This window comes from Vibrio sp. S/42/10, assembly GCF_029890535.1.
Classification (GTDB): domain Bacteria; phylum Pseudomonadota; class Gammaproteobacteria; order Enterobacterales; family Vibrionaceae; genus Vibrio; species Vibrio cyclitrophicus.
This window is the reverse complement of record NZ_JAKMZC010000019.1, coordinates 1-57,671: the sequence shown is the minus strand read 5'-3', so window position 1 is coordinate 57,671 and position 57,671 is coordinate 1. Positions and strand designations below refer to the sequence as shown.

The window sequence follows — 57,671 nt, the reverse complement described above, 5'->3', positions numbered from 1 at the left end:
TCGCGAGAAAAACGCGACGGCAATACCACAAAAAGCGATACCGATACCGAACCACTGCATTTTGGCTAGAATTTCGTGTTTGTTGAATAATTGCAGACCAATAGCAGCAAAAATAGGTGCGGTATACAAAAATACAGTCATATGAGAGGCGGTGGTATATCTCAAACCTTCTGCGACAAACAAAAACTCCAACGCAAAAAGTGCGCCGACGACAACGCCTGATATTAGATAGTCTTTAGATTGTTTTAGTGAGTCTTTTTTTAAGGTCATCATTACCCACACCATTAGTGCGGCGAGAAAAGAGCGACCTCCAATTTGTAATACAGGAGCAATTTGGTCGGCAATTGACTTGATGGCAGCTTGTTGGACTCCCCATATAAAACAGATCATAAACATGGATAAGCTTGCGGTGACATCGACATTAAGCCTAGAGTCGTTCATTTATATTTTCCTTGATAATTGCAGCTCTATTACGATCATCACCTAGAGGAAGGCCTCGTTGTTAAGAGGCCTGGCTACTTTTACTCAATAAGAACAAGTGCACAATAGGAACAAATTATCAGCCATGTTGATGTGACCAAGTTAAGTTCAGCCGTCAGAAAATACGGCTTAGTTTACTCTAGGAGAGTGTTTTAAGGAGTAGCGAGCTGCAGTCGTTGTTCATTAGCCAGAACAAAGTCTGCTCTCTTGATCTTATGTTTTCAGGTTAGACAGTCAGGGTCAAGTGAGTTTTAGGACGACGAGTGGTAAGTATGTATTGGTTCTTATGATTTCTTTATATTATAGTTTGGCCTGATAATTGCTGATATTTATAAATATGAGTGATGTTTAAGTACGGTGCTCGTGCCTTAGCGTGGAATTAATAAAAGAGAGTATATGTTGGATAATTTATCAAAACTCACCATTAAAGCGAGGCTGGCTATTGGGTTTGGCACGACGCTTTTTCTTATGATGCTTTTAACAGTATTAGGTATTCAAAAAGTTAACTTCATTGATGAGACGCTGACGGAAATTACCGATGTAAACTCACTTAAACAGCGTTATGCCATTAACTACCGTGGCAGTGTTCATGATCGCGCGATTACTATTCGTGATATTGCGATAGCCAGAACCTCTCAAGAGATTTCTCTTCTAGAGCAAGAAGTTAAGCAGCTCGAAGCTTTTTATCGGGAGTCTGAAGCTCACATGAACCAAATGCGTTCGCAAGGTGAGATGTTTACGGTCGATGAACAACGCATTCTTGCGAAAATCGATAAGATACAACAATATACTTTACCTTTGGTTGAGGAGATTATTCAGGATAAGAAATCGGGTACTGTAATGACCGATTCTATCCTTGATTCAGCTCGACCTGCTTTTATTCAATGGCTTGCGGCCATCAATGAATTTATTGATTATCAAGAAGAACAAAGCCAAAAGTTAACCTCTGAGGCTCGAATTATTGCGGGTGACTTTCAACAGTTGATGCTATTGCTGACTGCGATTGCATTGACGATGTCGTTATTCGTCGGCTTTATTATTGAACGCAGTTTCAGAGCTTCTTTGGGTGGTGAACCATGGGAGATTTCTGAAATGATCAAGAAAATCTCTGAAGGTAATTTATCCCAACGCTTTATCAAACCAGAAGAGGCCGTTGGCATCTATCGTTCGTTAATTATCCTTAATGATAAGGTGAGTACTGTCATTAAAAGCAGCCGAGGGATTTCAACACAAGTTGCCACGTCAGCTGAGCAGTTGACTGGGGTGATGGTTGATACCGCGAACAATGCTCAACATGAATTGACGCAAGTTGAGGAAATCTCTAATGCGATTAGCGAGTTATCAAGCACTTCAAAAGAAGTAACATCAAACGCTGTTCATGCCGAGCAAGAGGCTAAAAAAGCGATTGATAATGTCTTTAAAGGTAACCAAACCTTAGAGGAGTCTATTGAGCTTACCCATAAGATTAATGACTCTGTAAAACAAACCGCCAGTATGATTGTCGATCTTAAAACAAATGCGATGGATATTGGTGAAGTGACGGCCGTGATCAGTACCATTTCTGATCAAACGAATTTGCTGGCCTTGAATGCAGCCATTGAAGCGGCGCGAGCGGGTGAATACGGACGTGGTTTTGCCGTTGTTGCTGACGAAGTTCGTAACCTTGCATCTAAGACGCAAGATTCAACGAAGAGCATTCAAGATATTATTACCAAGCTTCAAGCTCAATCAGAAAAAGCCAACGACAACATGATCAGCAATGTTGAGCAGATCCAAGAGTCAGTGACATTGTCAGAAAATGTCCAACAATCATTCAGTCATATTGAACAGTCTGTGCAATCTATTTCTGAAATTAATACGTTAGTGACAAGCACCTCTCAAGAGCAGTTTAGTTTAACTGAGCGTATAGCATTGAATACAAACAATGCCTTTGACCTCGTGAACCAAAATGTGTCGGGTATTCATCAAACTCAACAAGCGGCCAAAGCGTTATCTCAACTGGCGGTAGAGCAGAAAAAAGAGCTGGAGTTTTTTAAGGTCTAGAGAAGGTAACTTAGGATCCAGAAAGCGTAACTGAGAAGATTGCGGTATGCCATACACGGGTAGATTGTGCGAACTTTCATTGCTCTTTGTTGTTTTAGGCCTATATTCAACAGTACAGTTATGACATTGATCTAACATGTATAGCTGTGAGTAAAGGATAATAAATGCTTGATTGAAAATGGATTAATCAAGTTAACAATAAGTCAGTGGAGACTCCCAATGAAAAAACTACTTTCAGTACTTGCTGTTTCTGCAGCAGTGATGGCACCAGCAGCATTTGCTTCTTCGCCTGTTATGTTTTCAACGATCAACGGCTATAACGCACCAGATTCCGACTCGGTTGGCGGTGTGCGTTTGGCTCTGCTGCATGGACAAGTCAATGACCTTAAAGGTGTCGATCTTGCTGTTGTGGGTATGTCAGAGACGCAAACGACGACAGGTGTGAATTTGGGCTTTTTTGGTGCGCATAAAGTAAACCAAGAAATGACCGGTGCTTCACTGGGTATATTCAACTGGAACCCAGGAAAAACCACTGGTTTGAACTTGGGTGCCGTTAATATCACTAACGATGTGAAAGGCGCGAACGTGAGTTTTGTAAACTACTCGGAAGGCGACACTCTGGTTGATGTTGGTGCCGCAAACCTTTCTGAAGTGTCTACGGTTCAGGTTGGTATTTTCAACAAAACTAAAAAAATCGAGGGCGTACAAGTTGGTCTGCTCAACTGTGCTGACAACGGTTTCTTCCCGTGCTTCCCAATTATAAACTTTGCTAAGTAAGTCTATAATACTTAGCCACACGGTTTGAGTTTTCTCTTATTAAGCTAAGACTTTATTAACGCCTAAACTTTTGTTTAGGCGTTGTTGTATTTACGACTTCATGCGGTTTTTTCTCTTCCATTTCTGATGCACACCACGACGCAGGCTCTGGAAGCTGTTTTCTACCTTATCGACACCAAGCAAGATAACCAGCGCCATTAGCGTGATGATAACAGACTGAGATAGGTGCCCTAAGGCTATCATCATTCCCAAAGCCGCCAGCACCCAGATGATCGCGGCAGACGTGACGCCATGAATCTTACCATCCAATGTCATCATTACTCCTGCACCAAGAAACCCGACCCCCGTTATTATCTGACCAAGCACACGGGCTTGATCGAGCGTGTTAGGAGATAAGCTAATCGCCATGGTGAGAAAGAAATAAGTACCGCTGATAATCAAAATTGAGGTTCGTATTCCAACGGGTTTACCGCGGGTTTGCCTTTCGATTCCGATTAACGAACCACACAGCATACATACCGCGAGGCCTGCCCAGCTAAAGGGGGCAAGGTTGAGAGTTTGTTCTATAAATTGTGGCATATCACCCCTCCTAAAAATTTAGAATAGAGCCGAGTATGCTAATAATAGACCGGACGATCGAACAAAAACTTTTTGTCTTAACGATTGGATTGTCTGCTTGAGGTTTAACAGCCAGTGGTGGTCAATGAGAAAGTAGGGGCTTCTGTCTCTGTCGCTTCTTGGTATTCAAGACGATAAGAAGCGACCATTGCTCGAGATAGAGTTATTCAATGTGCAGATCGAGTGGTGTCTTACTGCTGCGGCCGCCGATCTCGCGAGTTAACTTAGGCACTAGGTAACCAGAAACTTCAGAGATTAATCCCCTAAAGTGGGCCTTTGCTTCTTCATCGGAGATATAGAAGTGAGCGGCGCCCTGAACCTTATCAAGAACATGCATATAGTACGGTAAAACACCGGCATCGAATAGCTTTTCGCTCAACTCTTTCAATGAGTTAGCGCTGTCGTTGACGCCTTTTAGCATCACGCCCTGATTAAGCAGAGTCGCACCACTGAGTTTCAACTTATGGAAAGCTTGTTTGAGCTCCACGTTGATTTCATTGGCGTGATTGATATGGCTGACCATGACCACATTGAGGCGAGTTTGAGCTAACAATTGGCATAGTTCATCAGTCACTCGAGCAGGGATCACAACCGGTAATCGGCTATGAATTCGAACGGTTTTTACATGCGGGATCTGTTCGATAGCATGGATAAGCCATTCGAGTTCGCTGTCTTTGGCCATCAAAGGGTCGCCACCCGATAAGATAACTTCATTGATCTCGGGATGTTGAGCCACATAATCTAGGCTGGTTTGCCACACTGACTTAGAACCCTTGTTGTCTTGATAAGGGAAATGGCGACGGAAGCAGTAGCGGCAGTTTACAGCGCACCCCCCTTTTACAATCATCAGTGCGCGGCTTTTGTATTTATGCAGCAGTCCAGGTATTGCGTTTTCTTGCTCTTCCAGCGGATCGGCGGAATAGCCTTGATGAACCTCGAACTCTTCGTTGAGTGGTAACACCTGACGCAATAAAGGGTCGCGTGGGTTGCCTTTTTCCATTCGCTCTACAAAGCTGAGGGGGACTCTAAGTGAAAATAGCTCACGTGCCGCGAATCCTTTTTGCCACGGTGTTGGGTCTATTTCTAATACTTCAAGCAGTTTTGTCGGGTCAGAGATCGCATTCGATAGTTGTTTGAGCCAGTTTTGCTCAACAGATTCGATTTTTCGGGTTATGATATGCGGCATTGAAATTAACTCAAAGATGTGGAAGAGAAAATCATGGCGTCAGTAAGCACCAATGAATTCAAAGGCGGTTTAAAATTCATGTTAGATAATGAGCCTTGCGCAATTATCGACAATGAATACGTTAAGCCAGGTAAAGGCCAAGCGTTTAACCGTGTAAAACTTCGTAAACTGCTGTCAGGCAAAGTGTTAGAGAAAACATTCAAATCAGGCGAAAGTTTTGAGCTTGCAGATGTTGTTGACGTTGAACTAGGTTACCTATACAACGATGGCGAATTCTACCACTTCATGAACAACGAAACATTTGAGCAAATCGCAGCAGATGTAAAAGCAGTCGCTGACTCAGCAAAATGGTTAGTTGAAAATGACGTTTGTACTCTAACGTTGTGGAATGATAACCCTATCACTGTTACTCCGCCAAACTTTGTTGAGATCGAAGTAACTGAAACCGATCCTGGCCTTAAAGGCGATACACAGGGTACGGGTGGTAAACCTGCAACTCTAGCAACAGGCGCGGTTGTTCGTGTACCTCTATTTATCGCTATCGGTGAAGTTGTTAAAGTTGATACTCGTACTGGCGAATACGTTGGTCGTGTGAAGTAATTTGATTGTGTCCATCTTGTTTAAAGTGGCTCAGTGAAATAGAAAAGGTCGCTTATCGCGGCCTTTTTTGTATCTGGCGATCAGGAGAAGCGGTAGGGGCAGATACGAGTAACCGAGATACGAAGAGCGGGAAGCTCAAGAGCGAGTGAGCTAGATGTGTGGTATTCGACAAACAATAAAAAAGCAGAGCTGGATAACCTAGCTCTGCTTTCGATTTTCTGTTCTTAAGTGCTTCGAATCTCGATTACTCGAATCCCGAATCTGCTCTTAACTGTTAAATCATAAAAATGAAGATAACAGACAGTGCGCTGATTAGGCCTGCGAAGAAGTAGCAACCCACTTTACCAGCAACGCCGACGTGGAACTTAAGGTCGTGCATACCGTGGTGAAGACGGTGCATTGCATGCCACATTGGCAGTGCCAGCGTACCGATGATGAATAGCGCACCGATAATGCTGGTGGCGAATTCAGACACACGCTCGTAGCTCATTGCGTCAGCATCGATAATGCCCATTGGCACTAAGATACCTAACACTAGAATCGTGATAGGTGTGATCATCGCGAACCAAGTACCGCCAGCGCCAAATAGGCCCCACCAGATTGGCTCATCAGAGCGTTTAGGATCGTGGTTAACAGGTTTCACTTTGTAATTTGTGTTCATAACGAAAGCTCCTTACACCACAACAAGAACGATTAAAGAAATGAAAGCGACCGCTGCCCACTGAGTCAATACGATGATTCTTTTATCAACCAATTTGCCTTTAAGGCGGATTGGCATTACTTGAGGCATCATGCTGAAGAAGGTTTGAGCGTGCATTAAGCTGCCCAGTAGCGCCACGATATTAATACCGATAACAACAGGGTTAGCCATAAAGCTTAACCAACCTGCCCATGCTTCAGGGCCTTTCACCAATGAACCCAAACCGAAGGTTAGGAATACAGTGAACAGAATCAAAGGCAGTACAGTTGCTTCACGTAACATGTAGAAGCGGTAGAACGGATGGTTGCTCCACCACGTTCTGTTCATCTCACGAACATAAGGTTTACGTTTGCTCATCTTATGCCTCCTCTGCTGATTTTACTTGCGATCCATCTGGCTTGAACATCGAGATAACGAAGTCCATTGAAGACTCAACTTTGCCTTGGTTAACGGCCGCTGCTGGGTCTACTTTCTTCGGACAAACTTCAGAACAGTAACCAACGAACGTACAACCCCAAGCGCCGTTTTCACCATTGATCAGCTTCATACGTTCAGCTTTACCGTTGTCACGGCTATCTAGGTTGTATCGGTGAGCCAGAGTAAGAGCTGCAGGGCCGATGAACTCAGGGTTTAGACCAAACTGAGGACACGCCGCGTAACACAAACCACAGTTGATGCAGTTAGCGAACTGTTTGTACTTCGCCATTTGCTCTGGAGTTTGGATGTTGGTGCCGTCTTCTGGTTTACGGTCATTACCGATGATGTAAGGCTTGATCGCTTCAAGGCGCTCGATGAACGGTGTCATGTCGACAATCAAATCTTTCTCGATTGGGAAGTTAGCCAATGGCTCAATTTTGAAGCCGTTTGGATAATCACGTAAGAAGCTCTTACACGCCAGTTTTGGCACGCCATCAACCATGATGCCGCAAGAACCACAAATCGCCATACGACAAGACCAACGGTAAGACAGGTCTTTATCTAGGTTATCTTTGATGTAACCAATCGCATCAAGTACTGACATGGTTTCATCAAACGGAACTTCAAAGGTTTGAAAGTGAGGTTCTGCATCTTGCTCAGGGTCATAACGCAGGATTTCAATTTTTTGGATTCGATTCGCTGACATTATGCTTGCTCCTCTTCGCTCTTCTTCGCATTCTCTTCTGCTGCTTTTTCAGCGGCAGCGGCTTTCTCAGCAGCTTCACCGTACAGACGAGCTTTAGGTTGAGATTTAGTAATCTTAACGCCGCTGTAGTCGATGGTTGGTGCTGCATCTTCGTTGTAGAACGATAGAGAGTGTTTCAGGAAGTTCACGTCGTCACGTTCTGTGCAGTTGTCGTCTAGACGTTGGTGCGCACCGCGAGACTCTTTACGAAGAATCGCTGAGTGAACCATCGCTTCAGCAACTTCAAGACCGTAACCGACTTCGATAGCGTAAAGTAGGTCCGTGTTGAACACTTGGCCTTTGTCTTTAATGCTGATCTTTTTGTAACGTGCTTTTAGCTCAGTGATTTTGTCGATGGTTTCTTGCATCAAGTCTTCTTGACGGTAGATACCACAACCCGCTTCCATGGTGTGACCCATTTCAGTACGGATATCAGCCCAGTTCTCATCGCCTTCTTGGCTTAGTAGACCTGCGATGCGATCTTCAACCGCTTTCACTTGCTTCGCGATAGACTCTTCATTCCAGCCTTTGAATTCCGCTGCACGTTTCACGGCTTGTTCACCCGCTACGCGACCAAATACAACGAACTCAGCCAGAGAGTTAGAACCTAGACGGTTTGCACCGTGCAGACCAACTGAAGCACATTCACCAACAGCGAATAGACCTTTAATGCGAGTTTCACAGGTACCGTTAGTTTCAATACCACCCATGGTGTAGTGAACGGTCGGACGAATTGGGATTGGCTCTTTTGCTGGGTCGACGTTTACGTACGCTTTTGCTAGCTCACAGATAAACGGTAGGCGTTCTTGCAGGTACTCTTCACCAAGGTGGCGAAGGTCAAGGTGTACGACATCACCAAGCGGGTGCTTGATGGTGTTGCCTTTCTGCTGCTCGTGCCAGAATGCTTGAGAAACTTTGTCACGAGGACCCAGTTCCATGTATTTGTTTTTCGGCTCGCCCACTGGAGTTTCAGGGCCCATACCGTAATCTTGGAGGTAACGGTAGCCGTTCTTGTTGACGATGATACCGCCTTCACCACGACAACCTTCGGTCATCAAGATGCCAGTGCCTGGTAGGCCTGTTGGGTGGTATTGAACGAACTCCATATCACGCAGTGGTACACCGTGGCGATAAGCCATTGCCATACCGTCGCCAGTTACGATGCCGCCGTTGGTATTACAGTGGTAAACACGACCTGCGCCACCGGTTGCTAGAACAACAGATTTTGCTTTGATGGTAACAAGCTCACCTTCAGACATGTGAATCGCGATTAGGCCTTGTACTTCGCCTTCCTCTACGAGCAAATCCACCACAAAGTACTCATCAAATCGTTTGATTGTGTCGTACTTCATCGAAGTCTGGAACAGAGTATGAAGCATGTGGAAGCCGGTTTTATCCGCTGCGAACCACGTTCTCTCTACCTTCATACCGCCGAATCGGCGTACGTTTACTTCACCGTTTTCTTTACGACTCCATGGGCAGCCCCATTGTTCCATTTGGATCATTTCGCGAGTCGAGTTTTCAACAAAGTATTCAACAACATCCTGTTCACATAGCCAGTCGCCACCGCCAACAGTATCGTTGAAGTGGTTATCTAGGCTATCTTCGTCTTTAATTACTGCTGCTGAACCGCCTTCTGCTGCTACCGTGTGCGAGCGCATTGGGTAAACTTTAGAAATCAGTGCTACTTCCAATTCAGGATTAGCTTCAGCCGCAGCGATAGCTGTACGAAGACCAGCGCCGCCTGCGCCGATGACTGCGATATCTGTGGTAATTGTCTTCACAGTTATTCTCCAGTGTGATGCGGAGTATTCCGCTTGTAATTATAAAAAGCTTATTGGTAGCACTTGCTAATTGGCAGTACTTACTTATTGAGAGCACTTACTAATCGATAGCACTTACTAACTAATAGTACGTAAACGGTATCAACCGCTTATCACCCCTAAGCCTTAAGTGGTAGGTTCAGTGTACGAGAGGAAGGTATTCTAAAAGTTGATGTATTTGGGTTTTTAGGTCGGTAATGCATATGGGGGCATAGAAATTATAGGTTATGTGACTGCAATCACGGCAATGAATTGTTGATAACGATTCCCCCACAAGAGTCGTGTTAACGGCTTGTTGAGTATGATTTTTGTTATCAATGTGGCTAGCGGCTAAATATTAGTAAATGTATTGTAGTACGTAATTTTCTGGCTTCATAAAACAACATGCTGGTTTGATAAGGCAAAGATAGAAGCTTACAAAAGAGACGAAAAGTGGTAATTTTCGTCGCCTAGAATTCAGTGATATGGAACTTAATAATGCACTCCACATGGCAACCTGCCGCAACCATTAAGCAGTTAAAGCAACGTGCTGATATCCTTACTCAAATCCGTCATTTTTTTGCAAAGCGAGACGTGATGGAAGTGGATACGCCAGCCATGAGTCACGCCACGGTGACGGACGTGCATTTACATACCTTCAAAACTGAATTCGTAGGGCCGGGTTATGCGCACGGTCAGCCCTTGTTCTTTATGACGAGCCCAGAGTTTCATATGAAACGACTGTTAGCGGCGGGCAGTGGTTGTATCTACCAAATTTGTAAGTCTTTCCGTAACGAAGAAAATGGTCGTTATCATAACCCTGAGTTCACCATGTTGGAGTGGTATCGCGTGGGGTTTGATCACCACGATTTGATGGACGAAATGGACCTCCTATTGCAGCAAATTCTCAAGTCTGACAAAGCGGAGCGAATGACTTACCAGCAAGCCTTTATTGATGTGTTGGGGGTTTGTCCGCTGGAAGACTCGATGGATACGCTGAAGCAAGCGGCTGCACCACTTGGGTTAAGTGATATTGCGGATCCTGAAGAAGATCGCGATACGCTATTACAGCTTCTTTTCAGTATTGGGGTAGAGGCGAAAATAGGCCAAGATGTTCCGGCCTTTGTTTATGATTTCCCGGCATCGCAAGCAGCGTTAGCCAAGATCAATTCTGATGACTCAAGAGTAGCGGATCGCTTTGAGGTGTATTTCAAAGGCATCGAGTTAGCTAACGGCTTCCACGAGTTAGATAAACCGCAAGAGCAACTTAAGCGCTTTGAAGATGACAATGCAAAACGTATCGAGATGGGATTATCGCCTCAACCGATTGATCATCATTTGATTGAGGCATTAAAAGCGGGCTTGCCAGACTGTGCAGGTGTTGCTTTAGGTATTGATCGTCTGATCATGTTGGCTTTGGGCTACGACCATATCGATGACGTGACGGCTTTTCCGTTCCCGCGTTCTTAGCTTTTTGCTTTTGTTTTTATTGAGAGTTAATGGTCATTAGCTATTAACCATTAGCTATTAACTATTAACTATTAACTCTCAGCTTCCAACTCGCTTCACTAGCTGACCAGAATCCCAGTGCCCACCACGGCAACAATGGCACCTATCCAAGCGTAGGCATTTGGCCTCTGTTTGGTGTACAACCAGAGTATTGGTAACAACATGATGGGTGTGGTCGAAGATAACAGTGCGACCATACCGACATTGCCTTCCTGCAACGCATACAAAATCAGTGTCATTCCCACGGCCATCGCTAAAAAGCCATTAACCGCAGTAATTGCGAATATCTGTTTATTCATTGGGTTGATTGCGCGTGAAAGTTTAGCGCCCGTTAAACGAAACAGAGAGTGAGCAACAAAGGCGGTGATCATTCGAATGGCTGAAGCGGCGACAGGGTCGATGTTGGTTTGCATTACCGGCTTTGCAATGATGCCACCCAGTGCCTGGCAGATAGCGGCTGTAATTCCTAAAGCAACGCCAATCCACACTGTGCCTTTGATGGTTTCGAGCTGGTTTTTCGCTTGTCCACGACGACCAAAGAAGATGGCGGTTAATACCCCACTAAACACCAACGCTGAGCCAATAAGCTCAACCGAAGTCATGCTTTCGCTAAACAGGAAGTAGCCGAGAATAGCGGAAAATACCGCGTGACAAGAGAACAGCAAACCGGCTTGGCGTGGCCCCATGCGATTCAAGCACGCGAACAGGGCGGTATCACCAATGAAGATACCAATAAGGCCAGACAGCATCATAGGTGTGACGAGGTCGGCTTCGACACTTGACCACCCACCGGTGAACCAAGCCATGCTCGATAAGATGATTGCGGTGCAACCCATACGCCATCGGCTATAGGCAAAAGAACCTAAGTGTTGAGCGGGTTTTACTGACATCAGGCTCGCTATCGCCCATAGAAAAGCGGCGGCTAGAGCTAACCATTCAAATCCCATGTCATTAACGTCCTTGTGTCTGGGATAAATTAGCTCATCAATATGCATCAAACCGAACTGAGAACAAAGTGATTCTTAACAAAAGAACCATGAACGTGGACAGTTCGGCTTAGCTTGATGTGATTAATGACGCGTTACACCTTAAAGCGCTCCACATCTTGGCGCATCGACTCTGCTGCATGGCTCATTTCATTTGAACTGTTGCGGCTGCTTTCTGCTTGCTGCGCAAGATCGTCAGAGGCATCTTTGATTCCTTGCGTATTACGGCTGATGTCTTCGCTTACCGCGCGTTGCTCTTCTGCAGCACTGGCGATTTGCAGCGCCATGTCGTTGATTTCAGTGATCGCATGAGTGATTTTAGTCAGGCTGCCATGAGCTTGCTCGGCGAATCCAACACTATTTTCGGCCAGTTGAGTGCTGGTGGTCATGCTTTCAACGGCATGTTGAGTATTCTTTTGCAACGTATCAATCATCACGCGGATCTCTTCCGTCGAACCATGCGTTCGTTGACTTAGTACTCGTACTTCATCGGCCACAACGGCAAACCCGCGACCTTGTTCACCTGCACGGGCGGCTTCAATTGCTGCATTCAATGCCAACAGGTTAGTTTGCTCGGCAATGCCCTGAATGGTGGATAGGATCTGGTTGATGCTTTGAGCATTACTCTCTAATTCACGAATCACATTGGCGGCGTCTTCAACTTGAGTTGCGAGGCCAGTAATCGCATCGCGGTTTTGTTGAATAACCTCTTGGCCTTCGTTACAAGCGGTGGCTGACGCTTGAGAAGCGGATGCTGTGAGTTCGGCATGGCTAGCCACTTCAGCTGCCGTGGCTGACATCTCATGAATCGCGGTCGCTATTTGATTGATATCGTTTTGCTGATTCTCAACTCGAATGGATGATTGGGTCGCCAGTTGATTGGCTTTCTCTGCATGATTGTTGAGATCGTGGCTGTGCTCTATCACGCCCTTCAACATGCTTTGCATCTGGCTTAAGAACTGGTTTACAAGCTCGGCAAGTTTGCCAATCTCATCCATACGCGTGATATCAATACGTTGAGTGAGGTCGCCTCTGCCTTGAGCCAGCTGAGTCAGTGCTTCTGATAAGGTTTGTAGTGGGGAAAGTAGGCGGTTGATCACCATTGTGCTCGCAATCGAAATCACGATGTACAAAATCAAAGAAGTCAGGGAGATAAATTGAATCGCGTCAGAGACCGCAGAAAATGCCATTTCCTTATCGATAACAATACCCAGTGACCAATCGGTATTCGGGACATTGGCAATATAGACCATTTTATCCCCTTGGCCAGGCCAAGTTAGCGTGGTGATCATTTGTCCTTGGATCAGTTGTGACACTTTATTGGCCGTTAGCTCTGGGTTCAAACTGGTCAATGGTTTTTGACTCAAGGCTTCATCACTGTACGCCACGATGTTGTTGTTACCATCCACTAAAAATGCAAAACCATCGTTCTCGAGTTTTACATTGAGTACGGTATCAATAATGCTGGTAACGGTTAAGTCCGCCGCGAGGACGCCCTGTTTTTCACCGTTGAATGCTTTGGCAAAGCTGATGACGATACTGCCGTCAAAATCTTGATAAGGTTCGGTAATGATGAGGTCTGATGTTGCGCTGGCATCTTGATACCAAGGGCGGGTACGTGGATCGTAGCCTGCTGGCCAATCTTCACCTTTGTCGCCATAAGCGATTGTGCCATCGCTGAACCCTGCATAAACAGACAGGAATTGCCCGGCTTGTTTGGTGATTAATAACTCGCGGTCAGAATTACTATTGCTTGAAATGGTCGATTCATTGGCAAGCATCATATCACTGCGGATGGAGAGCCAATCAGCAATATAATTTGTGGTGCCAACACTGACATTTTTCATTTCTTGGTTGATCGCGATTTCAGTTTCTTGAGTGAGTTGATTAACCGATATCCAAGCTTGGGTACCACTCACGACGGCGATAATGATCGCAATGGCGATCTGAATTTTAAATTTAATAGTATGTCTCAAGGTCCATTCCTCTCTATTAGACAAAAACCTAATTACGTACTTAATGGTGAATTGACGTGTCTCTGATGCGTGTATAGTGCCGCTCTCTCAAGTGGAATAAATGTGCTTAAAATCATAAATTCTAAATATATCGATCCTACTTTTTGACAAACAGTGAAGTGGAATCACAGTTATTTATCGATTGAAAACTGATCAACCCTCCAGCTAGCGAAATTAGGACTGCTATCTGGAGGGCTGTAGTGAAAAGTTAACGTGCTAGATGATAATAAGCCGTGTTAGGTGATAATAAACAGCGCGAGGTAGACCATTAATAAGCCTACGATACCTAAGATGATACCCATCTTCGCCATGTCTTTGCTTTCGATAAGCCCGGTTGAGTAAGCCAACGAGTTGGGCGGTGTCGATACCGGAAGAATCATACCCAGTGAGGCGGAGAAGGCGACCACAACCAGCAAGCCTTGTAGGCCACCAATTGCGACTAAGCTTTCCATCGATGCGCCGATCGCAGCGGCAATAGGCATCAGTAAGTTGGCCGTCGCGGTGTTCGACATGAAGTTCGCCATTAACCAACACACGATAGACAATGTCAGTACCACAGCTGCAGGTGAGAGCGATTCATAGTCAATCGCGTGTGCCAATGCCGCCGCTAAGCCTGTTTTATCTAAGCCAATACCAATCGCAATACCCCCTGCGACCAACCACAATACATCCCAGTTAATCAGCTTGAGCTCTTCTTTACCCATAATGCCTGTGAGAGTAAAGACAGCCAATGGAATAATAGACACCACATAAGTGTTCATGCCATGCAGCTTGGTGGTCATCCACAATAAAATTGTCGCAGCGAAGGTGATGTAAACCACAATCGCTCGCCAGCTCTTTCTAAATTGTCCATCGAGCTTGAGCACCATGTTTCTTTCTTTAGAAGGGAAGAGTTTTTGTAGAAGAAACCAAGCGATGGTGAGTTGGATGATCACAAAGGGTAAGCCCATCATCATCCAACTTAAGAAGTCGATACTGTTTTCGCCAGTTAAATACTGCAATGCTATTGCGTTGGGCGGTGTACCGATGGGAGTGGCGATACCACCGGTGTTGGCCGCAATTGGAATACACAACACGAGTGCTTTAATCCCCATGTCGCCTTTAGGCGCAGAAGCCACTATTGGGCCTAGTAGAGCAAGCATCATGACTGTGGTCGCGGTGTTCGACATAAACATCGAGAACACGGCAGTAATCAGCATTAAGCCAAGCATAATGAAGCGCGGCTCTGTACCAAATGGCTTGAGCAGTACTCGGGCTAAGTTGTTATCGAGTTCGTACTTGGATGCCGAGATAGCGAGTGCAAAACCACCCATAAAGAGGATGATAATTGGTGACGAAAACGCACCGAATATGTCGGTATATTTGATTAACTCACCGAGATCGTGTCCTGCTGGTGGGCTTCTGAATAAATGTAAGCCTTTGTCGGAAATCATCACCAATTCAAGTGCAATGATCAGGATTGACGTCGCGAATACCGGAACCGGTTCCAGAACCCAAAGTAGCGCAGCTAATAGAAATATCGCCAGTAAGCGGTGCTGAATCAAGGTGAGGTTATCTATGGGGATCGAGTCGATAGGCATGAATAGCACGCCCAAGGGAATCGCAAAACAAATCAATAGCTTGACCAATACGCCAACATTGAGTTTAGGCATGATACAAAGACCCTATGAATAAAATATCTTCAAATAGAGTAAGTTATCTGGATTTTTGGTACTTGGAGACGGGTTGTAAAATCGAAAAGTTGTTGAAGGTTTCGACAGTTGTTTTGTTTTTGGTCAACTTTTTAATGAAGAGGTCTGAATTTGTTACGAAGGGCTATGAGCTTGTTATTTATGGCTATTAACTTGTTACGAAGCGCTACGAACAGTATGGTCGGTGACGAAAAAGGCGCGTTATTTACTAGAAATAACGCGCCTTTAGAATGTCTATGAACGAACTCAAGAAGCTATGCTTGGTCTGTGTTCTCAACCGTTTCAGCCGCGTCTTCACTTACTTCAGCGTTTTTGCCTGCAATATGCGCGAAAGGGGTGCCTAGAACGGTTTTCTCACCATTCTGCATCGTTTCGTCAAACTTGATGGCATCTTTAGCGAACAGGTTGATAACGGTTGAACCAAGCTTAAAGCGGCCCATCTCTTCGCCTTTCTTCAAGATGATTGCTTTGTCACCTTGTGCAGGGTAATCCCATTTGTAAACCGAGTTACCACGAGGTGGGGTGATGGTACCTGCCCATACTTGCTCGATGCTGCCAACGATAGTTGCGCCAACCAGCACTTGTGCCATTGGGCCAAACTCTGTATCGAAGATACAAACTACACGCTCATTACGTGCGAATAGGTTTGGAACATTCTCTGCCGTTAGCGGGTTTACAGAGAAAAGGTCACCAGGAACGTAGATCATCTGGCGCAGTGTGCCATCGCATGGCATGTGAACACGGTGGTAATCACTTGGCGATAAGTAAAGTGTCGCGAATTCGCCGTCTTTGAACTCATCCGCTAGGCTTGAATCACCGCCCAATAGTTCGCGAGCTGAGTAGTTGTGGCCTTTAGCTTGAATAAGTTGGCCGTCAGTAATTGGGCCAAATTGGCTTACGCGTGCATCAGCAGGGTGAACAATAACAGATTCACCTTCAGCAATAGGACGCATGCCTTCTTTCAATTCACGTACGAAGAATTCATTGAATGTTTTAAAGTGTTTTGGATCGCTATGCAGAGCTTCATCCATGTTTACTTTGTATTGCTTGATGAACCAGTTGATGATCGCTGTCGTTAAGCCACCCGCTTTAGCAGACGCCAGTTTACCGACTAGGCGAGTTAGCCCATGCTGTGGGATCCAGTACTGCAATCCAACTTTAATCTTATCCATTGTATTAATTTTCCAATGCTAATTGTTTTTCAATTAAATCTGTCGATGACGGTTTAGGGCGCGAGATGTTACTTAAATTCACGCCAATTGTCAGTAAATGCACACATTTGTTCACAAAAACGCGATTAGAGATCGGCTTTCTTGCTTCGTGAGTACTGACGGTTATCTTTGTTGTCAGCCATGGTTTCAATAATGCGATGGTAGCTAGCAAAACGTAAACGGCTGATTCTACCGTCTTCTACGGCTTCACGTAGAAGGCATCCTGGGTCGTCATTGTGTTTACAATCACGGAACTTACAACCACCTAGAAATGGCTTGAATTCAATGAAAGCGTCAGTGATTTCGTCTGGTTCTAAATGCCATAAGCCGAATTCACGTACCCCTGGGGAATCGATAAGATCACCACCAGAAGGGAAGTGATACAAACGTGCTGCCGTTGTCGTGTGTTGACCCAGTCCTGAGTTTTCAGAAACGGCGCCTTCCTCGATATCTAGTGTTGGCATGAGTGCATTCACTAAGCTTGATTTACCCACGCCAGATTGACCAACAAAAATGTTGATGCGATCTTTGAGTTCAGCTTCCAGCTCTTTGATGCCGTAACCCGACTCTTTACTCACAAACATCACCTTGTAGCCGATTTTTTCGTACACTTTCAGTGTTTCGCGGTATTCAGCAATCTGTTTTTCAGTCAGTAGGTCGACTTTATTGAGAACCACAAGTGGGGCAATGTTGACGGTTTCTGAGGCAATTAAGTAACGGTCGATAATATTAAGTGATAGCTCGGGTAACACTGCCGATACGATAACCATTTGGTCAACGTTTGCAGCAACTGGTTTTAGGCCATCGTAGTAATCAGGGCGAGTCAGCATTGAAGTTCTTGGCTCAACCGCTTCTACTACACCTGAAATACCAGCCATCGACTCTAAGCCTGCGCGCCAAGTTACTCGGTCACCAGAAACTAAGGTCTCGATACTACGGCGTAAGTTACAACGATGAACTTCGTTAGTTTCAAGATCTTCGATATCAGCATGTTGCCCAAAGCGCGTAATGACCAATCCGCTTTTTGTGCCACCAAGCATGTTCTCATCCCATTGGATAGAATCTTCTTTCTTGAGTCGCTTGTTCTGGTTGCTACGTACACGACGTACCTGACCTTTAGTTAACTTCTTTTTTTTAGCCACAATTTTTCACTTAACACATCTAACTTGATGATTGGGGACTCAAACAAGGTGTTGCTGGTGCCATATGATTTCGATGGCCCTAGAGCTAGTTTGAGTATAGTTATTTGGGTATAGTACCTCTTTTACACATAAACAAATAGGCGACGCCTTATGTCCTTTAGCGATCAGAACCTGATTTGGGTTGATCTAGAGATGACTGGACTTGATCCTGAAACTCACAAAATCATTGAAATTGCGACTATCGTTACCGATAGTGAGCTTAACATCCTGGCTGAAGGACCTGTTTTGGCTATTCACCAACCTCAGAGTGAATTGGACAAGATGGACGAGTGGTGCACAACGACTCATACCGGCAGTGGCCTAGTTAAGCGAATTCAAGAAAGCACGGTTTCAGAGCAAGATGCGATTCAACAAACCATTGAGTTTCTTGAGAAATGGGTACCAAAAGGTAAGTCACCGATTTGTGGTAACAGCATTGGTCAAGACCGCCGTTTCCTATACAAACACATGCCTGAGTTGGAAGAGTACTTCCACTACCGCTATGTTGACGTAAGCACTTTGAAAGAGCTGACTCGCCGTTGGAAACCTGAAGTGTTAGATGGGTTTTCTAAGTCGGGAAGCCACCTTGCATTAGACGATATTCGTGAGTCGATTGCTGAGCTGCAGTACTACCGAAAAACGATTATTAACATCTAATCAGATCAAACGATCACGTTTATCTAACTTTTCAGGGACATAAGAGCCAATTTTTTTGCAAATCTGTGTGCTTTTACAGCAGTTGAGTAAAAACTTTCGTAATTTTGCATTAAGGACTTGCATCACAAAAAAATGCTCTTATAATTCGCAGCCCTGAACGGCGAAAGACGTTTCAGATTGCGATACTAGCTCAGTTGGTAGAGCGCAACCTTGCCAAGGTTGAGGTCATCGGTTCGAACCCGATGTATCGCTCCAATTTCTTTCTTAGGATTGATGTTGGAAATATAGAGTCATTAACTTAAATAATGCATCCGGACGCGGGATGGAGCAGTTTGGTAGCTCGTCGGGCTCATAACCCGAAGGTCGTCGGTTCAAATCCGGCTCCCGCAACCACATTACAGCTACACGTTGATAGCTTCTTTGCAGTAAGAACTTAGTTTCTAGCAGACAAGATGAACGGTTAGCTTATGCGATACTAGCTCAGTTGGTAGAGCGCAACCTTGCCAAGGTTGAGGTCATCGGTTCGAACCCGATGTATCGCTCCAATTTCTTTCTTAGGATTGATGTTGGGAATATAGAGTCATTAACTTAAACAATGCATCCGGACGCGGGATGGAGCAGTTTGGTAGCTCGTCGGGCTCATAACCCGAAGGTCGTTGGTTCAAATCCGGCTCCCGCAACCACATTACAGTTGAACGTTGATTTGATGCTTCTTAGCAGAAAAGGTTAACGGTTAGCTTATGCGATACTAGCTCAGTTGGTAGAGCGCAACCTTGCCAAGGTTGAGGTCATCGGTTCGAACCCGATGTATCGCTCCACATTCAGTTCTTAGAAGTCATCTCCTAGAGAAAGTACTCAGAATGAAATGGTTTCGTCTCATTGTCTTAAACGATCATGATGCGAAAAGAGAAACATCCGGACGCGGGATGGAGCAGTTTGGTAGCTCGTCGGGCTCATAACCCGAAGGTCGTCGGTTCAAATCCGGCTCCCGCAACCACATTACAGTTGAACGTTGATTTGATGCTTTGTAGCAGAAAAGATGAACGGTTAGCTTATGCGATACTAGCTCAGTTGGTAGAGCGCAACCTTGCCAAGGTTGAGGTCATCGGTTCGAACCCGATGTATCGCTCCAAATTCTCTCTTTTTAGAGAACAGAGTCATTGTCTTAAACAATGCATCCGGACGCGGGATGGAGCAGTTTGGTAGCTCGTCGGGCTCATAACCCGAAGGTCGTCGGTTCAAATCCGGCTCCCGCAACCACATTACAGTTAAGCGCTATCTGTTGCTCAAGGCGGTAAGAGTTGCCCAAGGCAGTAAAAGCAGCGATTAACGAATGCGATACTAGCTCAGTTGGTAGAGCGCAACCTTGCCAAGGTTGAGGTCATCGGTTCGAACCCGATGTATCGCTCCAGCTTTCTTCTAAAAGCTATTAAGACCCTTTAAGCCACCGTGTTTTTCTTTGGATCACAGAGTTTAAAGACGACCTAAGGGTCACGCTCTTTCTTTAATGCTGCGAAGCATAATCCCCCCAAAAAGCAAATAATCCTCCATCATGGTGGATATTTTTTTGTCTTAAATATTTCTTAGCAACTGGAATGCTAGTAAACATCAGGTCTCTGAAGCAGATACTTGAGGTTTTTCATATCTATAAACAGACTTATCCACAAAATGTTAGGTGTGGATAACTTGGTTGATAAAGTTGTTTCAGGCTTAATTCTCCACATACCTCTAAAAGATCTTTCTTGTTTTCAATATATTAGCGGAATCGTAGCGATCGTAACTTGTTGTTTTTTATCAAGTTGAGTGCTTGTGTTGAATTTGGTAAAAGATCGTTAACTTGTTGTTTTTTGATCTTAATCATTTATCGGTACTGTGTTTAACTTTGTGAGGGTGTCGGAAGTTTACGAGAAATCTGAATTTTTTCCACATTGTTAAAATTGAGAACAAGGTCAAACATTGTTCTAAAATTATGTGCAACGAGTTGTCTTAAATGTTGGATGATTGGTATGAACTAGCCAGTTAAACATTGGTATATAAAGAACTGGGTAGGTATATAAAGAACTAGGTAGGTACGTAAAGAGCTAGGCGTCTCTTGGTAGTCCTTTTTCAACAATGCGTATCAGCCTGTGCTTTTTGGTGAGTATTTTGCTGCTATTTTTTTGCATACAGTTATTTTTCTGCGTAGAGCTATCTTCTTGCACACTGCTAACGTTAGGCAACTGCTGTAGTTGTTTATTCAAAGCCCACTCAATATGCACATCCAACATATCGTTTTTCCCTTGATGAGATTCCAGTGTTTCAACAATGCGTTGCTGGAATGGTGCATTGCCCATAGCAACAAAGATATTGCGTAACCACTGGGTGTGGCCGATGCGTCTTATTGCAGAGCCTTCCATTTTCTTCAAGAAGGTTGCTTCGTCCCAACTTGAAAGCAAAACCAGATCGGCTTCTTGGAAATCTTCTCGGCGGTGAAAGTCTGTTTGCTCTGTGAGTTCAGCATGACGGTTCCATGGGCAAACTAACTGGCAGTCGTCGCAACCGTAAATACGATTACCAATTGCGTCTCTAAATTCTTCCGGGATCACACCATCGTATTCAATGGTTAAGTACGAAATACATTTTCGAGCATCCACGACACCATCAGCAATAATGGCACCCGTTGGACAAGAGGTGATACATGCGGTGCATTTGCCGCACTCATCGACACTAGGTTCATCAACAGGAAGCGGGATGTTAACTAATAACTCCCCTAGAAAAAACCAAGAGCCCGCGTCTTTATCGAGAATTAACGAGTGTTTACCTGTCCAACCCAACCCCGCTTTTTGAGCGAGCGGTCTTTCCAAAATAGGCGCTGAATCGACGAAAGGACGTGAGTCTAAACCTTCGACTTCCTTCTCGATTCTTTGTCCTAGCTTTTTCAATTGGTTACGGAACAATTTATGATAATCGCGGCCTAAAGAATAACGGCTGATATAACCTTGAGTGGTATCGCTTAGGTTAGAGGCAAATTGCGCTTCCGGTGGTAGGTAGTTCATTCGGGCGCTGATCACTCGAATGGTGCCAGGATGAAGCTCATTAGGGCGAGCTCGCATCATTCCATGTCGAGCCATCCAATCCATTTCGCCGTGATTACCAGCATCTAGCCATGCTTGAAGAGGGGCTTCGTGTTCACTTAAATCAACATCGCAGATGCCAACTTTTTGAAAGCCTAACTCTTTTCCCCAGATTTTAATTTTTTCAGCAAGATGGTCTAGATTCATGGCTTAATTCTTATTTTCTCTGTTTTACAATTAGAGATAAGGCTAATTAAAATTAGGTTCGGCAAAAATGGGGGCGGATCTTAACGGATCTGAGTGGTGTTGACCAGAACAGACGCGTTTTGATCAGTATTTTTCATAGAACTTACACTTGAGTGCTTGTCTCCCAAAAGCATCACGGTTTACTATTCTTGTTCTTTTGATTTTTATATAGTCAACGATCGATTTTTAGAGAACGTATTCATGAGCACGAAACAATTTACTTTGAAAGATGAACAAGCAACGATTCAACTAGGAACGGAGCTTTCTAATCTTTGCTCACAGCAGACGACTATTTATCTGCATGGTGATCTTGGCGCAGGCAAAACGACCTTTAGTCGTGGCTTTGTAAAAGCGCTTGGCCATCAAGGAAATGTAAAGAGCCCTACGTATACTCTAGTTGAACCTTATCAACTTGCCGACTGGCAGGTATATCACTTCGATCTTTATCGCTTAGCCGATCCTGAAGAATTAGAGTTCATGGGGATTCGTGATTACTTCACGCCAGATGCTATCTGTTTGGTTGAATGGCCTGAGAAAGGCTATGGGATGCTACCAGAAGCGGATTTGGACATTGATATTCGTTACCAAGACGATCACCGTATTGTTTCTTTAACCGCTAATAGTGAATACGGACAGCGCTTACTTAGTCAGTTGGAGTTATGTTGATTTCTAAACGCCTTTTTTCAACAGCGGCCATGATGGCTGCTGTTTTCTCTTTACTGTTTTCTTCGCTTGTTTCAGCAAACTCCTTGAAAAGTTTGAGGGTTTGGCCTTCTCCAGAAGAAACTCGTGTGGTTATTGATTTAAAGTCAGAAGCGGACTTTAGCTATTTCACACTGAGTAGCCCGAGCCGCTTGGTTGTCGACTTAAAAAACACCAACCTTGCAACCAAGTTACCGGTCGTGGTGAAAGATAGCCCTGTTCTATCTAAGATTCGTAAGAGCTCACCGCCAGACAAGAGTACTTATCGCCTAGTTTTTGAGTTAAAGAAGTCGTCTAAAGCAGAGTTGTTTAAACTGAGCCCGACTCCGGGTGGTCAGTATGGACACCGCTTGGTGATCGATTTACCTCATGGTGCGGCAAGCAAAGGGACAACAACGTCGACGCCGAGTAAGCCAACGGTAAGCAAAGACATTAATCAGGTGAAGCGTCAGAAAGACATTCTGATCGTGATTGATCCTGGACACGGTGGCGAAGACCCTGGTTCAATCGGTCCATCTCGTAAATATGAAAAGAATGCGACTCTCAGCATTTCGAAAAAGCTCGCCGCCCAGTTGAATGCCGTTCCGGGTATTAAGACTCGTTTGACACGTAATGCTGACTACTTTGTAAACCTGAATCGACGTGTTGCTATTGCTCGTGAGAATGAAGCTCACTTGTTGATCTCTATTCACGCAGATGCGTTTACGACGCCACAACCAAGAGGTGGTTCGGTGTTTGTGTTGAACACTCGACGTGCCAATACTGAGATTTCGCGTTGGATTGAGAATAAAGAGAAACAGTCAGAGTTGCTCGGTGGCAGTGGTGCTGCGTTCACTGGCAATATTGATGATAAAAACGTAAACCAAACCCTGCTTGATCTGCAGTTTAGCCACTCTCAAAAAGAGGGCTATAAACTGGCAACGGCGATTCTATCTGAAATGGGTAAAGTCGCGAAGCTGCATAACAGTAAGCCAATAAACACCAGCTTAGCGGTATTACGCTCACCACAAATTCCATCAGTGTTGGTCGAGACAGGCTTTATTTCAAACCCGACGGAAGAGAAGCTTCTTTTCCAACGTTCGCACCAAGACAAGCTGGCTCGTGCTGTGACTAAAGCCGTTGTTAAGTATTTGAAAGCTAACCCGCCAGAAGGGATTATCTTATCGAATGCGACATCTTCAACAGGCAGCGTAAGCCAACATAAAGTATCGCGGGGTGAGTCTTTATCTGTGATTGCGAGTAAATATGGCACCTCGACGCAAGCCTTGATGAAACTCAATAATCTGAAGTCGAGTAGCCTAGCGATTGGTCAAGTACTTAAGATACCAAGCAGCGCTCAAGGTTCATCATCAAGCAGTGCAGTCAAAACTAAGACTATTACTCACACGGTTAAGTCTGGAGAGTACCTAGGCAAGATCGCCAGCCGTTATAAAGTATTGGTAGCGGACATTAAGCGTGAGAACCGTTTAAAATCTGAAACATTGAGAGTGGGTCAGAAGCTACGTATTACGGTAGAAGTAAAAGACATACCTCTGCGTAAACACAAAGTCGCAAGAGGTGATTACCTAGGTAAGATAGCCTCTAAGTACGGTGTGAGTGTTGATGCTATCCGTAAAGCGAATAACCTACGCTCTGACAGCCTAGCGGTGGGGCAGGTGTTGATTATTCCGCATAAGTAATCTTTTTAACGCAGACATGTTTCCATCAATGGCAGTAAGGTAGCTATAAATATGACGATCAAAATACTGCCAGCTCGGTTAGCGAACCAAATTGCAGCCGGTGAAGTGGTAGAAAGACCCGCTTCTGTTGTGAAGGAGTTGGTTGAAAACAGTTTGGATTCAGGTGCCACACGTATCGATATTGATATCGAGAAAGGTGGCGCCAAGATGATCCGCGTGCGTGACAACGGTAAGGGCATCGTTAAAGATGAACTTGCGTTGGCATTGAGCCGTCATGCGACCTCTAAGATTCATACCCTTGATGACCTCGAGGCGATCGTCAGCCTTGGTTTCCGTGGTGAAGCGCTCGCGAGTATCAGCTCGGTTGCACGTTTAACCATGACTTCGCGCCCTGCGACTCAAGATCAAGCTTGGGCTGCGCACAGCGAGGGCCGAGACATGCAGGTGAAACTGCAACCTGCAGCGCATCCCATTGGCACTTCGGTTGAGGTGTTGGACCTGTTCTTCAACACACCAGCACGTCGCAAGTTCTTACGTACTGAGAAAACCGAATTTACTCACATTGATGAATTGCTTAAGCGAATTGCGTTAAGTCGCTTTGATGTGACGATCAACCTTCGTCATAACGGTAAAATGATTCGTCAATACCGTGCGGCCAAAACCGATGTTCAGGCTGAAAAACGCATTGCAGCGGTATGCGGTAATCCTTTTGTTCGTCATATGCTTAAGATTGAGCTGGAGCATCAAGGTTTGAAGCTTCATGGCTGGATCACCACACCTGAAGGGGCAAGGCAACAAAGCGACCTACAATACTGCTATGTGAATGGTCGTATGATGCGCGATAAGCTGATCAATCATGCGATTCGTCAAAGCTATGAGACCAGCCTACGCCCAGATCAATTCGCAACGTATGTGTTATTCATTGAATTAGACCCGCATCAAGTGGATGTGAATGTTCACCCAGCTAAACATGAAGTGCGCTTTCATCAAGCACGATTAGTACATGATTTTATTTATCAAGCCTTGAGTGATGGCCTGGCACAAAGCAAGCAGATTGATGCAGCTCCGCTCAATCAATCTGCGTTCCATCAGTCAGATACTGATCATTATCAGCAAGATGCTTCTGGCGATGCGACGCGTTTTTCTGATCAAGAAGACACGGTGCCTTCCAACTCAGAGCCAGATTTGGTTTCAGAAAGGGTGCGACATGCCATCGAGCAAACGCCAGCCTATCCAAGAAAAGCTGAATCTGAGCAGGTTTATGATAAACCCCAACACAGCGTTAATGATGCGAGCCAACGCTATAGCTCATCGTCTAATATAGGCTCATCATCTACCACAGGCTCGTCATCTAGCGAAATCAGTTTTACGGGCTCTCCTCGACAAGAGTGGATTGAGTCTCGACCTGCGCCGAAGAAAGAAAAAGAACCGCACCAACATCATGCTGAACCGGCGCCCTCTAAGCGTGAAGTGAAAGCCTACAAAGAGCTTCTGAAAACGCCAGATTTTGATGATCAAGTTGTAGCTCCATCACCTCCTCAAGAGCATGTCGCACCAGCCGAAACCAGAGAAAATATAGAAAATATAGAAGCTAAGTCTGTTCAACAGAATCCCGTTAACTCGAAACCGCGAGCACCCGTCACTGATTTGGGCAAAGCGGTTTCAATTGTTGAGGGGCAGTATCTGGTCATGGGCAATAAGAATGGTTGTGTTCTGGTTTCCTTAGCAAAAGCTGAATTATTGCGTGTTGTGGGTCAACTCGATGCTCGTAACGGGCCATTAAAAAGCCAACCATTACTGGTGCCTTTGTCGATCAAGCTTGGTAGTGAATTGGTTGAAGTCGCGAAAGCGCTGAGCCAAACATTGGCGCTGCTTGGTATTGAGCTTAAAGCACGAAACAGTGAAGCAGTGATGGTGATGGGAGTTCCTTCTCCTCTGAGACAGCAAAACTTACAAATTTTGATCCCAGATCTGTTATCGTACGCGGCTTCAATAAATACTCAGATTTTAGATAATAACGCGGGTAATGTTTTGAACGACCTGTTGCCATCATTGGTTAACTGGGTCGGGATTCAAACGGCACAAGTAAAAAGCGACTACACTTTATCTGAAGCGGTTCAACTAGTTGGGGAACTTGAGCAGCTTTGGCATGGTCTACTTCCATTAGATGATCCAGAGTTTGTTAATCCTATCGACTTTTCGGCGACTATTGCGGCTTTTATGGCTTAGTTTGTAGGTGAATTTTCACCGCTGAGTTTTAGATAAATTAAGCTTATTTCGGCTTCGGCTGTTTACGATTTAATGTGTTGTGATGGCATTGACCTTAGTTACAGGGCACATCGCGACATGAAGCCTTTTTATAAAGCGCTCTAACAGAGAAACAAATACAAAATATCATGACTGAAAAATTACCTTTAGCGTTGTTTTTAATGGGCCCAACGGCATCAGGAAAAACAGATTTAGCTATCCGCTTACGTCAGAAATACCCAGTAGAGATCATCAGTGTTGATTCTGCATTGATCTATAAAGACATGGATATTGGCACCGCTAAACCCGATGCGGAAGAGCTCGCGCTCGCGCCTCATCGCTTGATTGATATTCTGGATCCAAGCGAAGCGTATTCTGCGGCAGATTTTCGTCGTGATGCGATCAGCGAAATGAATAAGATTGTAGCGGAAGGAAAAATCCCGTTACTGGTTGGCGGCACGATGCTGTATTACAAGGCGTTGTTGGAAGGTTTATCGCCACTACCCGCTGCGGATCAAGAGATACGCAAGCAGATTGAAGCGGAATCTATCGAGCAAGGTTGGCAAGCTTTGCATGATCAATTAAGAGAGATAGATCCCGTATCCGCTGAAAGAATACACCCAAATGATCCACAAAGGCTTTCAAGGGCATTGGAAGTTTACCGAATTTCGGGTAAAACATTAACTGAGCTAACTCAAACGAAAGGCGATAGCCTGCCATTTCGTGTGAAACAATTTGCTATAGCTCCCAAGGAAAGGACTGAACTCCATCGTCGTATTGAGCTGCGTTTCGAGAAAATGATAGAAGCGGGGTTTGAGGATGAAATGAAGGCGTTGTATGCCAGAAAAGATCTTCACCCAGAGCTACCTTCGATCCGATGCGTTGGTTATAGACAGATGTGGGATTATTTAGACGGGAATTGTGATTTAGACGAAGCGGTTTTCCGTGGTGTCTGTGCAACTCGTCAGTTGGCCAAGCGACAAATCACCTGGTTGCGCAGTTGGGATGATTTAACTTGGTTAGATAGCGAAAACATTGATCAAGCGTTAGAAACTCTTTCAGATGCAATAGCATCTGATTAGTATTGCTGTGTATAATGTGATCGCTTTTGCGTGAATATACTCTGGAAAGGATCAGTTATTGAGGCTTTTAAAAAATCACAGCCTTTCAATAACAACGGAGTTTTTTTATTCGTTTAGCTCAGATGCAAAGGCCGCACCTTTTTGTGCACCACTAGCTAAATAATTACAACAAAATATAAATAAGGAAAATAAAATGGCTAAGGGGCAATCGCTACAAGACCCATTCCTAAATGCACTCCGTCGTGAGCGCATTCCAGTCTCTATCTATCTTGTTAACGGCATTAAGCTGCAAGGTCAGATCGAGTCTTTCGATCAATTCGTGATCTTATTGAAGAACACAGTAAACCAAATGGTTTACAAGCATGCGATCTCTACTGTGGTTCCTGCTCGTGCAGTTAGTCACCACAGCGGCGAGCAACGTGCTCCATCTGATCGTCCAGAGAAGACTGAAGATTAATCGTTCAATTGATACAGCTTGCGCTGTAATAAGGAGTTGGTTGCTTGTTTGACCGTTATGAATCTGGCGAGCGAGCCGTACTTGTTCATATCAACTTCACGCAAGAGGGAGAATGGGAAGATCTAAGCGAGTGTGAAATGCTGGTCTCTTCTGCGGGGGTAGAAACGCTACAAGTTATTACTGGTAGCCGACAATCCCCACTCCCTAAATACTACGTTGGAGAAGGTAAAGCCCTAGAAATCGCTCAAGCCGTTCAGCTGACCGGAGCTGAAATTGTGATTTTTAACCACTCTCTCTCTCCTGCCCAAGAGCGAAACCTTGAACAGTTGTGCAAATGTCGTGTGATTGATCGCACGGGTTTGATCTTAGATATCTTTGCACAGCGTGCACGAACTCACGAAGGTAAACTGCAAGTTGAGCTCGCTCAGCTTCGTCATATTTCTACCCGACTGATTCGAGGTTGGACTCACCTTGAAAGGCAGAAAGGTGGTATTGGTCTTCGTGGTCCAGGTGAAACTCAACTGGAAACCGATCGACGTTTGCTGCGTGACCGTATAAAGGCAATATTGCGTCGTTTAGCGAAAGTCGCTAAGCAGCGTGAACAAGGACGACGTGCTCGTAATCGAGCTGAAATCCCAACAATTTCTTTGGTTGGTTATACCAACGCAGGGAAATCAACACTTTTCAATCGCATCACAAGTGCAGGTGTTTATGCTGCAGACCAGCTGTTTGCAACCCTAGACCCAACACTACGTAAGATTGATTTGGCAGATGTCGGGCCTGCAATTCTCGCAGATACCGTAGGTTTTATCCGCCATCTACCACATGATTTGGTCGCTGCATTTAAGGCAACGTTACAAGAGACGCAGGAAGCTGACATTTTGTTACATGTTGTTGATGCCAGTGATGACCGCTTTCGTGAGAATATTCAGGCTGTTCATGATGTATTAGAAGAGATCGATGCTCATGAAGTGCCAACCCTTGTAGTCATGAATAAGATTGACTGCATGGAAGACCAAAAACCTCGAATTGAAAGAGACGAAGAGGGCGCACCACGCGCTGTTTGGGTTTCTGCAATGGAAGGAGAAGGTATTGAACTGCTGTTTGAAGCTTTAACTGAGCGTTTAGCGAGTCAGATGGTTCAATTCCGGTTGTGTATTCCACATCAACATCAGGGCCGTATTCGTAGCTTATTCTTTGAGATGAAATGTATTCAACAGGAAGAGTATGATGAAAATGGTAACTTGTTGATAGATATTAGAATGCAACAAATAGATTGGTCTAAACTCGAAAAAAGAGAAGGGGCGCTCTTAGGTGACTTTATCGTTACCAAAGAGACTGCTACAGTATAACGTCATATCAATGATGGAGTTTTCTAATGGCGTGGAATGAGCCTGGAAATAACAACAACGGCGATAATAACGGCCGCGATAACGACCCTTGGGGTAAGAATAATAATCGCGGCGGCCGAGATCAAGGACCGCCAGATCTAGACGAAGTGTTTAGTAAACTAAGTCAAAAGTTAGGTGGCAAGTTTGGTAAAAAGGGTGGTAGCGGTAACGGACCATCTATTGGTGGTGGCGGTGCAATTGGCTTTGGTGTCATTGCCGTTATTGCGATTGCTATCTGGTTCTTCGCTGGTTTCTACACCGTTGGCGAAGCAGAAAGAGCAGTAGTACTTCGATTGGGTCAGTTCGACCGTATCGAAGAGCCTGGTCTTAACTGGCACCCACGCTTCATCGATGAAATCAAAGATGAGCAACTAGTAAACGTTCAAGCGATTCGTTCTCTACGTGCTGCTGGCACGATGCTAACGAAAGATGAAAACGTTGTGACCGTTGAAATGGGTGTTCAATACCGTGTTTCTGACCCATACAAGTACTTGTATCGTGTAACGAATGCAGACGACAGTTTACGCCAAGCAACCGATTCTGCGCTTCGTGCGGTAATTGGTGACTCACTAATGGATAGTATCCTGACAAGTGGTCGTCAACAGATTCGTCAAAGCACTCAAGAAACGTTGAACCGTATTATTGATAGCTACGACATGGGTATTCTGATTGTTGATGTGAACTTCCAGTCAGCACGTCCACCTGAGCAAGTGAAAGATGCATTTGATGATGCTATCGCGGCTCGTGAGGATGAAGAGCGTTTCGAGCGTGAAGCTGAAGCTTACCGAAATGACATTCTTCCAAAAGCAACAGGTCGTGCTGAGCGTTTGAAGAAAGAAGCGGTGGGTTACTCAGAGCGCACAGTTAATGGTGCTCTAGGTCAAGTGGCTCAGTTCGAGAAACTGCTACCTGAATACCAAGCAGCTCCTGAAGTAACACGTAACCGTATGTACCTTGATACAATGGAAAAAGTGTACTCAAGCACATCGAAAGTCCTGATTGATTCTGAATCAAGTGGTAACTTGCTATACCTACCAATTGATAAGCTAGGCGCACAAAGTGGTTCTCAGTCGGGCACTCGCCCTGCAAAAGCATCATCAACTTACGATCAAATTGAGTTAGAAACTCAAGCGGATCCAAAGTCTAGCACTCAAACTCGTTCAGACAGTTCACGTCAAGGGAGATACTAATAATGCGTAAATTAATGATCCCTGTATTAGTTGTGACGATTGCCCTTTTATTGATGTCACTATTTGTGATTCAAGAAGGCGAACGTGGCATGGTAATTCGTTTTGGTCGAGTTCTCGATGACAACGGCGTATCACGAATCTATGAACCAGGCCTGCACTTTAAACTGCCTATGTTTGATCGCGTAAAAGTGCTTGATGCTCGTATTCAAACGATGGATGGTCGTTCTGACCGTTTCGTAACGTCAGAGAAAAAAGACGTTCTAATTGATACCTACGCAAAATGGCGTATTGCTGATTTTGGACGTTTTTATCTGAGTACAGGCGGCGGCAACATCATGACGGCAGAAGCACTTCTTGAGCGTAAAGTGACAGATGTTCTTCGTTCTGAAATTGGTTCTCGTGAAATTAAGCAGATCGTATCAGGCCCTCGTAATAAGGACATCCTGCCAGACTCTGCTGATAGCGAAGTCGTCACAACGGTAGCGGCTGCAGAAGCACTAGAAGTTGATGGCGAACGCGATAAGATCATGGAAAACGTTTTGTCTGGAACGGCAGAAAGTGCGATGGCTGATTTAGGTGTTGAAGTTGTTGATTTCCGAATGAAGAAGATTAACCTTCCTGACGAAATCAGTGAATCTATCTACCGCCGTATGCGTGCAGAGCGTGAGTCGGTTGCTCGTAGACACCGTTCACAGGGTCGTGAGAAAGCGGAAGTTATCCGTGCTCAAGCTGAGCTAGAAGTGGCAACAGTTCTTGCTGAAGCTGACCGTACAGCTCGAATCACTCGTGGTGATGCTGATGCAGAAGCAGCGAAGATCTACTCTGATGCGTTCAGCAAAGATCCTGAGTTCTATGGCTTTATGCGTTCACTGCAAGCTTATGAGACATCATTTAGCGATAAGAGCGACATTCTAGTACTGGATCCGAAGACTGACTTCTTCCAATACATGAATCAAGCAAGCGGCGCTCCAGCAAAATAAGCTGATGCGTTAGCGAATGCTTAGCTCAATAAGCAAAATACGTTAAAACTCAAAAGGCTCCTATTATGGGAGCCTTTTTGTTTTCTATGACCTATTTCAGGACGAGACATGTTTGCGGATTCGCTATTGGGGCGCGAGGGAAGGCGCTTAACAGAGTGGTACTTATAAACAGATTAGTACTTATAGAAACTAACGGTAGGTCATGAAAGCGATAACGGCGCCAGCGACCACAAGACAACCGCCAATGCGTCGCAGTTGCGTGTCGGGTTGTTCGCTCAGTTGCGCGACCATGTTTCTCCAGCCATTGGGTGCAATCAAAGGGCCGAGCCCTTCAACAATAAGTACGAGCCCAATAGCGAGCCAAATTGATTGAGACATGCTTCTGCCTTTTGTCTGTAAAAACGCAATGATATCAGCATCTTTACACATTCGCCTTCAGTTACGGGTGGTTTATTTCTGTACAGCATTAACGTTTATGAACAAAAAGTGACTGCAAGAAGTGTGATTCAGTGCTAGAATCCATTTTTAATTAGCAACAGAAATTGGAAAGATGGGAAATAACGTAGTCGTTCTAGGCACCCAATGGGGTGATGAAGGTAAAGGTAAAATCGTTGACCTTTTAACTGAAGATGCAAAATACGTGGTTCGCTACCAAGGCGGTCACAATGCAGGTCACACACTTGTAATTGACGGTGAAAAAACCGTTCTTCACTTAATTCCATCAGGTATCCTACGCAATAACGTTAAATGTGTTATTGGTAACGGTGTAGTATTATCGCCTGACGCACTTCTAAAAGAAATGAAGCCTCTTGAAGATCGCGGTATTCCAGTACGTGAGCGTCTTTTCATCTCTGAAGCTTGTCCTCTAATTCTTCCGTACCACATTGCTATCGACAACGCGCGTGAAATCGCTCGTGGCGCTAAAGCTATCGGTACAACGGGTCGTGGTATCGGTCCTGCTTACGAAGATAAAGTTGCTCGTCGCGGTCTACGCGTTGGCGACCTTTTCGATAAAGAAGCATTCGCTGAGAAGCTAAAAGAAGTTATGGAATTCCACAACTTCCAACTAGAGCACTTCTACAAAGCTGAAACAGTAAGCTACGAAGAAGTTCTTGAGCAAGCGATGAGCTACGCAGACATGTTAACTGCGATGGTTATCGACGTAACTGACGAACTAGACGCAGCACGTAAGCGCGGCGACAAGATCATGTTCGAAGGTGCTCAAGGTACGCTACTAGATATCGACCACGGTACTTACCCATACGTAACGTCTTCTAACACGACTGCTGGTGGTGTTGCTGCAGGTTCTGGTTTCGGTCCTCGTCATATCGGTTACATCCTTGGTATCACTAAGGCTTACTGTACTCGTGTTGGTTCAGGTCCATTCCCAACTGAGCTATACGATGGCCTTGAGAAGCAAGACCCAGTTGGTAAACACCTAGGCGATGTTGGTCACGAGTTTGGCGCAACAACGGGTCGTCTACGTCGTACTGGTTGGTTCGATGCTGTTGCTATGCGTCGTGCAATCCAAATCAACTCTCTATCTGGTATGTGTCTAACTAAACTAGACGTTCTAGATGGCCTAGAAGAGCTAAAGATCTGTACTGGTTACAAGATGAAAGATGGTTCTATCCTAGAAGTTTCTCCAATGGCTGCTGAGTCATTTGAAGAAGCAACGCCAATCTACGAAACAATGCCTGGTTGGTCTGAAAACACATTTGGTGCTAAATCTATCGACGCGCTTCCACAAGCTGCTCTAGATTACATCAAGCGTATCGAAGACCTAACTGGTGTTCCAATTGATATCGTATCAACTGGCCCAGATCGTAACGAAACTATCATCAAGGTTCACCCATACGGCGCATAATGCCCGTTGAGTGATTACCACAGCACAAATCGTACTGTGGTAATTAAAGTACTTTGCTAGTTAAAGTGCTCTGATAATGAAATAGTTTTCTAAAAGCCGACTTTATTAAGTCGGCTTTTTAATACCTGCAATGTGGCTAAGCACTCTTTGATGGTGATATTTTAAGCGTCATCAGGCAAAATATTGCCCATTAGCGGCAAGTTTTGTCTAAAGCCGTCAGGGTTATTGCCGATACAGATATCATGGAAAGTGAAGTTCACCCTATTTTGGGGCTTGTAGAGATTGTCTGCATCCACCAAGAGATAACTTTAGCGACAGATAATAGAGTGCAGGTATGAAGCTACGAATTGTGGCAGCTTCATTGATAATGGCGCTGAGCTCACCCTTGAGTCATGCAAATTTGGCTGAAGTGGGAGAGCCTGTTCCAATATACACAGAAGCTGAACTGATTAAGTTAATCGAAAATAATCAACATCTTGAGCGTGTGAAAGCGGATAAGTGCCAACTAGTGGAAGACATCGTTGCGCGTGCAACGCGTATTAGTTTGCCTTCTTATGAGTTTTTATACGGCGATATGTTGGCGTGGGGCGTGTGTGTTCCACAAGATGTAGAGCTTGGCCTTTACTATATGGAAAACGCGGCACATCAAGGTTTGCCAGCTGCGCTAGAACAGCTAGGGCGTTATTACTCTCGTGGTACTTTGGTACAACAAGACAAAGAGCGCGCGATTCCGTATTTACGTGAAGCCGCCTCTATGGGGAACCTAAGTGCGAGTATTCACTTAGCGGAACTCTTGCTGCGTGATTACGGTAGCCCGTTAGATTATGAAGATGCTTACCGTTGGTTGTATAACTCGGTAACGGCTGATCAAAGACAACACAAACGCATCACTGTGCTTCGTAGCGGTTTAGAACAGAGAATGCCAGACAATATTATTGCACGAGCAAAACGTCGAGACGTGTTCTGGTAAGAGCGATTATTGAATGAGCGTTGATGATTAATGACTGCACTCGTTAATGATTGACCTACATTAAAAAGGCCTCATAGGTATATACCGATGAGGCCTTTTTTGATTTAACCGTTGTCTCGATTTACCCGCTTTTTAGAGTTAACAGAAAGCGCAGCGAATGAGTTGGAGTCGTTATTGAACTACTTCACCAGACTCAATCACCGTTTCACGAACAATTTTGGTGAAGTCGAGTGCTTCTTGGCGGATCTTATCTTCGTCTACCGTTAACATGTCGCGGTCTTGCATGATGATCTTGCCATCGACGATGGTGTGGCGAACGTTGCCAGAGTTAGCTGAGTACACTAATGCAGAGTATGGGTTGTAGACAGGTACCATGTTCGGAGCCTTAGTATCGATTACTATGATGTCGGCTAGCTTACCCGCCTCAAGAGAACCGATCTTATCTTCCATGTGTAGCGCTTTTGCTGCGCCCATTGTCGCCATGTCGATCACTTTGATCGGCGGCATTGCAGCACGATCTTTATTAACCAGTTTGTGAACTTTAGCCACTTGGTTGAACTCATCAATGGTGCTCAGTGTGTTACCTGACATTGGACCATCAGTACCTAGACCAATACGCACGTCTTCGTCATACATCTTAAGTGCTGGTGATACACCTTTTGCTGATTTGATGTTAGCACTCATGTTATGAGCGACACCCATATCTGACTTTTTCACCAGTTCGATATCATGGTCATCAACCAAGATCATGTGTGCACCCACCCAGTTTTTGTTGAGTGCGCCAATGCTGTCCATGTATTGAACTGGGGATAGGCCTTCTGAGCGTTCGGCGATTTTCTCTTCTTCGCGGTGCGATTCAGCAAGATGAATCATCACAGGTACATCTAACTCTAGAGAGAGCTTGGAAATTTTCTGCAGGATCTCAGTCGTATTTGTGTAAGGCGCATGTGGGGCAAACGCTGGGGTGATACGCGGGTGATCTTTGTATTCTTCAATGAAGTTTAATGCGTACTTAATGCCCTCTTCGGCGTTGGCTGCATCAGCGACTGGGAACTTAATCACGGTTTCACCAAGAATGGCACGCATACCGATCTTATCGACGGTTTTCGCTACTTCATCTTCAAAGTAGTACATGTCGGCGTAAGTGGTTACACCGCCTTTTACCATTTCGACGTTACCTAGGTTAGCACCAATACGTACCATGTCGCGTGACACCAACTTCTTCTCTAATGGGAAGATGTAGCGGTGCAGGCGATCAGGCACATCATCGGCTAGTGAGCGGAAAACCGTCATTGATACGTGAGTATGAGTATTGATGAGACCTGGCATAACGATGTCACCATCCACATCGAGTACCTGCTTAGCTTGGTATTGCTTCTCTAATGAAGCATCGCCTACCGCAATGATCTTATTGTCTTTCACGACAACAGTGCCGCTTTCATAAACCGTTTTGTCTTGATTCATAGTGAGAACCATCGCATCGGTAATCATTAGATCGGCTTTTTCCATCGCTGAACTTGCAAATGGAAATAGAGCGAGGCTTGCCATTGCTGAAGCCAGTAGGGTGCGTTTTAATTTCATATCAATACTCAGAACAGGAGTTGGTAAAGTGTGTGGATAATAGTGTATTTCATTCATGCCGCAAACGTTTGTTTTATCGTTTGCTTCAAATTCTGATGATAAACGTGGCTATGAAATAATGTTTCACAGCATGAAAATGGACGTCAATCTGAGGTTATTTTAGGCTTTTCCAAAGCATATCTGTAGGTTACCTCTAGCATCAGATATACTAGGGGTATATACATTCCTTGCTTAAGCAGGCCCGCCTATGTCAAAAAACACACCAATGCCAGAAAACACGACAGCGACAACCACTGTTGACCCTTTTGCCGACCGAGAGTCGAAAAATTACGAAAACCCAGTACCAAGCCGAGAGTTCATTATTTCGTTCCTAACAGAAGCGAATATTCCAATGAACCGTAATGACCTATTCGAAGCTTTGGGCCTTGCTGGAGAGGAGCAATATGAAGGGCTGCGTCGTCGTTTACGTGCAATGGAGCGTGATGGACAGCTAATCTTTACTCGTCGTCAGTGCTATGCATTGCCCGAGAAGATGGAACTGATTAAAGGCTATGTGATCGGTCATAAAGACGGTCATGGTTGGGTTCGCCCAGATGGCAGTGTAGGTAAAGATAACGATATCTTGTTGCCGCATCATCAGATGAAAACCATCATGCACGGGGATTACGTGTTGGCTCAGCCGACTGATAACAGTAAGCGTGGTCGTCGTGAAGGTCGTTTAGTGCGTGTTCTTGAAGAGCGCAAAACGCCACTGGTTGGTCGCTTCTTCCTAGAATACGGCCATTCTTATGTGGTTGCTGATGATTCACGTATTAGTCATGATATTCAGATCCCTACTGAGCATAAAGGCGGTGCTCGAATGGGTAATGTGGTTGTGATTGAAATTACGGATCGCGGTGGTCGTTCTCGTAACATGATGGGTAAAGTCACTGAAGTTCTTGGTGAGAACATGGCGCCGGGTATGGAAACGCAAATTGCGATCCGTACTCACCAGATCCCACAAGAGTGGCCTGAAGCGGTAGATAAGCAAATCGAAAACCTTGGTGAGCATGTTCCTGAGGAAGCAAAAGAAGGGCGTGTTGACCTGCGTAAACTGCCATTAGTTACCATTGATGGTGAAGATGCACGTGACTTCGATGATGCCGTTTACTGTGAAGCGAAGAAAGGCGGAGGTTGGCGCCTATGGGTAGCGATTGCTGACGTAAGTTACTACGTTCGCCCTGATACTGCGCTAGACAAAGAAGCGATTAACCGTGGTAACTCGGTATACTTCCCGTCACAAGTGGTGCCAATGCTGCCAGAAGTCCTTTCTAACGGCTTATGTTCACTGAACCCTCAAGTCGACCGTTTATGTATGGTGTGTGAGATGACTATCTCAGACAAAGGTAAACTGTCGGGCTACAAGCACTACGAAGCAGTAATGAATTCTCATGCTCGTCTTACTTACAACAAAGTAGGCGCAATCTTAGATGGCAATGAAGAACTTCGCGAGCGTTACGAGCCAGAAGTACCGCATCTTGAAGAACTGCATAAGATGTACAAAGTACTTAAGAAAACGCGTGATGAGCGTGGTGCGATTGAGTTTGAAACGGTCGAAACGAAATTCATCTTCAATGCGGATCGTAAGATCGACCGTATTGAACCAGTAATCCGTAACGATGCACACAAGATCATCGAAGAATGTATGATTCTTGCGAATATCGCATCGGCATCTTACGTAGAAAAAGCGAAAGAGCCTGCTCTGTACCGTGTTCATGAAACTCCGGGCGAAGAGCGCTTAATGGGCTTCAAGAGCTTCTTAAGTGAATTAGGTTTAACACTGGAAGGTGGCCTGTCGCCATCTCCAGTAGACTACGCACAACTGATGCAACAGATTAACGAGCGTGAAGATCGTGAGTTAATCCAAACTATGCTGCTGCGTTCAATGAAGCAAGCGGTATACAACGCGGATAACGCGGGTCACTTTGGTTTAGCACTTAAACGCTACGCTCACTTTACCTCGCCGATTCGTCGTTACCCTGACTTGTTATTGCACCGTGCGATTAAGTACCTTATTGCGAAAGAAGGTGGGCGTAACAGCGAACGTTGGACGCCTACCGGTGGTTACCACTACACGTTCGATGATATGGACTTCTACGGCGAGCAGTGTTCAATGACTGAGCGTCGTGCTGATGACGCAACGCGTGAAGTAAACGACTGGCTGAAGTGTGAATACATGCAAGACCATGTCGGTGAAGTGATGGATGGCGTGATTGCCAACGTGACTGGCTTCGGTTTCTTTGTGCGTCTAACTGAACTGCACATCGATGGTTTAGTACATATCTCAGCGCTAGCGAATGATTACTACCAATTCGATGCTGTTGGTCAGCGTTTAGTCGGTGAAAGCTCAGGTAATATCTATCGCTTGGGTGATTCGGTTAAAGTGAAAGTTTCTGCCGTTAATTTAGAAACTCGTCAAATCGACTTCGATCTAGAAGACACCGTTCGTCAGCCACGCGGCAAAGGTAAAACAGCCAAGAAGCGTGCTGCAGAAGCGATGAAAAAGGCGAAAAGTAAGAAGCGTTCAGCGGTGAAGAGCAATCAGCCAGGCGTTTCTGCGAAACCTTTAGTTGAACCCACTAAGCGACCAGATGGCAGTAGCGAAAGTTCAGCTAAGAAAAAGTCGTCGAATAAAACCGGTGCGGCTAAGGCGCGAGCTAAGAAAAAGCGTACAGCAAGCCGTAAGCCAAAGGCTGACAAGTCTTAAAGCTTTTTGGGTTACAAGGGTTAGCCTTTAACTGATTAAATGCGAGAGTATCAGGCGGAAGATGCATGCTCTCGAAATAAACAATACAGAGATGGATGCATCGGGTTTGATGTCGTTCATCTCTGAGCAATAAGAGTAATTTGAGACAATGAGTAACGAATTTATTTACGGTATTCACGCGGTGAAAGCCGTACTAGAAAAAGATCCTGCGCGCTTTATCGAAGCTTATGTATTGAAGGGCCGCCAAGACGAGCGTCTTCTTCCATTACTGAACCAACTGCAGCAGTTTGGTGTGTCGATTCAACAGATGGGTCGTAAGCCGCTTGATGAAAAATCACAAGGCGCGAATCACCAAGGCATTATCGCTAAGGTGAAACCTGCTAAGCAGCTTAATGAAACTCACCTAGACGACATCCTAGCGCAGCACGAACAACCGTTACTGTTGGTTCTAGATGGTGTAACAGATCCGCACAACCTAGGCGCTTGTCTGCGTAACGCAGATGCGGCGGGTGTTGCTGCGGTTATCGTACCGAAAGACCGTTCTTCGCCTTTAACGGCAACGGTTAGCAAGGTAGCGTGTGGTGCGGCTGAAACGGTTCCTCTAGTACGTGTAACTAACCTTGCTCGTACTATGCGTGCATTGCAAGAACAAGGCGTATGGTTCGTAGGTACAGCCGGCGAAGCAACGCATGATATCTACCAAGCGAAACTAACAGGCCCACTTGCAGTTGTGATGGGAGCCGAAGGTGACGGTATGCGTCGTTTAACTCGTGAAACTTGCGATGATCTGATTAAGATTCCAATGGCAGGTAGCGTATCGAGCTTAAATGTTTCTGTGGCGTCGGGTATTTGCCTGTTCGAAGCGGTAAGACAGCGTTTAGCTCAGTAATGCGTTAACGCTGCTTTAAGTCTATGAATTTATTAGCGCTCACCACTTGCTGGTGGGCGTTTCTTTTTAGGCTGTTATAGCAAAATCCATCGGTTTGTCGGATGGCTAGATGGCGACAGAAAAACTGTTTCATTATTCACCAAATAGCGCTTGCCAATACCGGGTTCTTTCTATAACATTTGCCGTCCTTAAAACTCGGTCATTTATCTTTAGTTCCTTGCTTCCTCTGGACGACCGGGCCACTCGTGGAAGCTAATAATCCGTAAGGAGCAACCAAATGCGTCATTACGAAATCGTATTCATGGTTCACCCTGATCAAAGCGAGCAAGTTGCTGGCATGATCGAGCGTTACACTGGTTCTATCACTGAAGCTGGCGGTACTATCCACCGTCTAGAAGACTGGGGTCGTCGTCAAATGGCTTACCCAATCAACAAGCTTCACAAAGCTCACTACGTTCTTATGAACGTTGAAGCTGGTCAAGAAGTGATTGACGAGCTAGAAACTGCTTTCCGTTTCAACGATGCAGTTCTACGTAACATGATCATGCGCACTAAAGGCGCTGTGACTGAGCAATCTATTATGCTTAAGCAAAAAGAAGAGCGTGCAGAGCGTGCTCCTCGTCGCGAAGAGCGTACAGAAGCTAAACCAGAAGCAGCTGCTGAGTAATTCTTTTTTGGCTTAATGCCTTAAAAAATTCTCAACTTGTTTAAGGTCATTGATAGTTATTTCGATAATTGTGAAAGACCGCTTTACTAAATTTAAGATCAGGAGATAGCCCATGGCTCGTTTCTTCCGTCGTCGTAAATTCTGCCGTTTCACTGCAGAAGGCGTACAAGAGATTGACTACAAAGACGTAGCAACTCTTAAAAACTACATCACTGAAGCTGGTAAAATCGTACCTAGCCGTATCACTGGTACAAGCGCTAAGTACCAGCGTCAACTAGCTCGCGCTATCAAGCGTTCTCGTTACCTAGCTCTACTACCGTACACTGACAAGCATCAGTAATCGGTAATAGTTAATAATAGTTTAAGAGGACTAAGATAATGCAAGTTATTCTACTTGATAAGATCGGTAACCTAGGTGGCCTTGGCGACCAAGTAAACGTTAAATCTGGTTACGCTCGTAACTTCCTTATCCCACAGGGTAAAGCAGTTATGGCAACTAAAGACAACGTTGCTATGTTCGAAACTCGTCGTGCTGAACTAGAAGCTAAAGTTGCTGAGCAACTAGCTGCTGCTGAAGCTCGTGCAGAGAGCGTTAACACTCTAGAAGGCGTTACAATCGCTTCTAAAGCTGGTGACGAAGGTAAACTATTCGGTTCTATCGGTACTCGTGACATCGCTGACGCTATTACAGCGGCAGGTGTTGCAGTAGCTAAGAGCGAAGTACGCCTACCTGAAGGCGCTCTACGTAACATCGGCGAATTCGAAGTAAGCATCCAACTTCACTCTGAAGTTTTTGCTACTGCGAAAATCGCTATCGTTGCAGCTGAGTAATTTCAGTACCAAGACGAATTCTTTCTTTTGAAAGTTTTAAACACCAGCTTCGGCTGGTGTTTTTTTATGTCTGGAATATAGGAAAAGGTAAGAGAGGGTTACATTAGGTTAAAAGCCTACTATGATCCAAAAGCTCTGATGGCTGAACAACCAGCCATGGAATTAGAATTGAAAGAGTAGGTTAATCGACAGCACAGAGTCTTCTTTGCTTAATCCTTCAGGAACTTTGTCGTGATATTGACGAGAGTGAGCGATCTTCAGCGCGATATTGTCAGTGATATCATTGATGGCTTCTAATTCGGTATCAAACTTAAGGTTGCTGTGACCAGACACTAACGTCACGTCCGCTTTAAACTGCAAGTTCTTCAACACCTGCCATGATGTATTCACATTGCCACGGAAAATCGCTTCTTCAACAATTTCAGGAAAGATGATGTCATCGTCGTCTAGTTCATCGAGATTCGGTTCTTGATAACGAAAACCCGGCCCGACTTCCACTTCCAAAACAAACTCTTCGGTATTCGAAAACTGATAACCCAGACCACTCGAAACGGTATAGTCCTTAAAGTAAGCACTGTATCGTGAATCAACACCTTTGAAGCTGCCGTAAAGGTAGGTTTTAGGACTTAACTTGTAGTCACTCTGAGCCGAGTAAGTCGATTGCCTTTTATCTTCCTCACCATCTTTATAGAGATTGTAGTATTTCCATTCGCCACTGGTTCTATGACGACCAGCGGTATACTCACCGTTCAGGCGTGCGTTAAGCGATCGTGAATCCGAATTACCAGTATGCGACTGATATCCAAATTCGACCTCAGTCTTTAGTGGGTTAGGCAGTTCTGTATCAGCCGTATCACTTGGTGCGATATCCAACTCTTTTTCTTCAGGTGTCGGTGCAACGACGATCGGCTCAGCTGTAGTTTCTGGTACTACTATAGAGTCGAGAATAGAATCAACAGAGGTATTAGCATCAACAGAGGCTTTAGTATCATCAGCTAAGGCCAACGGAGTGATCAGGAGACCGATGCTTAGAAGACTAGAGCTCAGAAGACCGGTGCTCAGAGCCAATAATTTGGACACGCATACCCCAGTTATACAGTGAATGAATGGAAGGATCGTAATGCTACCCTTGGTTAATTCCGTCAGCAATAAGTAAATTCTTTCTGAAGAATAAAACAAACTCATAGGATCGGATTACAAATGGATGTTCTTGGGTATAATGAACGATCATTATTAGTTATTGAGTGTAGTCATAGTGGATACCAAAAGTCAGAAATCAGCCAACGATCAGGTGGACGCCATCAAGGTCCCGCCACATTCATTAGAAGCTGAGCAATCTGTTATTGGCGGTTTGTTATTGGATAACGAACGCTGGGATACAGTTGCCGAAAAGGTTGTGGCCAAAGACTTTTATAGTCGTCCTCACCGTCTGATCTTTGAAGCGGTAAAAGATATCCTTGAAGAAAGTTCTCCTTTGGATCTTATTACACTCTCTGAACATCTAGAGCTGCGTGAGCAACTTGAAGAAGTGGGTGGCTTTGCTTACCTTGCTGACCTAGCTAAAAATACCCCAAGTGCGGCGAACATTAACGCTTACGCGGATATCGTGGCACAACGTGCGTTGGTACGTAGTCTGATTGGTGTTGCGAATGAGATTGCTGATTCTGGTTACGATCCTCAAGGTCGTACATCGGAAGAGCTTGTTGATCTGGCTGAGAGTAAGGTCTTTGCGATTGCAGAAGGTCGAGCAAGTGAAAACGAAGGTCCACAAAACGTTGATAGTATTCTAGAGAAGACTCTGGAACGAATCGAGATCCTATATAAAACACCACAGGATGGTGTGACTGGTGTCGATACTGGCTTTAACGACCTCAATAAGAAAACAGCAGGCCTACAAGGTTCTGACTTAATTATTGTCGCCGCTCGTCCATCGATGGGTAAAACCACGTTTGCGATGAACTTGTGTGAAAACGCGGCGATGAAGCAAGATAAGCCAGTATTAATCTTCTCGTTAGAGATGCCAGCTGAACAGCTAATGATGCGTATGCTTGCGTCACTTTCTCGCGTAGACCAAACCAAGATTCGTACCGGTCAATTGGACGATGAAGATTGGGCTCGTATCTCGTCGAGTATGGGTATTCTGATGGATAAGAAGAATATGTATATCGATGACAGCTCGGGTCTGACACCAACAGAAGTACGTTCTCGTGCTCGACGTATTGCTCGTGAGCATGATGGTATTTCCATGATCATGATAGATTACCTTCAATTAATGCGTGTACCTTCGTTATCTGATAACCGTACTCTTGAAATCGCCGAGATTTCTCGCTCATTGAAAGCGCTCGCAAAAGAGCTCAACGTTCCGGTTGTTGCACTTTCTCAGCTTAACCGTTCCCTAGAGCAACGTGCTGATAAGCGTCCAGTAAACTCGGATTTGCGTGAGTCAGGTTCGATTGAGCAAGATGCCGATTTGATCATGTTCATCTATCGTGATGAGGTTTATAACCCAGACAGTTCATTGAAAGGCATCGCTGAGATTATCCTGGGTAAGCAGCGTAACGGCCCGATCGGTTCGGTTCGTCTGACATTCCAAGGGCAACACTCCCGATTTGATAACTATGCAGGCCCTGCATTTGATGATGAGTAATCGCTAATGACTTACATGAAAGCGGCGACGGCGAGCATTGACTTAAACGCGCTCGAACATAACCTGAACCAGATAAAGTCGAAAGCGCCTAAGTGCAAGGTAATGTCCGTTGTGAAAGCGAATGGCTACGGACACGGCTTACTGCATATCGCTAAGCATTCAAAAAGTTCTGATGCTTTTGGTGTGGCGCGTATTGAAGAAGCATTACAGCTTCGTGCTGGTGGCATAGTTAAACCTATTTTGTTGCTGGAAGGTTTTTACTCTTCGGGTGACTTACCCATTCTAGTGACCAATAACATTCAAACCGTGGTGCATTGTGAAGAGCAATTAAGCGCGCTAGAGAATGCCGATTTGGAAACACCTGTTGTGGTATGGTTAAAAGTCGACAGTGGTATGCATCGTTTAGGTGTTCGTCCTGAGCAATACCAAAACTTTGTTGAGCGTTTGCATCAATGTGCGAATGTAGCTAAACCTCTTCGTTACATGAGCCACTTTGGTTGCGCTGATGAGTTGGATAGAAGCACGACCATTGAGCAGACTGAGCTTTTCTTATCTCTTACCGATGGTTGTGAAGGGGAGCGTTCACTTGCGGCCTCTGCAGGTCTATTAGCTTGGCCTGATAGTCATCTTGATTGGGTTCGCCCCGGAATCATCTCTTATGGTGTTTCTCCGTTTGTTGATAAATCAGCGCAAGAGCTGGGCTTTTTGCCGGTGATGACTCTGACTTCACACTTAATTGCGGTTCGTGATGTGAAGGCTGGTGAAAGTGTGGGTTATGGTGGTAACTGGACCAGTGAGCGTGATACCAAGGTTGGTGTTATCGCAATTGGTTACGGCGATGGTTATCCTCGCACTGCACCTAACGGCACCCCAGTATTCGTTAATGGACGAAAAGTACCAATCGCAGGGCGTGTGTCCATGGACATGCTAACAGTTGACCTTGGTCCTGATGCTACGGATAAAGTGAGTGACGAGGCGACGCTTTGGGGTAAAGACTTACCCTCAGAAGAAGTGGCTGAACATATCGGCACTATCGCTTACGAGCTCGTGACTAAACTGACGTCTCGCGTGGCAATGGAATACGTAAAATAGATAGGTTCAAGCGAACTTCTCGATACTGGTTAATGTCTGCTATGGCAGTAACTGGTGTCAGCTTTTCTTCTTCTGTTCTAAGTGAAGAAAAAGACTCCGCTTTTGTTCCTTTCTATTTCAGTACTGAAACCATGGGCAATACCTTTGGGGTTGCTGGTGTCGCAAAGGGCGTTTGGCAACCTCAAGCGGCTCTGTTTGGTATGGCTTTGTATTCAGATAAAGACAGCTATGTCGGTTTTCTATCGGCCTTTAATTATGCCTTGTCTGAGAATATCTTGTTTAGTACTCAGATGTACCAAGCGCGCTTCAACGACAATCCTTATTATATTGGCTCTCAAGGCGATAACGATTCATCTATCGATGACAAAACTATAGTTGATGGCTTAGAGCAGAATTATCAGTTTGAATTTAAATATCTGCTGCCTTGGGGCAATGTTGCAGAGCATGGCTTACTCGGCGCGTTTCAACCAATCAAAGAGGTCAGTTTTGCTTCGCCAGTCGAATCGGGTGTCAGTTCGATTTTATTTACACCTTTTGATACTGCTCGTGAGCTAGAAGGTTTAAATAATACTGAAGAGGCGACCGGTTTTAGTTTGGCGTTCGATTGGGATAATCGTGATAGCACACGTAACCCAACCAAAGGATCTCATACCAATCTTGAGTTCACGACGGGCGCTGAAAGTTGGTCTAACGACGATTTGTGGTTGAAATGGACTTTTCAAAACAGTCAGTACTTCGCTTTAGGTCCTCTAGGAGACTTGTTCGACCAACAAGTTGTGGCACTCGATTTCTATACTGCTGATACACCAACCTGGGATAACTGTTCTGGGCAGGAGTGTGCTCGTCCACCGGAAACAGAACAAGCTCGATTGGGTGGTTTGTATCGTTTACGTGGCTACACCGGAGGTCGATATCATGGGCGATCTGCTGTTCACTATTCTGCAGAGTATCGAGTGCTCCCAGATTGGCAGCCACTCGGTGATATTCCGCTGATCAACTACTACGACCTGCCTTGGTGGCAATGGGTCGCATTCGCCGAAGTAGGGCGTGTGGCTGATGAGTACGATATCAAAGAATTGCACACCGATATGAAATGGAGCTTAGGCGGCGCGGTTCGTTTTCAAGTGGAAGGCATTGTTGTTCGTGCAGAATTAGCGCGAGGCGGTGATGAAGGGACCTTTAGGGTTATGATAAACCAGCCCTTCTAAAGCTTTCGGCCTACAGTAGGCCAAATACTATCTTGATAAGAGTGGTCGTGGAAACACACCACTCTTTTTGTATTAAAAAGGCACTGTTTTTATTAATAAAATCTTGCTTTCAAATAGTCTACTCACCTTGAATAGTCGCAATCACTGTGCGGCTGCCACCACAATCACGGTGTTCACCCAAGTATATTCCCTGCCATGTTCCCAAAGCTAAACGACCGTTGGTTATCGGAATTGTCACACTGGTGCCAAGTGTCGATGCTTTAATATGAGCAGGCATGTCATCATCGCCTTCATAGGTGTGTCTGTAGTAGGGTGCTCGCTCAGGTACAAACTTATTAAAGTGTGATTCCATATCGGTACGGACGGTAGGATCAGCGTTCTCGTTTAGCGTGAGGCTGGCAGAGGTGTGTTGGATAAAAAGATGTAATAAACCAACAGATAAAGAATTGATATCGTGTATCTGTTGTTCAATTTCATCAGTAATGAGATGAAATCCACGCTTTCGTGCATTTAGGTGTATAGTCTTCTGAATCCACATACGCCATCCTTTATAATGTATTTGGAAAAAAAGTGGTTTAACGCTATCTTTTGAACTTGAATTTATCAGCTATCGCTCACATTTAATTATGTTAGAGCCTGAGTCAGCATCGATCTCTCTATCAGGAAATCGAATCCTGATTTATCTCAAGGTGGCGCTCTTCATATACGGCATAATACGTCGTGAAAAAAAATTACAAAGAATCTTTCAGTGGTGATGCGGTCTGGTCATCATAGAAAAATATAAACTTTCGCCTAATCGGGGGTTCTATTCATCACTTAGGTGACGTCTAGAATAAAACCTACAGTAATATCGGGATAGATACCATGTTGAAAAATATCAACCCAACGCAAACACAAGCGTGGAAAGCTCTAACTGCACATTTTGAGTCTGCTCAAGATATGGATATGAAAGAACTATTTGCTCAAGATGCAAAGCGTTTCGAGAGTTTTTCTACTCGTTTCGGTTCGGACATCTTAGTGGATTACTCTAAGAACCTTATCGACGCTGAAACGATGCAGCACCTATTTGCTCTTGCAAATGAGACTGAAGTTAAGTCTGCAATTGAAGCTATGTTTAGCGGTGATGCAATCAACAAGACTGAAGGTCGTTCAGTACTTCACACTGCTCTACGTAACCGTAGCGATAAGCCAGTAATGGTTGATGGCAAAGACGTAATGCCAGCAATTAATGCAGTACTAGCAAAAATGGAACTGTTCACACACCGTATCGTTTCTGGTGAGTGGAAAGGTTACACCGGTAAAGAGATCACTGATGTTGTCAACATCGGTATCGGCGGTTCAGACCTTGGTCCATACATGGTGACTGAAGCACTAACGCCATACAAAACGCGTCTAAACATGCACTTTGTTTCGAACGTAGATGGTACTCACATTGTTGAGACACTTAAGCCTCTGAATCCAGAAACAACGCTATTCTTAGTGGCATCTAAAACATTTACCACTCAAGAAACAATGACGAACGCGCACTCTGCTCGTGATTGGTTCTTGGCTGAAGCAGGTGACAACGCGCACGTTGCTAAACACTTCGCTGCACTATCAACTAACGCAACTGCGGTCGCTGAGTTTGGTATTGATACTGACAACATGTTCGAATTCTGGGACTGGGTTGGTGGTCGTTACTCACTATGGTCTGCGATTGGTCTGTCTATCTCTCTTTCTATCGGCTTCGATAACTTCGTTGAGCTATTAGATGGTGCTCATGAGATGGATAACCACTTTGCTTCAACTGAATTTGAAAGCAACATTCCTGTTATCCTTGCGCTTATCGGCGTTTGGTACAATAACTTCCACGGCGCTGAGTCAGAAGCGATTCTACCTTACGATCAATATATGCACCGTTTTGCGGCTTACTTCCAACAAGGCAACATGGAATCGAATGGTAAATTTGTTGACCGTGACGGCAATCCAGTAGAATACCAAACTGGTCCTATCATCTGGGGTGAACCAGGTACAAACGGTCAGCACGCTTTCTACCAACTGATTCACCAAGGCACTAAGCTGATCCCATCAGACTTTATTGCTCCTGCTATCAGCCACAACCCAGCATCTGATCACCACCAGAAGTTGATGTCTAACTTCTTTGCTCAAACTGAAGCGCTTGCTTTCGGTAAGACAAAAGAGACAGTAGAAGCTGAATTCCTAGCGGCAGGCAAAACAGCAGAAGAAGCAGCTGAACTTGCGCCTTTCAAAGTGTTTGAAGGCAACCGCCCAACGAACTCAATTCTTGTTAAGCAAATCACTCCTCGCTCTTTAGGTAACCTAATCGCGATGTACGAGCACAAGATTTTCGTTCAAGGCGTAATCTGGAACATCTTCAGCTTCGACCAATGGGGTGTAGAGCTTGGTAAGCAACTAGCAAACCAAATTCTTCCAGAGCTTGCTGACGATGCTCAAGTAACCTCTCACGACAGCTCAACAAACGGTCTAATCAATGCATTTAAAGCGCTTAAAGCTTAAGACTGTTTAAGTAACACCAAGTAATAACTGTAAACGCCAACCTTTCGGTTGGCGTTTTTTATGTCCGTTGGTTTTACGGCAATAAAAAAGGCTGACGTATATACGTCAGCCTTTCGTTTTTTTATTTACTCGATTGTCTCTATTCGAAACAGATCTCGATGAAGGCATTACCCCATTGAGATGAGAAAGGCATGATGATGATTGCTCCTTCACATTTGTGACGGATAGTATGTCCTTTGCCTGAAACGACGATTGGCGTGGCCATATCGAAGTCAAAGCCGCTTTCTGCAAGAATACGTTTTGCACCGCCAGTCACCATGTTGGTGATTTCACCGACCATATCAGTGACTTCTTCGTTCAAGCCGTTTGGGCGTTCACCTAGCATGTTTTCCATGATTTCAAGAGCGAGACCTTCATCGAAGGTGATCGACATTGAACCACGAGATTGTGTACCCACCATGCCAATTAGGCCGGATACATCACCACGAGCGATCTCATCTTTCTTAACTCTTGGTTTTTGTGGCTTTAATTCTAGAGAAGCCATCGTTTTTAATACGTTCATCAAAGAAGCTAAAAACGGGTTTACAAATTCAGCGCGCATAATGTTCTTCTATAATCTTATTCTTTCATATCGGAGGAGCAAGTTTGGCAAATGCCATGCGATTCAATGACTTGATTTGTCAATTGGAAACCGTGCTTCTCAGCGTTACTAGCGAGTAGAGTAACAAGCGCATCGTCTTGCAGTTCTACCACTGTGCCACATTTATCGCAGATCAGTAGTTGAGAGAAATGTTTATGGGCATTGCAAGAACAGCAGCATATAAAGCTATTGGTTGACTCAACTCGGTGAATGAAACCTTGTTCCAGCAAGAAATCCAAAGCGCGATAAACAGTAGGTGGCTTGGCTTGCGGTTCACTGACTTTCAACTGCTCTAATAATTCATAAGCACTGGAGGCTTTTTTATTAGAGAAAATGAGCTCAAACACTCGCTTTCTCTGAGGCGTTAATCTAACTCCTCGCGATGCGCATATCCCTTCAACTTGCTCTATTAATGTGTGGTCCAAATTTTTCACCATTCAATCGGACATCCCTATTCAAACCCTATTTCTAGGTTACTACGTTTTGGGAGCCAATGATTTCTATTAAAGTCAGGTACAGAGCGTATTGTGACCTACGACTTTGAATAAGACAAGGTAACTCAAAATGACAGTGTGACTCAAGGCATAACTGATTAGTGAGGCTGAATTAGAGGTTTGGTGAATAGGTTTAAATAAAAAATGTGAGGTAAAGTTCATATAGCACAAACTGAGCATAGCATTTACAATAGCCGACCTTGCTTTTGCTGGGTATTCCAGCATATTTTTTTGACTCGCTACCAGGGTACTTTACCATGACACATTCATGTAGATTGTCTGTCGCTCCAATGCTCGATTGGACTGACCGCCACTGTCGTTACTTTCACCGTTTGCTTTCTCAGCAGACTCTTCTGTACACGGAAATGGTAACAACAGGCGCGATCTTACATGGTAAGGGCGACTTTCTAGAATACAACGAGCAAGAACATCCTCTTGCACTTCAACTCGGCGGTTCAAACCCGGTTGATCTTGCTGCTTGTGCCAAACTTGCTGGTGAGCGTGGTTACGATGAAGTAAACCTAAATGTAGGTTGTCCTTCAGATCGAGTTCAGAATGGTCGCTTTGGTGCGTGCTTAATGGCTGAACCTGAGCTGGTGGCAGATTGTGTGTCTGCGATGAAAGAAGTCACTGATATTCCAATTACCGTGAAAACACGTATTGGTATCGACGACCAAGACTCTTATGAGTTTTTAACTAAGTTTGTTTCGACGGTTTCTGAAAAAGGCGGCTGTGAGCAATTTACTATTCATGCTCGTAAAGCATGGTTGAGTGGTCTTAGCCCGAAAGAGAACCGAGAGATTCCACCGCTAGATTACGATCGTGCATACCAAATCAAGAAAGACTTCTCTGATCTTGTGATTGCAGTGAATGGTGGCGTTACTACTCTGGAGCAAACTAAAGAGCACTTGCAACATCTTGATGGTGTGATGATCGGCCGTGAGGCTTACCATAGCCCGTTTATCTTGGCTGAAGTCGATCAGCAGATCTTTGGTTTAGACACGCCGATCAAGAAGCGCTCACAAGTGGTTGAAGAAATGTACCCGTACATTGAACGTGAGCTTTCAAATGGTGCAAGCTTAGGACACATCTCTCGTCATATGCTTGGTTTGTTCCAAAGTATGCCGGGCGCAAGACAATGGCGCCGCTACATCAGTGAAAACGCACATAAGAAAGGTGCAGGTATCGAAGTGATGCAGACAGCATTGGCTAAGATCCCTAAAGAGCTAAACGTATAACCTCCCTCGAGGTGAAAAGTTCGAGCTTAAAAGCCCAAGCTGAAAAACCTAAGGCTAAATTCGCCACTAGAGGCTAAATTTGCCATTGATAGTTTCTTTAAAAGCCACGCATTTAGATGTGTGGCTTTTTATTTATCTGATAAGTAAGGTTTTTATTGGTTTCACTAACTTGGTATGGAAGCTGCAATGTTAAAAAGTAGGAAAGATAGGTCATTAACTCATTAGGGAGACCATTATGTTTGAATTAATCTTTGTTCTTATTTTCGTCGCAACTCTACTTGTCACTGGTATCACGTTTATGACGGTATTGGCTGCAACCGGAATCGCGTTAGCCGTTATGTTGGTCTTAGGTATGATGGGGGTTGTGTTTAAGTTGCTGCCTTGGTTAATTGTGATTGCATTGGGTATCTGGTTTTTCAAAAACTTTGTACACAGTTCTAACCAAAGACGTTACTAAGGTCATGGTGTCGTCAAATCTTTGATCGTCATCGGTTTATCGTTTGAGAATTTAAGATGTATGATAGAATTTTCCCCAATAATCTATGAATGTGCATACAATTAGCACAACGATATGGAATTGGAGCTATCTCAAATGAATAAAATGCCATTAATTGCTTTAGTGGGAATGCTATCTTTAAGTTCGGCAGTGTCTGCTGAAGAAGAGTTTTCTTACACGGCTAAAGTCGGTGCCGATATGTGGTGGGGAAGTACAAAGCTAAACGAAGTTAGACAGAGAGATGATTCTAATTCTCCTTCGTTGTATTTCGCATTTGAGCATAATGCCCCAATGCTACCAAACGCTAGTTTTCGCTACACCTCTGTTGATGCGGATTCATTGGCCTTCGATAAGTACGATTACACCTTCTATTACACATTGTTAGATCATAAGCTAATGAACTTTGACGCGGGTGTGACATTTACTCAGTACTCGAATTCTAACTATATCGAACCAAAAGCGACTGATGCAAAAACATCAACCTTTGATGAGTTTACTTGGAGTTTCTACGGCAACGCAGAGATCAATGTTCCTGATACCAACTTCGATATCATTGGTACGATGGAGTTCGGTGATAGCAGTGGCATCAAGAGTACTGACTTGATGGCGGGTGTTCAGTACCGAATTCCTGTATCAGAATCTGAGATTGCCTTGCGTGGTGGTTACCGTGTTATCGATCTAGACTCGGATGAGTTTTTTAGCTCTGAACTAGGCAAGAGCTTTGTTATGGTTGACGGTTGGTTCGCAGGCGCTGAAGTGCGTTTTTAGGCTACTAAAGCTAATTTTAAAGATCATCTAAAACGAATTTTAGGAACGCCACTTTGTTAAGTGGCGTTTTTTATATCTATTGGTTATATATCTTTCTGGAATTAGTTAGCACATTCGTCACTTTCGACCATCCTTACTACAGAGTTCTAATTAGCGTCTATTCTTATAAGGTCTATGTTGTGAGGTCAAAGCAAGGGATGGTGTATGACACTCAATGAATTAAGAAATTTATATAGAGAAAACTTGTTAGTTGAAGCGATCATAGAGCCCTCAATTCAAGAAGGGTCTTGGGTTGTGGAGTTTCGCCATATGGGAGGTGGTTTTGTTCTGCTCACTGATGTCCATGGTGAAGAGTGCCATTATGCAGATTTAGATCTGGCTTCTAAGTCGGCAATGGCGGTTGGCTTTCAGCAAGTGCGCATTGAAAATCAGTAAGTCAATTTATGGTTCAATCGGTTTTTACTTCCAAAAAGTTATAAAACATACTTTTCTATTCTTTCTTGTTATTAAAAGTAGTGGTTAATCTATCGTCACGCAATGATTAGGGATGTCGTGACCATGTCTTTAAATAAGAAAGAGTCTTCACAAAATAATAATGCACAGTCTGGGGCTAATGAGCTACCTGGGCTAGCAGCACCACTTAATGACCAACAATTGGGTCATCTTCAACAATCGGTTTCTGAGTTATCTTCGCAACAACTGGCTTGGGTCAGTGGTTATCTTTGGGGTGTGAGTCAAGCTCAGCCTGTAGGTGCAGCCGCGCCAATCGCTCAAGCCGCCGCTGCAGTAGCCGCTAAACCTGCGGGTAAGTTAAGTATTATCTTCGCTTCTCAGACGGGTAATGCTAAAGGTGTTGCTGAATCGCTTGAGGCAGAAGCAAAGGCTTTAGGTATTGCTGTCGAGCTTTTTGACGCAAGTGACTATAAGGGCAAGAACTTAGCCAAAGAGACACACGTCATTTTCGTTGCTTCAACCAATGGCGAAGGTGAAGCCCCAGATAACGCTATTGAGTTACACGAGTTTCTACAATCGAAGAAAGCGCCGAAATTATCAAACCTACAATACGGTGTTATTGGTTTAGGTGATTCAAGTTATGAGTTCTTCTGCCAAACCGCGAAAGATTTCGATAACTTCTTAGCTAAGCTTGGTGCTAAATCGTTTGTTGATCGTCTTGATTGCGATGTTGATTACGAAGCATCGGCAACAGAGTGGCGTGCGAAAGCATTAGAGCAAGTAAAAGAGACACTATCGACAGGCACTGAAGCCGATGTCGTTCAATTACCAGTTGGTCAAGTGCCCGCGGGTCATTCGCAATACACCAAACAAAACCCATACACAGCCACATTACTGACGAGTCAAAAGATCACGGGTCGCGACTCTGGTAAAGATGTTCGTCATATCGAGATTGATCTTGATGAGTCAGGTATCACTTATCAACCTGGTGATGCGTTAGGTGTATGGTTTGAAAACAGCTCAGAACTTGCCAATCAGATCCTTTCTAAGGTTGGGTTATCTGGTATCGAAAGTGTCGATGTAGATGGTCAAAACTTATCTCTCCATAGTGCTCTAGTGAGTAAATTCGAGATTACGTCATCAAACCCTCAATTTGTAACTAAGTTTGCCGAGTTATCTGGCAGCAAAAAGTTAATCAAGCTGGTGGAAGATAAAGACAAGCTTCGTGAATATGCGGGTAATACTCAAATTGTCGATGTTTTAGCTGAAAAGAAAACCAAGCTATCAGCTGATGAGCTAATCGGTCTTCTACGTAAGTTAACGCCACGTCTTTATTCTATTGCATCAAGTCAAGCTGAAGTAGATGAAGAAGTTCACTTGACGGTTGGTCTGGTTGAATACCAAAAAGGTGATGAATCTCGTTTAGGTGGAGCGTCAAGTTTCTTAGCTCAACGCCTAGAAGAAGGTGGTGAAGTTAAGGTGTTTGTAGAGAACAACAATAACTTCAAACTGCCACAAGACGACAATACACCAATCATCATGGTTGGTCCTGGCACTGGTATTGCTCCATTCCGTAGTTTCGTTCAAGAGCGTGAAAACAATGACGCTCAAGGTAAGAGCTGGCTGTTCTTTGGTGACCGAACCTTTACTCAAGATTTCTTATATCAAGTTGAATGGCAGAAGTACCTTAAGTCTGGTGCGCTAACCAAGCTTGATGTGGCATTTAGTCGTGACCAAAAAGAAAAGGTTTATGTTCAAGATCGATTAATTGAACAGGCAGAGCAGGTTTGGCAATGGCTTCAAGAAGGCGCGTACTTCTATGTATGTGGCGATGCGACTCGAATGGCAAAAGATGTCCATGAAGCGTTAGTTACGATAGCGGAAAAATATGGCAATCAGAGCCGCGAACAAGCTGAACAATATATTAATGATTTACGTAAAGCGAAACGTTACCAAAGGGATGTGTACTAATGAGCAAGCAAGTAATAGAGCAAGAAGTGCTAGGTCAAGTACTTGGACCTTTGGCTGACAACGAGCGTTTAAAGCGTGAAAGTAAAAATCTTCGCGGTACGATTGAACAAGATCTTCAAGATAGAATTACGGGTGGCTTTACTGCTGATAACTTTCAGTTGATCCGCTTCCACGGTATGTATCAGCAAGATGATCGTGATATTCGTAACGAGCGTGCAAAGCAAAAACTAGAACCTTTGCATAATGTAATGCTACGTGCTCGTATGCCAGGTGGCATTATTACTCCTAAACAGTGGTTGGCGATTGATAAGTTTGCAGATGAAAGTACCTCTTATGGTTCTATCCGTCTTACAACCCGTCAAACTTTCCAGTTTCATGGTGTGTTGAAGCCGAACATTAAGTTAATGCACCAAACCCTAAACAATATCGGTATTGATTCGATTGCGACAGCGGGTGACGTAAACCGAAATGTTTTGTGTACGACAAACCCGGTTGAATCTGAGCTCCACCAAGAAGCTTATGAGTGGGCAAAAAAAATCAGTGAACATCTATTACCTAAGACTCGTGCTTACGCAGAAATTTGGTTAGATGGTGAAAAGCTAGAAACAACAGATGAAGAACCTATTCTAGGTAGTAACTACTTACCGCGTAAGTTCAAGACGACAGTTGTGATTCCTCCACAAAATGACGTGGACGTGCATGCGAATGATCTTAACTTTGTTGCGATTGCTGAAGACGGGAAGCTGGTGGGCTTCAACGTCTTAGTTGGCGGTGGTCTTGCAATGACGCACGGCGATACTTCTACTTACGCGCGCAAAGCTGACGATTTTGGTTTTGTGCCATTAGAAAAGACGTTAGATGTAGCGGCAGCTGTTGTGACTACACAGCGTGATTGGGGTAACCGTTCAAATCGTAAGAATGCCAAAACCAAATACACGCTAGATCGTGTTGGTATTGATGTCTTCAAAGCTGAAGTTGAAAAGCGTGCAGGTGTTGAATTCTCAGAAAGTCGTCCTTATGAGTTTACTGGCCGTGGTGACCGTATCGGTTGGGCGGAAGGTATTGATGGCAAGCACCACTTAGCACTGTTTATTGAAAACGGTCGTTTACTTGATTTTCCTGGTAAGGCTTTGAAAACGGGTGTTGCTGAAATTGCCAAAATACACAAAGGCGATTTCCGCATGACTGCAAACCAAAACCTAATTGTTGCGGGTGTATCTACCAGTCAAAAAGCAAAGATTGAGAAACTCGCCCGTGAGTATGGTTTGATGGACGACGCCGTTTCTGAGCAGCGTAAAAACTCAATGGCGTGTGTAGCATTCCCAACATGTCCTTTAGCAATGGCTGAAGCTGAGCGCTTTCTTCCTGAGTTTGTAACGGATGTTGAAGACATTCTGAAGAAACATGGATTACCAGAAGAAGATAACATCATCCTTCGTATCACGGGTTGTCCAAACGGTTGTGGTCGTGCAATGTTGGCTGAGCTGGGGTTAGTCGGTAAGGCTCCGGGGCGTTACAACATGCACTTAGGTGGCAACAAAGCCGGAACTCGTATTCCTAAGATGTATAAAGAGAACATCACATCAGCTCAGATTTTAGAAGAGATTGATTCGCTGGTGGGACGTTGGGCTACAGAACGTAACGACAATGAAGGGTTCGGCGATTTTACAATCCGAGCTGGCATCATCGAAGAGGTGATCATTTCAAAGAGGGATTTGCATGCATAATTCTGTCACTTCAAAACTGAAGTTAGCAGAGCTACTCGCATTGACTAAGACGGAGCAAATACTTCGTCTTGGACAAATTAATGCTGAGTTAGAACAGCTAACGGCATTAGAAAGAGTTAAGTGGGCTTTAGACAATTTAGAAGGGACACATGTGGTGTCTTCTAGTTTTGGAATCCAAGCGGCTTTGATGTTGCATTTAGTTACTCAGGCGAAACCAGATATTCCGGTTATTCTGACGGATACTGGATATTTGTTCCCTGAAACATATCGATTTATAGATGAGTTAAGTAAGAAGTTGACTCTGAACCTTCAAGTATTTCGCGCACAACAGAGCCCTAATTGGCAAGAAGCGCAATATGGCAAACTTTGGGAACAAGGAATAGAAGGGATAGAAAAGTACAACAAGCTTAATAAAGTTGAACCGATGAGAAGAGCGCTGGATGAGCTTGAGGCTGGAACATGGTTTTCTGGTTTAAGAAGAGAGCAATCTCAATCGCGCGCGAACCTACCAATTTTATCCATCCAAAATGGTGTGTTTAAATTCTTGCCGGTAATCGATTGGACTAATAAAGATGTTCACTATTACTTAGAAGAGCATAGTCTCAGTTATCACCCGCTTCGAGATCAGGGTTACCTTTCTATTGGTGATACACACACAACTAAGAAATGGGAACCGGGCATGACTGAAGAGGAAACCCGTTTCAATGGATTAAAACGAGAATGTGGCCTTCATGAGGATGATGGAGAGCAATATGGCTCTGGGATTTAAACTCATTGCTATTCGAAAAGCTGCCATAAGGCAGCTTTTTTAGTTTCTAGGAGATGAAATTAGAACAATTGTGGATAAGTCTGTGGTTATTATGTAGTTAGTTTGTAGTTAAAGTTGCAAAAATAAGGGTTTGGGTGTTTATTCGTCATGTAATCGTTATTTTTGCATTTTTCTTTAATAAACACTTGCCAATGTGAGGAACATCTCTATAATGCCGCCTCACTGACACGGTAGACGCCATAAGGCTTCAACGAAGAATGTTAGTAAGGCTACTAGCTTTGAGTGATTGTTTACTCCTACTTTTAAAAAAGTAGAAATTAATTTTCAAAAGTGTTTGACACTGAGAATTAAATAGCTAGAATGGCCGCCTCTTCCGAAGTGATGCAAATCACAACGAAGAGAAGCTCTTTAACAATTTAAACCTATCAATCTGTGTGGGCACTCGTTGATGAATA

50 protein-coding genes and 9 tRNA genes (1 of these 59 running past the window's edge) are annotated in these 57,671 nt (G+C 44.5%); 40 read left to right on the top strand and 19 right to left on the bottom strand.

Going from position 1 to position 57,671, the window contains the following annotated elements; genetic code table 11:
- A protein-coding gene (locus L8S15_RS18370) for a DMT family transporter (protein ID WP_016793738.1) crosses the window boundary here: on the bottom strand, positions 1-441 show its 5' portion. 480 nt of this gene lie to the left of the window's left edge; the window shows 441 of its 921 coding nt (coding positions 1-441); it begins with the start codon at positions 439-441; its stop codon lies beyond the left edge, outside the window.
- 435 nt (positions 442-876) lie between these two features.
- Between L8S15_RS18370 and L8S15_RS18365 the strand changes: the two genes are divergently transcribed.
- Positions 877-2,523 (top strand): methyl-accepting chemotaxis protein, encoded by a 1,647-nt coding sequence (locus tag L8S15_RS18365; RefSeq protein WP_016795229.1) that lies wholly within the window; start codon positions 877-879, stop codon positions 2,521-2,523.
- Positions 2,524-2,742: 219 nt separating this feature from the next.
- On the top strand, positions 2,743-3,300 hold the full coding sequence (locus tag L8S15_RS18360; protein WP_016793740.1) for a hypothetical protein: 558 nt from the start codon (positions 2,743-2,745) through the stop codon (positions 3,298-3,300).
- Positions 3,301-3,390: 90 nt separating this feature from the next.
- On the opposite strand, the gene L8S15_RS18355 is transcribed toward L8S15_RS18360, so the two are convergent.
- Both L8S15_RS18355 and epmB read right to left on the bottom strand, forming a co-directional pair.
- On the bottom strand, positions 3,391-3,879 hold the full coding sequence (locus L8S15_RS18355) for an MgtC/SapB family protein (RefSeq protein ID WP_016793741.1): 489 nt from the start codon (positions 3,877-3,879) through the stop codon (positions 3,391-3,393).
- Between the two features lie 202 nt (positions 3,880-4,081).
- Positions 4,082-5,104 (bottom strand): EF-P beta-lysylation protein EpmB, encoded by a 1,023-nt coding sequence (epmB, locus tag L8S15_RS18350; protein ID WP_016795228.1) that lies wholly within the window; start codon positions 5,102-5,104, stop codon positions 4,082-4,084.
- Positions 5,105-5,137: 33 nt separating this feature from the next.
- Here epmB and efp point away from each other — a divergent pair, with 33 nt between their 5' ends.
- The gene (gene efp / locus L8S15_RS18345; protein WP_009847919.1) at positions 5,138-5,704 is read left to right on the top strand and encodes an elongation factor P; all 567 of its coding nucleotides are present in this window, start codon (positions 5,138-5,140) and stop codon (positions 5,702-5,704) included.
- Positions 5,705-5,978: 274 nt separating this feature from the next.
- On the opposite strand, the gene frdD is transcribed toward efp, so the two are convergent.
- From frdD to frdA, 4 genes are read right to left on the bottom strand one after another with little or no spacing between them, the layout of a single operon-like run.
- Positions 5,979-6,365: a fumarate reductase subunit FrdD gene (gene frdD / locus L8S15_RS18340; protein ID WP_010434036.1), complete on the bottom strand. Its 387-nt coding sequence runs from the start codon at positions 6,363-6,365 to the stop codon at positions 5,979-5,981.
- Positions 6,366-6,377: 12 nt separating this feature from the next.
- Positions 6,378-6,761 carry a fumarate reductase subunit FrdC gene (gene frdC, locus L8S15_RS18335; protein ID WP_010434039.1) on the bottom strand — a complete coding sequence of 128 codons (384 nt, stop codon included), beginning with the start codon at positions 6,759-6,761 and terminating at the stop codon, positions 6,378-6,380.
- 1 nt (position 6,762) lies between these two features.
- The gene (locus L8S15_RS18330; RefSeq protein ID WP_010434042.1) at positions 6,763-7,527 is read right to left on the bottom strand and encodes a succinate dehydrogenase/fumarate reductase iron-sulfur subunit; all 765 of its coding nucleotides are present in this window, start codon (positions 7,525-7,527) and stop codon (positions 6,763-6,765) included.
- The gene (gene frdA / locus L8S15_RS18325) at positions 7,527-9,350 is read right to left on the bottom strand and encodes a fumarate reductase (quinol) flavoprotein subunit (RefSeq protein ID WP_016795227.1); all 1,824 of its coding nucleotides are present in this window, start codon (positions 9,348-9,350) and stop codon (positions 7,527-7,529) included. Before frdA ends, L8S15_RS18330 begins: the two co-directional genes overlap by 1 nt.
- A 516-nt stretch (positions 9,351-9,866) precedes the next feature.
- Between frdA and epmA the strand changes: the two genes are divergently transcribed.
- On the top strand, positions 9,867-10,838 hold the full coding sequence (gene epmA, locus L8S15_RS18320; protein WP_016787271.1) for an elongation factor P--(R)-beta-lysine ligase: 972 nt from the start codon (positions 9,867-9,869) through the stop codon (positions 10,836-10,838).
- A 98-nt stretch (positions 10,839-10,936) separates the two neighbouring features.
- Here the strand turns inward: epmA and L8S15_RS18315 are convergent, their stop codons facing one another.
- The 5 genes from L8S15_RS18315 to rsgA form a co-directional block, all read right to left on the bottom strand.
- On the bottom strand, positions 10,937-11,824 hold the full coding sequence (locus L8S15_RS18315; protein ID WP_016787270.1) for a DMT family transporter: 888 nt from the start codon (positions 11,822-11,824) through the stop codon (positions 10,937-10,939).
- Between the two features lie 134 nt (positions 11,825-11,958).
- Entirely contained in the window at positions 11,959-13,839 is a 1,881-nt protein-coding gene (locus L8S15_RS18310; protein WP_280574548.1) for a methyl-accepting chemotaxis protein, read from the bottom strand.
- 275 nt (positions 13,840-14,114) lie between these two features.
- Positions 14,115-15,530 (bottom strand): SLC13 family permease, encoded by a 1,416-nt coding sequence (locus tag L8S15_RS18305; RefSeq protein WP_016797459.1) that lies wholly within the window; start codon positions 15,528-15,530, stop codon positions 14,115-14,117.
- A 293-nt stretch (positions 15,531-15,823) separates the two neighbouring features.
- Positions 15,824-16,741, bottom strand: a complete 918-nt coding sequence (gene asd, locus L8S15_RS18300) for an archaetidylserine decarboxylase (RefSeq protein ID WP_016797460.1) — start codon at positions 16,739-16,741, stop codon at positions 15,824-15,826.
- Positions 16,742-16,866: 125 nt separating this feature from the next.
- Entirely contained in the window at positions 16,867-17,922 is a 1,056-nt protein-coding gene (rsgA, locus tag L8S15_RS18295; RefSeq protein ID WP_010434062.1) for a small ribosomal subunit biogenesis GTPase RsgA, read from the bottom strand.
- Between the two features lie 150 nt (positions 17,923-18,072).
- On the opposite strand from rsgA, the gene orn reads away from it, so the two are divergent.
- The 10 genes from orn (at position 18,073) to L8S15_RS18245 (ending at position 20,029) form a co-directional block, all read left to right on the top strand.
- The gene (gene orn, locus L8S15_RS18290) at positions 18,073-18,618 is read left to right on the top strand and encodes an oligoribonuclease (RefSeq protein ID WP_010434065.1); all 546 of its coding nucleotides are present in this window, start codon (positions 18,073-18,075) and stop codon (positions 18,616-18,618) included.
- A gap of 179 nt (positions 18,619-18,797) precedes the next feature.
- Positions 18,798-18,873: transfer RNA gene (locus L8S15_RS18285), tRNA-Gly, on the top strand.
- Between the two features lie 61 nt (positions 18,874-18,934).
- Positions 18,935-19,011: transfer RNA gene (locus L8S15_RS18280), tRNA-Met, on the top strand.
- A gap of 76 nt (positions 19,012-19,087) precedes the next feature.
- Positions 19,088-19,163: transfer RNA gene (locus L8S15_RS18275), tRNA-Gly, on the top strand.
- 61 nt (positions 19,164-19,224) lie between these two features.
- A tRNA-Met gene (locus L8S15_RS18270) sits at positions 19,225-19,301 on the top strand.
- A gap of 59 nt (positions 19,302-19,360) precedes the next feature.
- Positions 19,361-19,436: transfer RNA gene (locus tag L8S15_RS18265), tRNA-Gly, on the top strand.
- 102 nt (positions 19,437-19,538) lie between these two features.
- Positions 19,539-19,615 (top strand) — tRNA-Met (locus L8S15_RS18260).
- 59 nt (positions 19,616-19,674) lie between these two features.
- Positions 19,675-19,750: transfer RNA gene (locus tag L8S15_RS18255), tRNA-Gly, on the top strand.
- A 51-nt stretch (positions 19,751-19,801) separates the two neighbouring features.
- A tRNA-Met gene (locus L8S15_RS18250) sits at positions 19,802-19,878 on the top strand.
- A gap of 75 nt (positions 19,879-19,953) precedes the next feature.
- A tRNA-Gly gene (locus L8S15_RS18245) sits at positions 19,954-20,029 on the top strand.
- A 670-nt stretch (positions 20,030-20,699) separates the two neighbouring features.
- On the opposite strand, the gene queG is transcribed toward L8S15_RS18245, so the two are convergent.
- Entirely contained in the window at positions 20,700-21,878 is a 1,179-nt protein-coding gene (queG, locus tag L8S15_RS18240) for a tRNA epoxyqueuosine(34) reductase QueG (RefSeq protein WP_010434088.1), read from the bottom strand.
- Between the two features lie 240 nt (positions 21,879-22,118).
- Between queG and tsaE the strand changes: the two genes are divergently transcribed.
- The 8 genes from tsaE (at position 22,119) to hflC (ending at position 31,645) form a co-directional block, all read left to right on the top strand.
- On the top strand, positions 22,119-22,583 hold the full coding sequence (gene tsaE, locus L8S15_RS18235; RefSeq protein ID WP_004735870.1) for a tRNA (adenosine(37)-N6)-threonylcarbamoyltransferase complex ATPase subunit type 1 TsaE: 465 nt from the start codon (positions 22,119-22,121) through the stop codon (positions 22,581-22,583).
- On the top strand, positions 22,577-24,298 hold the full coding sequence (locus L8S15_RS18230) for a LysM peptidoglycan-binding domain-containing protein (RefSeq protein WP_010434091.1): 1,722 nt from the start codon (positions 22,577-22,579) through the stop codon (positions 24,296-24,298). The genes tsaE and L8S15_RS18230 overlap by 7 nt, the downstream gene beginning before the upstream one ends.
- A gap of 51 nt (positions 24,299-24,349) precedes the next feature.
- The gene (gene mutL / locus L8S15_RS18225) at positions 24,350-26,527 is read left to right on the top strand and encodes a DNA mismatch repair endonuclease MutL (RefSeq protein WP_280574542.1); all 2,178 of its coding nucleotides are present in this window, start codon (positions 24,350-24,352) and stop codon (positions 26,525-26,527) included.
- Between the two features lie 167 nt (positions 26,528-26,694).
- On the top strand, positions 26,695-27,627 hold the full coding sequence (miaA, locus tag L8S15_RS18220; RefSeq protein WP_010434095.1) for a tRNA (adenosine(37)-N6)-dimethylallyltransferase MiaA: 933 nt from the start codon (positions 26,695-26,697) through the stop codon (positions 27,625-27,627).
- Between the two features lie 193 nt (positions 27,628-27,820).
- Positions 27,821-28,084, top strand: a complete 264-nt coding sequence (gene hfq, locus L8S15_RS18215; protein WP_010434097.1) for an RNA chaperone Hfq — start codon at positions 27,821-27,823, stop codon at positions 28,082-28,084.
- Between the two features lie 44 nt (positions 28,085-28,128).
- On the top strand, positions 28,129-29,436 hold the full coding sequence (gene hflX / locus L8S15_RS18210; RefSeq protein WP_010434098.1) for a ribosome rescue GTPase HflX: 1,308 nt from the start codon (positions 28,129-28,131) through the stop codon (positions 29,434-29,436).
- 26 nt (positions 29,437-29,462) lie between these two features.
- Positions 29,463-30,665 carry an FtsH protease activity modulator HflK gene (gene hflK, locus L8S15_RS18205; RefSeq protein ID WP_010434100.1) on the top strand — a complete coding sequence of 401 codons (1,203 nt, stop codon included), beginning with the start codon at positions 29,463-29,465 and terminating at the stop codon, positions 30,663-30,665.
- A 2-nt stretch (positions 30,666-30,667) separates the two neighbouring features.
- Positions 30,668-31,645: a protease modulator HflC gene (gene hflC / locus L8S15_RS18200; RefSeq protein ID WP_010434102.1), complete on the top strand. Its 978-nt coding sequence runs from the start codon at positions 30,668-30,670 to the stop codon at positions 31,643-31,645.
- A gap of 189 nt (positions 31,646-31,834) precedes the next feature.
- Here hflC and L8S15_RS18195 read toward each other — a convergent pair whose 3' ends face one another.
- On the bottom strand, positions 31,835-32,023 hold the full coding sequence (locus L8S15_RS18195; protein ID WP_010434105.1) for a DUF2065 domain-containing protein: 189 nt from the start codon (positions 32,021-32,023) through the stop codon (positions 31,835-31,837).
- Positions 32,024-32,195: 172 nt separating this feature from the next.
- Here L8S15_RS18195 and L8S15_RS18190 point away from each other — a divergent pair, with 172 nt between their 5' ends.
- The gene (locus L8S15_RS18190) at positions 32,196-33,512 is read left to right on the top strand and encodes an adenylosuccinate synthase (protein WP_010434108.1); all 1,317 of its coding nucleotides are present in this window, start codon (positions 32,196-32,198) and stop codon (positions 33,510-33,512) included.
- 334 nt (positions 33,513-33,846) lie between these two features.
- On the top strand, positions 33,847-34,482 hold the full coding sequence (locus tag L8S15_RS18185; RefSeq protein WP_010434109.1) for a tetratricopeptide repeat protein: 636 nt from the start codon (positions 33,847-33,849) through the stop codon (positions 34,480-34,482).
- A gap of 171 nt (positions 34,483-34,653) precedes the next feature.
- Here the strand turns inward: L8S15_RS18185 and L8S15_RS18180 are convergent, their stop codons facing one another.
- The gene (locus L8S15_RS18180; protein WP_280574535.1) at positions 34,654-36,063 is read right to left on the bottom strand and encodes an amidohydrolase; all 1,410 of its coding nucleotides are present in this window, start codon (positions 36,061-36,063) and stop codon (positions 34,654-34,656) included.
- A gap of 247 nt (positions 36,064-36,310) precedes the next feature.
- On the opposite strand from L8S15_RS18180, the gene rnr reads away from it, so the two are divergent.
- The 5 genes from rnr to rplI all read left to right on the top strand — a co-directional run bounded on the left by rnr (position 36,311) and on the right by rplI (position 41,196).
- Positions 36,311-38,809 (top strand): ribonuclease R, encoded by a 2,499-nt coding sequence (gene rnr / locus L8S15_RS18175; protein ID WP_010434112.1) that lies wholly within the window; start codon positions 36,311-36,313, stop codon positions 38,807-38,809.
- A 148-nt stretch (positions 38,810-38,957) separates the two neighbouring features.
- The gene (gene rlmB, locus L8S15_RS18170) at positions 38,958-39,698 is read left to right on the top strand and encodes a 23S rRNA (guanosine(2251)-2'-O)-methyltransferase RlmB (protein ID WP_010434114.1); all 741 of its coding nucleotides are present in this window, start codon (positions 38,958-38,960) and stop codon (positions 39,696-39,698) included.
- A gap of 277 nt (positions 39,699-39,975) precedes the next feature.
- Positions 39,976-40,365: a 30S ribosomal protein S6 gene (gene rpsF, locus L8S15_RS18165; RefSeq protein WP_004741278.1), complete on the top strand. Its 390-nt coding sequence runs from the start codon at positions 39,976-39,978 to the stop codon at positions 40,363-40,365.
- Positions 40,366-40,477: 112 nt separating this feature from the next.
- The gene (rpsR, locus tag L8S15_RS18160; protein WP_000090472.1) at positions 40,478-40,705 is read left to right on the top strand and encodes a 30S ribosomal protein S18; all 228 of its coding nucleotides are present in this window, start codon (positions 40,478-40,480) and stop codon (positions 40,703-40,705) included.
- Between the two features lie 38 nt (positions 40,706-40,743).
- On the top strand, positions 40,744-41,196 hold the full coding sequence (gene rplI / locus L8S15_RS18155; RefSeq protein ID WP_010434182.1) for a 50S ribosomal protein L9: 453 nt from the start codon (positions 40,744-40,746) through the stop codon (positions 41,194-41,196).
- Positions 41,197-41,358: 162 nt separating this feature from the next.
- Here rplI and L8S15_RS18150 read toward each other — a convergent pair whose 3' ends face one another.
- Positions 41,359-42,276, bottom strand: a complete 918-nt coding sequence (locus L8S15_RS18150; RefSeq protein WP_046209462.1) for a DUF481 domain-containing protein — start codon at positions 42,274-42,276, stop codon at positions 41,359-41,361.
- Between the two features lie 175 nt (positions 42,277-42,451).
- Between L8S15_RS18150 and L8S15_RS18145 the strand changes: the two genes are divergently transcribed.
- From L8S15_RS18145 to L8S15_RS18135, 3 genes are read left to right on the top strand one after another with little or no spacing between them, the layout of a single operon-like run.
- Entirely contained in the window at positions 42,452-43,843 is a 1,392-nt protein-coding gene (locus L8S15_RS18145) for a replicative DNA helicase (protein ID WP_016767560.1), read from the top strand.
- A 6-nt stretch (positions 43,844-43,849) separates the two neighbouring features.
- Positions 43,850-44,935 carry an alanine racemase gene (alr, locus tag L8S15_RS18140; protein WP_280574530.1) on the top strand — a complete coding sequence of 362 codons (1,086 nt, stop codon included), beginning with the start codon at positions 43,850-43,852 and terminating at the stop codon, positions 44,933-44,935.
- A gap of 32 nt (positions 44,936-44,967) precedes the next feature.
- Positions 44,968-46,143, top strand: coding sequence for a BamA/TamA family outer membrane protein (locus L8S15_RS18135; RefSeq protein WP_280574528.1), 1,176 nt, complete (start codon positions 44,968-44,970; stop codon positions 46,141-46,143).
- Positions 46,144-46,261: 118 nt separating this feature from the next.
- Here L8S15_RS18135 and L8S15_RS18130 read toward each other — a convergent pair whose 3' ends face one another.
- Complete coding sequence (locus tag L8S15_RS18130) at positions 46,262-46,681, bottom strand: secondary thiamine-phosphate synthase enzyme YjbQ (RefSeq protein ID WP_076645754.1); 420 nt, start codon at positions 46,679-46,681, stop codon at positions 46,262-46,264.
- A 326-nt stretch (positions 46,682-47,007) separates the two neighbouring features.
- Here L8S15_RS18130 and pgi point away from each other — a divergent pair, with 326 nt between their 5' ends.
- Positions 47,008-48,660 carry a glucose-6-phosphate isomerase gene (pgi, locus tag L8S15_RS18125; protein ID WP_046209455.1) on the top strand — a complete coding sequence of 551 codons (1,653 nt, stop codon included), beginning with the start codon at positions 47,008-47,010 and terminating at the stop codon, positions 48,658-48,660.
- Between the two features lie 139 nt (positions 48,661-48,799).
- Here pgi and L8S15_RS18120 read toward each other — a convergent pair whose 3' ends face one another.
- Both L8S15_RS18120 and zur read right to left on the bottom strand, forming a co-directional pair.
- On the bottom strand, positions 48,800-49,261 hold the full coding sequence (locus L8S15_RS18120) for a chemotaxis protein CheX (RefSeq protein ID WP_009847897.1): 462 nt from the start codon (positions 49,259-49,261) through the stop codon (positions 48,800-48,802).
- A 17-nt stretch (positions 49,262-49,278) separates the two neighbouring features.
- The gene (gene zur, locus L8S15_RS18115; RefSeq protein WP_010434215.1) at positions 49,279-49,737 is read right to left on the bottom strand and encodes a zinc uptake transcriptional repressor Zur; all 459 of its coding nucleotides are present in this window, start codon (positions 49,735-49,737) and stop codon (positions 49,279-49,281) included.
- A 314-nt stretch (positions 49,738-50,051) separates the two neighbouring features.
- Here zur and dusA point away from each other — a divergent pair, with 314 nt between their 5' ends.
- The 7 genes from dusA (at position 50,052) to L8S15_RS18080 (ending at position 57,216) form a co-directional block, all read left to right on the top strand.
- The gene (dusA, locus tag L8S15_RS18110; protein WP_010434217.1) at positions 50,052-51,032 is read left to right on the top strand and encodes a tRNA dihydrouridine(20/20a) synthase DusA; all 981 of its coding nucleotides are present in this window, start codon (positions 50,052-50,054) and stop codon (positions 51,030-51,032) included.
- 235 nt (positions 51,033-51,267) lie between these two features.
- Complete coding sequence (gene pspG / locus L8S15_RS18105; RefSeq protein WP_010434219.1) at positions 51,268-51,489, top strand: envelope stress response protein PspG; 222 nt, start codon at positions 51,268-51,270, stop codon at positions 51,487-51,489.
- A gap of 135 nt (positions 51,490-51,624) precedes the next feature.
- Complete coding sequence (locus L8S15_RS18100) at positions 51,625-52,296, top strand: TIGR04219 family outer membrane beta-barrel protein (protein ID WP_046209461.1); 672 nt, start codon at positions 51,625-51,627, stop codon at positions 52,294-52,296.
- Positions 52,297-52,500: 204 nt separating this feature from the next.
- Positions 52,501-52,731 (top strand): hypothetical protein, encoded by a 231-nt coding sequence (locus L8S15_RS18095; RefSeq protein ID WP_004735813.1) that lies wholly within the window; start codon positions 52,501-52,503, stop codon positions 52,729-52,731.
- Between the two features lie 123 nt (positions 52,732-52,854).
- The gene (locus tag L8S15_RS18090; protein ID WP_046209454.1) at positions 52,855-54,720 is read left to right on the top strand and encodes an assimilatory sulfite reductase (NADPH) flavoprotein subunit; all 1,866 of its coding nucleotides are present in this window, start codon (positions 52,855-52,857) and stop codon (positions 54,718-54,720) included.
- Positions 54,720-56,447, top strand: a complete 1,728-nt coding sequence (cysI, locus tag L8S15_RS18085; protein WP_046209453.1) for an assimilatory sulfite reductase (NADPH) hemoprotein subunit — start codon at positions 54,720-54,722, stop codon at positions 56,445-56,447. Before L8S15_RS18090 ends, cysI begins: the two co-directional genes overlap by 1 nt.
- Positions 56,440-57,216, top strand: coding sequence for a phosphoadenylyl-sulfate reductase (locus L8S15_RS18080; protein WP_010434234.1), 777 nt, complete (start codon positions 56,440-56,442; stop codon positions 57,214-57,216). Before cysI ends, L8S15_RS18080 begins: the two co-directional genes overlap by 8 nt.
- Positions 57,217-57,671: the final 455 nt, after the last annotated feature.

Coding starts and splice junctions, on each gene's coding strand:
- L8S15_RS18360 (WP_016793740.1), top strand. CDS start 2,743: ATGAAAAAACTACTTTCAGTACTTGCTGTTTCTGCAGCAGTGATGGCA.
- L8S15_RS18090 (WP_046209454.1), top strand. CDS start 52,855: ATGTCTTTAAATAAGAAAGAGTCTTCACAAAATAATAATGCACAGTCT.
- rlmB (WP_010434114.1), top strand. CDS start 38,958: ATGAGTAACGAATTTATTTACGGTATTCACGCGGTGAAAGCCGTACTA.
- L8S15_RS18190 (WP_010434108.1), top strand. CDS start 32,196: ATGGGAAATAACGTAGTCGTTCTAGGCACCCAATGGGGTGATGAAGGT.
- pspG (WP_010434219.1), top strand. CDS start 51,268: ATGTTTGAATTAATCTTTGTTCTTATTTTCGTCGCAACTCTACTTGTC.
- orn (WP_010434065.1), top strand. CDS start 18,073: ATGTCCTTTAGCGATCAGAACCTGATTTGGGTTGATCTAGAGATGACT.
- L8S15_RS18230 (WP_010434091.1), top strand. CDS start 22,577: ATGTTGATTTCTAAACGCCTTTTTTCAACAGCGGCCATGATGGCTGCT.
- tsaE (WP_004735870.1), top strand. CDS start 22,119: ATGAGCACGAAACAATTTACTTTGAAAGATGAACAAGCAACGATTCAA.
- L8S15_RS18315 (WP_016787270.1), bottom strand. CDS start 11,824: ATGGGATTTGAATGGTTAGCTCTAGCCGCCGCTTTTCTATGGGCGATA.
- L8S15_RS18120 (WP_009847897.1), bottom strand. CDS start 49,261: ATGCGCGCTGAATTTGTAAACCCGTTTTTAGCTTCTTTGATGAACGTA.
- mutL (WP_280574542.1), top strand. CDS start 24,350: ATGACGATCAAAATACTGCCAGCTCGGTTAGCGAACCAAATTGCAGCC.
- L8S15_RS18195 (WP_010434105.1), bottom strand. CDS start 32,023: ATGTCTCAATCAATTTGGCTCGCTATTGGGCTCGTACTTATTGTTGAA.
- hflK (WP_010434100.1), top strand. CDS start 29,463: ATGGCGTGGAATGAGCCTGGAAATAACAACAACGGCGATAATAACGGC.
- frdD (WP_010434036.1), bottom strand. CDS start 6,365: ATGAACACAAATTACAAAGTGAAACCTGTTAACCACGATCCTAAACGC.
- alr (WP_280574530.1), top strand. CDS start 43,850: ATGACTTACATGAAAGCGGCGACGGCGAGCATTGACTTAAACGCGCTC.
- pgi (WP_046209455.1), top strand. CDS start 47,008: ATGTTGAAAAATATCAACCCAACGCAAACACAAGCGTGGAAAGCTCTA.
- L8S15_RS18095 (WP_004735813.1), top strand. CDS start 52,501: ATGACACTCAATGAATTAAGAAATTTATATAGAGAAAACTTGTTAGTT.
- efp (WP_009847919.1), top strand. CDS start 5,138: ATGGCGTCAGTAAGCACCAATGAATTCAAAGGCGGTTTAAAATTCATG.
- rplI (WP_010434182.1), top strand. CDS start 40,744: ATGCAAGTTATTCTACTTGATAAGATCGGTAACCTAGGTGGCCTTGGC.
- rnr (WP_010434112.1), top strand. CDS start 36,311: ATGTCAAAAAACACACCAATGCCAGAAAACACGACAGCGACAACCACT.
- hflC (WP_010434102.1), top strand. CDS start 30,668: ATGCGTAAATTAATGATCCCTGTATTAGTTGTGACGATTGCCCTTTTA.
- L8S15_RS18080 (WP_010434234.1), top strand. CDS start 56,440: ATGCATAATTCTGTCACTTCAAAACTGAAGTTAGCAGAGCTACTCGCA.
- epmA (WP_016787271.1), top strand. CDS start 9,867: ATGCACTCCACATGGCAACCTGCCGCAACCATTAAGCAGTTAAAGCAA.
- asd (WP_016797460.1), bottom strand. CDS start 16,741: ATGGATAAGATTAAAGTTGGATTGCAGTACTGGATCCCACAGCATGGG.
- L8S15_RS18330 (WP_010434042.1), bottom strand. CDS start 7,527: ATGTCAGCGAATCGAATCCAAAAAATTGAAATCCTGCGTTATGACCCT.
- L8S15_RS18135 (WP_280574528.1), top strand. CDS start 44,968: ATGTCTGCTATGGCAGTAACTGGTGTCAGCTTTTCTTCTTCTGTTCTA.
- queG (WP_010434088.1), bottom strand. CDS start 21,878: ATGAATCTAGACCATCTTGCTGAAAAAATTAAAATCTGGGGAAAAGAG.
- L8S15_RS18185 (WP_010434109.1), top strand. CDS start 33,847: ATGAAGCTACGAATTGTGGCAGCTTCATTGATAATGGCGCTGAGCTCA.
- miaA (WP_010434095.1), top strand. CDS start 26,695: ATGACTGAAAAATTACCTTTAGCGTTGTTTTTAATGGGCCCAACGGCA.
- L8S15_RS18365 (WP_016795229.1), top strand. CDS start 877: ATGTTGGATAATTTATCAAAACTCACCATTAAAGCGAGGCTGGCTATT.
- zur (WP_010434215.1), bottom strand. CDS start 49,737: ATGGTGAAAAATTTGGACCACACATTAATAGAGCAAGTTGAAGGGATA.
- L8S15_RS18100 (WP_046209461.1), top strand. CDS start 51,625: ATGAATAAAATGCCATTAATTGCTTTAGTGGGAATGCTATCTTTAAGT.
- L8S15_RS18355 (WP_016793741.1), bottom strand. CDS start 3,879: ATGCCACAATTTATAGAACAAACTCTCAACCTTGCCCCCTTTAGCTGG.
- dusA (WP_010434217.1), top strand. CDS start 50,052: ATGACACATTCATGTAGATTGTCTGTCGCTCCAATGCTCGATTGGACT.
- epmB (WP_016795228.1), bottom strand. CDS start 5,104: ATGCCGCATATCATAACCCGAAAAATCGAATCTGTTGAGCAAAACTGG.
- L8S15_RS18305 (WP_016797459.1), bottom strand. CDS start 15,530: ATGCCTAAACTCAATGTTGGCGTATTGGTCAAGCTATTGATTTGTTTT.
- L8S15_RS18130 (WP_076645754.1), bottom strand. CDS start 46,681: ATGTGGATTCAGAAGACTATACACCTAAATGCACGAAAGCGTGGATTT.
- cysI (WP_046209453.1), top strand. CDS start 54,720: ATGAGCAAGCAAGTAATAGAGCAAGAAGTGCTAGGTCAAGTACTTGGA.
- rpsF (WP_004741278.1), top strand. CDS start 39,976: ATGCGTCATTACGAAATCGTATTCATGGTTCACCCTGATCAAAGCGAG.
- L8S15_RS18180 (WP_280574535.1), bottom strand. CDS start 36,063: ATGAAATTAAAACGCACCCTACTGGCTTCAGCAATGGCAAGCCTCGCT.
- frdC (WP_010434039.1), bottom strand. CDS start 6,761: ATGAGCAAACGTAAACCTTATGTTCGTGAGATGAACAGAACGTGGTGG.
- rpsR (WP_000090472.1), top strand. CDS start 40,478: ATGGCTCGTTTCTTCCGTCGTCGTAAATTCTGCCGTTTCACTGCAGAA.
- hfq (WP_010434097.1), top strand. CDS start 27,821: ATGGCTAAGGGGCAATCGCTACAAGACCCATTCCTAAATGCACTCCGT.